Source organism: Streptomyces sp. XD-27 (assembly GCF_030553055.1).
GTDB lineage: Bacteria > Actinomycetota > Actinomycetes > Streptomycetales > Streptomycetaceae > Streptomyces.
This window is the reverse complement of the sequence record NZ_CP130713.1, coordinates 7,459,003-7,516,673: the sequence shown is the minus strand read 5'-3', so window position 1 is coordinate 7,516,673 and position 57,671 is coordinate 7,459,003. Positions and strand designations below refer to the sequence as shown.

At 69.6% G+C, this 57,671-nt stretch carries 42 protein-coding genes and 5 pseudogenes (1 of these 47 running past the window's edge); 22 read left to right on the top strand and 25 right to left on the bottom strand.

The window, feature by feature from the left end; translation table 11 throughout:
• Window positions 1–761, top strand: partial view of a hypothetical protein gene (locus Q3Y56_RS33080; RefSeq protein WP_304465391.1) — the 3' portion only. Its footprint begins 1,183 nt before the window's first position; only the last 761 of its 1,944 coding nucleotides appear in the window; its start codon lies beyond the left edge, outside the window; its stop codon occupies window positions 759–761.
• Between the two features lie 149 nt (window positions 762–910).
• Window positions 911–1,468, top strand: coding sequence for a hypothetical protein (locus Q3Y56_RS33075; RefSeq protein ID WP_304465390.1), 558 nt, complete (start codon window positions 911–913; stop codon window positions 1,466–1,468).
• 169 nt (window positions 1,469–1,637) lie between these two features.
• Here the strand turns inward: Q3Y56_RS33075 and Q3Y56_RS33070 are convergent, their stop codons facing one another.
• Window positions 1,638–2,609, bottom strand: coding sequence for a transposase family protein (locus Q3Y56_RS33070; protein ID WP_304465904.1), 972 nt, complete (start codon window positions 2,607–2,609; stop codon window positions 1,638–1,640).
• Between the two features lie 108 nt (window positions 2,610–2,717).
• Here Q3Y56_RS33070 and Q3Y56_RS33065 point away from each other — a divergent pair, with 108 nt between their 5' ends.
• The 7 genes and pseudogenes from Q3Y56_RS33065 to Q3Y56_RS33045 all read left to right on the top strand — a co-directional run bounded on the left by Q3Y56_RS33065 (window position 2,718) and on the right by Q3Y56_RS33045 (window position 10,499).
• Entirely contained in the window at window positions 2,718–3,839 is a 1,122-nt protein-coding gene (locus Q3Y56_RS33065) for an IS630 family transposase (protein ID WP_304465389.1), read from the top strand.
• Window positions 3,840–3,890: 51 nt separating this feature from the next.
• Window positions 3,891–4,754 carry a viomycin phosphotransferase gene (vph, locus tag Q3Y56_RS33060; protein ID WP_304465388.1) on the top strand — a complete coding sequence of 288 codons (864 nt, stop codon included), beginning with the start codon at window positions 3,891–3,893 and terminating at the stop codon, window positions 4,752–4,754.
• 666 nt (window positions 4,755–5,420) lie between these two features.
• Window positions 5,421–6,700: pseudogene (gene ltrA, locus Q3Y56_RS33055) on the top strand (group II intron reverse transcriptase/maturase); the annotation flags it as partial.
• 93 nt (window positions 6,701–6,793) lie between these two features.
• Window positions 6,794–7,258 carry an HNH endonuclease gene (locus Q3Y56_RS33700; protein WP_369696878.1) on the top strand — a complete coding sequence of 155 codons (465 nt, stop codon included), beginning with the start codon at window positions 6,794–6,796 and terminating at the stop codon, window positions 7,256–7,258.
• A gap of 324 nt (window positions 7,259–7,582) precedes the next feature.
• A complete protein-coding gene (locus Q3Y56_RS33695; RefSeq protein ID WP_369696836.1) occupies window positions 7,583–7,864 on the top strand; it encodes an HNH endonuclease in 282 nt (93 codons plus the stop codon).
• A gap of 79 nt (window positions 7,865–7,943) precedes the next feature.
• Window positions 7,944–8,858, top strand: a complete 915-nt coding sequence (locus Q3Y56_RS33050) for a GIY-YIG nuclease family protein (protein ID WP_304465387.1) — start codon at window positions 7,944–7,946, stop codon at window positions 8,856–8,858.
• Between the two features lie 1,353 nt (window positions 8,859–10,211).
• On the top strand, window positions 10,212–10,499 hold the full coding sequence (locus tag Q3Y56_RS33045; protein WP_304465386.1) for an RNaseH domain-containing protein: 288 nt from the start codon (window positions 10,212–10,214) through the stop codon (window positions 10,497–10,499).
• Window positions 10,500–10,688: 189 nt separating this feature from the next.
• On the opposite strand, the gene gntD is transcribed toward Q3Y56_RS33045, so the two are convergent.
• Entirely contained in the window at window positions 10,689–11,717 is a 1,029-nt protein-coding gene (gntD, locus tag Q3Y56_RS33040; protein WP_304465385.1) for a guanitoxin biosynthesis L-enduracididine beta-hydroxylase GntD, read from the bottom strand.
• 22 nt (window positions 11,718–11,739) lie between these two features.
• Entirely contained in the window at window positions 11,740–12,990 is a 1,251-nt protein-coding gene (locus tag Q3Y56_RS33035; protein WP_304465384.1) for an MFS transporter, read from the bottom strand.
• Between the two features lie 254 nt (window positions 12,991–13,244).
• Here Q3Y56_RS33035 and Q3Y56_RS33030 point away from each other — a divergent pair, with 254 nt between their 5' ends.
• The gene (locus tag Q3Y56_RS33030) at window positions 13,245–14,825 is read left to right on the top strand and encodes a glycosyltransferase family 39 protein (RefSeq protein WP_304465383.1); all 1,581 of its coding nucleotides are present in this window, start codon (window positions 13,245–13,247) and stop codon (window positions 14,823–14,825) included.
• A gap of 363 nt (window positions 14,826–15,188) precedes the next feature.
• On the opposite strand, the gene Q3Y56_RS33690 is transcribed toward Q3Y56_RS33030, so the two are convergent.
• The 10 genes from Q3Y56_RS33690 to Q3Y56_RS32980 form a co-directional block, all read right to left on the bottom strand.
• A complete protein-coding gene (locus Q3Y56_RS33690; protein WP_369696835.1) occupies window positions 15,189–15,419 on the bottom strand; it encodes a transposase in 231 nt (76 codons plus the stop codon).
• 423 nt (window positions 15,420–15,842) lie between these two features.
• Window positions 15,843–16,580 carry a polyprenol monophosphomannose synthase gene (locus Q3Y56_RS33020; protein ID WP_304465382.1) on the bottom strand — a complete coding sequence of 246 codons (738 nt, stop codon included), beginning with the start codon at window positions 16,578–16,580 and terminating at the stop codon, window positions 15,843–15,845.
• Between the two features lie 37 nt (window positions 16,581–16,617).
• On the bottom strand, window positions 16,618–17,133 hold the full coding sequence (locus Q3Y56_RS33015) for an alpha/beta fold hydrolase (RefSeq protein ID WP_369696834.1): 516 nt from the start codon (window positions 17,131–17,133) through the stop codon (window positions 16,618–16,620).
• Window positions 17,134–17,445: 312 nt separating this feature from the next.
• The gene (locus Q3Y56_RS33010; RefSeq protein WP_304465381.1) at window positions 17,446–17,658 is read right to left on the bottom strand and encodes an MbtH family protein; all 213 of its coding nucleotides are present in this window, start codon (window positions 17,656–17,658) and stop codon (window positions 17,446–17,448) included.
• A gap of 24 nt (window positions 17,659–17,682) precedes the next feature.
• A complete protein-coding gene (gene mppR / locus Q3Y56_RS33005) occupies window positions 17,683–18,480 on the bottom strand; it encodes an enduracididine biosynthesis enzyme MppR (RefSeq protein ID WP_304465380.1) in 798 nt (265 codons plus the stop codon).
• Window positions 18,477–18,983: an aminotransferase class I/II-fold pyridoxal phosphate-dependent enzyme gene (locus Q3Y56_RS33000; protein ID WP_304465379.1), complete on the bottom strand. Its 507-nt coding sequence runs from the start codon at window positions 18,981–18,983 to the stop codon at window positions 18,477–18,479. Before Q3Y56_RS33000 ends, mppR begins: the two co-directional genes overlap by 4 nt.
• Window positions 18,980–19,654, bottom strand: a complete 675-nt coding sequence (locus Q3Y56_RS32995; protein ID WP_304465378.1) for an aminotransferase class I/II-fold pyridoxal phosphate-dependent enzyme — start codon at window positions 19,652–19,654, stop codon at window positions 18,980–18,982. Before Q3Y56_RS32995 ends, Q3Y56_RS33000 begins: the two co-directional genes overlap by 4 nt.
• Entirely contained in the window at window positions 19,654–20,808 is a 1,155-nt protein-coding gene (gene mppP, locus Q3Y56_RS32990) for an enduracididine biosynthesis enzyme MppP (protein WP_304465377.1), read from the bottom strand. Before mppP ends, Q3Y56_RS32995 begins: the two co-directional genes overlap by 1 nt.
• Before the next feature lie 103 nt (window positions 20,809–20,911).
• Complete coding sequence (locus Q3Y56_RS32985; RefSeq protein WP_304465376.1) at window positions 20,912–22,087, bottom strand: tryptophan 2,3-dioxygenase family protein; 1,176 nt, start codon at window positions 22,085–22,087, stop codon at window positions 20,912–20,914.
• Window positions 22,084–23,100 carry a methyltransferase gene (locus Q3Y56_RS32980; RefSeq protein WP_304465375.1) on the bottom strand — a complete coding sequence of 339 codons (1,017 nt, stop codon included), beginning with the start codon at window positions 23,098–23,100 and terminating at the stop codon, window positions 22,084–22,086. The genes Q3Y56_RS32985 and Q3Y56_RS32980 overlap by 4 nt, the downstream gene beginning before the upstream one ends.
• A 569-nt stretch (window positions 23,101–23,669) precedes the next feature.
• Here Q3Y56_RS32980 and Q3Y56_RS32975 point away from each other — a divergent pair.
• From Q3Y56_RS32975 to Q3Y56_RS32935, 9 genes and pseudogenes are all read left to right on the top strand, one after another.
• A complete protein-coding gene (locus Q3Y56_RS32975; protein ID WP_304465902.1) occupies window positions 23,670–24,422 on the top strand; it encodes an ABC transporter ATP-binding protein in 753 nt (250 codons plus the stop codon).
• Entirely contained in the window at window positions 24,419–25,570 is a 1,152-nt protein-coding gene (locus tag Q3Y56_RS32970) for an FtsX-like permease family protein (protein WP_304465374.1), read from the top strand. Before Q3Y56_RS32975 ends, Q3Y56_RS32970 begins: the two co-directional genes overlap by 4 nt.
• A complete protein-coding gene (locus Q3Y56_RS32965) occupies window positions 25,510–27,018 on the top strand; it encodes an FtsX-like permease family protein (protein WP_304465373.1) in 1,509 nt (502 codons plus the stop codon). Before Q3Y56_RS32970 ends, Q3Y56_RS32965 begins: the two co-directional genes overlap by 61 nt.
• 185 nt (window positions 27,019–27,203) lie before the next feature.
• Window positions 27,204–31,435: pseudogene (locus Q3Y56_RS32960) on the top strand (amino acid adenylation domain-containing protein); the annotation flags it as partial.
• Window positions 31,436–32,224: a phosphopantetheine-binding protein gene (locus Q3Y56_RS32955; RefSeq protein ID WP_369696877.1), complete on the top strand. Its 789-nt coding sequence runs from the start codon at window positions 31,436–31,438 to the stop codon at window positions 32,222–32,224.
• 17 nt (window positions 32,225–32,241) lie between these two features.
• A complete protein-coding gene (locus Q3Y56_RS32950; RefSeq protein WP_304465372.1) occupies window positions 32,242–35,646 on the top strand; it encodes an amino acid adenylation domain-containing protein in 3,405 nt (1,134 codons plus the stop codon).
• A complete protein-coding gene (locus tag Q3Y56_RS32945) occupies window positions 35,592–40,304 on the top strand; it encodes a non-ribosomal peptide synthetase (protein ID WP_304465371.1) in 4,713 nt (1,570 codons plus the stop codon). Before Q3Y56_RS32950 ends, Q3Y56_RS32945 begins: the two co-directional genes overlap by 55 nt.
• Window positions 40,301–41,365, top strand: coding sequence for a condensation domain-containing protein (locus tag Q3Y56_RS32940; RefSeq protein ID WP_304465370.1), 1,065 nt, complete (start codon window positions 40,301–40,303; stop codon window positions 41,363–41,365). The genes Q3Y56_RS32945 and Q3Y56_RS32940 overlap by 4 nt, the downstream gene beginning before the upstream one ends.
• Window positions 41,362–42,624 carry a serine hydrolase gene (locus tag Q3Y56_RS32935; RefSeq protein ID WP_304465369.1) on the top strand — a complete coding sequence of 421 codons (1,263 nt, stop codon included), beginning with the start codon at window positions 41,362–41,364 and terminating at the stop codon, window positions 42,622–42,624. Before Q3Y56_RS32940 ends, Q3Y56_RS32935 begins: the two co-directional genes overlap by 4 nt.
• A 70-nt stretch (window positions 42,625–42,694) precedes the next feature.
• Here the strand turns inward: Q3Y56_RS32935 and Q3Y56_RS32930 are convergent, their stop codons facing one another.
• Complete coding sequence (locus Q3Y56_RS32930; protein WP_304465368.1) at window positions 42,695–43,336, bottom strand: response regulator transcription factor; 642 nt, start codon at window positions 43,334–43,336, stop codon at window positions 42,695–42,697.
• Complete coding sequence (locus tag Q3Y56_RS32925) at window positions 43,327–44,487, bottom strand: sensor histidine kinase (protein ID WP_304465367.1); 1,161 nt, start codon at window positions 44,485–44,487, stop codon at window positions 43,327–43,329. Before Q3Y56_RS32925 ends, Q3Y56_RS32930 begins: the two co-directional genes overlap by 10 nt.
• Window positions 44,488–44,675: 188 nt before the next feature.
• Between Q3Y56_RS32925 and Q3Y56_RS32920 the strand changes: the two genes are divergently transcribed.
• Window positions 44,676–45,317 carry an ATP-binding cassette domain-containing protein gene (locus Q3Y56_RS32920; RefSeq protein ID WP_304465366.1) on the top strand — a complete coding sequence of 214 codons (642 nt, stop codon included), beginning with the start codon at window positions 44,676–44,678 and terminating at the stop codon, window positions 45,315–45,317.
• On the opposite strand, the gene Q3Y56_RS32915 is transcribed toward Q3Y56_RS32920, so the two are convergent.
• The 4 genes and pseudogenes from Q3Y56_RS32915 to Q3Y56_RS33685 all read right to left on the bottom strand — a co-directional run.
• The gene (locus tag Q3Y56_RS32915; protein ID WP_304465365.1) at window positions 45,314–46,231 is read right to left on the bottom strand and encodes a helix-turn-helix transcriptional regulator; all 918 of its coding nucleotides are present in this window, start codon (window positions 46,229–46,231) and stop codon (window positions 45,314–45,316) included. The genes Q3Y56_RS32920 and Q3Y56_RS32915 overlap by 4 nt on opposite strands.
• Window positions 46,232–46,587: 356 nt before the next feature.
• Entirely contained in the window at window positions 46,588–46,782 is a 195-nt protein-coding gene (locus Q3Y56_RS32910) for a hypothetical protein (RefSeq protein WP_304465364.1), read from the bottom strand.
• 9 nt (window positions 46,783–46,791) lie between these two features.
• Window positions 46,792–47,587: pseudogene (locus Q3Y56_RS32905) on the bottom strand (IS630 family transposase).
• Between the two features lie 1,585 nt (window positions 47,588–49,172).
• Window positions 49,173–49,571, bottom strand: a pseudogene (locus tag Q3Y56_RS33685) (DUF4158 domain-containing protein); the annotation flags it as partial.
• Window positions 49,572–50,401: 830 nt separating this feature from the next.
• Here Q3Y56_RS33685 and Q3Y56_RS32895 point away from each other — a divergent pair.
• Complete coding sequence (locus tag Q3Y56_RS32895) at window positions 50,402–51,442, top strand: vWA domain-containing protein (RefSeq protein WP_304465362.1); 1,041 nt, start codon at window positions 50,402–50,404, stop codon at window positions 51,440–51,442.
• Between the two features lie 472 nt (window positions 51,443–51,914).
• On the opposite strand, the gene Q3Y56_RS33680 is transcribed toward Q3Y56_RS32895, so the two are convergent.
• The 4 genes and pseudogenes from Q3Y56_RS33680 to Q3Y56_RS32875 all read right to left on the bottom strand — a co-directional run bounded on the left by Q3Y56_RS33680 (window position 51,915) and on the right by Q3Y56_RS32875 (window position 55,610).
• On the bottom strand, window positions 51,915–52,550 hold the full coding sequence (locus Q3Y56_RS33680) for a DnaB-like helicase C-terminal domain-containing protein (protein ID WP_369696833.1): 636 nt from the start codon (window positions 52,548–52,550) through the stop codon (window positions 51,915–51,917).
• 1,169 nt (window positions 52,551–53,719) lie between these two features.
• Window positions 53,720–53,914, bottom strand: coding sequence for a hypothetical protein (locus Q3Y56_RS32885; protein WP_304465915.1), 195 nt, complete (start codon window positions 53,912–53,914; stop codon window positions 53,720–53,722).
• 21 nt (window positions 53,915–53,935) lie between these two features.
• Window positions 53,936–54,102 (bottom strand): annotated as a pseudogene (locus Q3Y56_RS32880) (transposase); the annotation flags it as partial.
• 53 nt (window positions 54,103–54,155) lie between these two features.
• Window positions 54,156–55,610 (bottom strand): serine hydrolase, encoded by a 1,455-nt coding sequence (locus Q3Y56_RS32875; protein ID WP_304465361.1) that lies wholly within the window; start codon window positions 55,608–55,610, stop codon window positions 54,156–54,158.
• 139 nt (window positions 55,611–55,749) lie between these two features.
• Here Q3Y56_RS32875 and Q3Y56_RS32870 point away from each other — a divergent pair, with 139 nt between their 5' ends.
• Window positions 55,750–56,475: a TetR/AcrR family transcriptional regulator gene (locus Q3Y56_RS32870; RefSeq protein WP_304465360.1), complete on the top strand. Its 726-nt coding sequence runs from the start codon at window positions 55,750–55,752 to the stop codon at window positions 56,473–56,475.
• Between the two features lie 238 nt (window positions 56,476–56,713).
• Here Q3Y56_RS32870 and Q3Y56_RS32865 read toward each other — a convergent pair whose 3' ends face one another.
• The gene (locus tag Q3Y56_RS32865) at window positions 56,714–57,088 is read right to left on the bottom strand and encodes a hypothetical protein (RefSeq protein WP_304465359.1); all 375 of its coding nucleotides are present in this window, start codon (window positions 57,086–57,088) and stop codon (window positions 56,714–56,716) included.
• 276 nt (window positions 57,089–57,364) lie between these two features.
• A complete protein-coding gene (locus Q3Y56_RS32860; protein WP_304465358.1) occupies window positions 57,365–57,622 on the bottom strand; it encodes a hypothetical protein in 258 nt (85 codons plus the stop codon).
• Between the last annotated feature and the right edge of the window lie 49 nt (window positions 57,623–57,671).

The window sequence follows — 57,671 nt, the reverse complement described above, 5'->3', positions numbered from 1 at the left end:
ACGTCGACCTGAACGTGACGGTGCTCCCGGGGTCGACGACGGTGTGGACGAGCCCCCTCAGCCTCGGTGTGCAGACGGGCGGGAGCGGTCAGCTGACGGTCGCCGCATCCTCCGGCGGCGGCCGCAAGACGATCCGGCTGACGCCGGTGGCGCTGCCGCCGGGTGTGACGGTCGAGTCCGGAACGCTGGAGCTGGAGCCCCACGACACCCAGAAGACGGTGCCCCTACGGGTCGACGTCCACGCAGACCACGCCCGCCCCGCCGTCCGCCTGCCGCTCGGCATCGACTGGGTGGCGAACGACGGCGCGCAGCGCGGCACCGCCGTGTCGGAGCTGACGATCATCCAGCGACCGGAGACGCGGACGTTCTCCAAACCCGTGGTCACGCCGGCCGGGGTGCCGCTCGGCGGCAAGGTCGAGTACGTCCTCAACAGCGACGGGACGGCAAGGTTCAAGGGCTACATGAAGGCCACCGGGGTCTTCTCGTACGACTTCTGCGTGAAGGGCGTCGTGCGGTCGGCCAACGGCGTGGTCGCGGTGATCGCCCAGAGCTCCGGTTCGGTGTACGGCTGGGACACGCCCGGGGATAGTCAGGTCGACTGGGACCAGGACGCGAGCAAGGCCGTCATCGCCGAGCACTGGCCGGACCTGCGGACGGGCGCGTTGTCGGTGAGCCGCAGCTCAGAGCTGACGGGCGTGCTCGGGGCTTCGCCGACCTCGCCGGCGACATCCTCGAGTTCGCGGTCACATCCGCGCTCCTGAGCCCCCTCGGTCCGGCGGGTCAGTGTCTGGCCGGGCTGGTCTTCGTCGGCTCGGAGCTCGGTGCGCTCGGGAACACGTCGCTGTTCCAGGCGGGCGGGCTGCCGGGGCTGGCGCTCGCCGGCGGTGCGGCCTTCCTGGTCGGACCGGCCATGATCATTCCGGTGTTCGTGGGCGGCGTGCTGATCGGGAACGCGCTCGTGCGGCACCGGACACTGCGCGCCCCGGAGAGGGCGTGGGCGCAGCAGTGCTTCGAGAACACCCTGCCGTGGGACCGGATCCGGCTGACGAACCTCTCCGGGCAGGAGAACCAGGCGTTCGTGACGCCCAGCTCCGACGGCACGATCCTCGTCAATCTCGGCGACGCGTTCGAGAACCCGTCGGAGGGGCTGCTCATGCACGAGCTCACGCACGCCTGGCAGGTGGCCCACAAGTCCTTCAAGAGCGAGTACTTCTGGAAGGCCGCGCTGGACAAGCTGGGCGGCTCCGCGAGTTATGACTACGGACCGCCGGGACCGGCGTGGCGGTACTTCGGGATCGAGGCCCAGGCGAGCATCGTCGAGGAGTGGTGCACGGGCGCGACGGACCATTCGATCGGCGGACTCCCGCTGGCCATGCTGCCACCGCCGCCCGGTAAACGGCCGAAGCGCAGCGAGGACGACCCGTACTTCCGCTACATCTCCGACAACATCCGTATGGACGAGCCGTAGCCACCCGGACCGCTCCCCATACCCGGAATCGGGGTCACCGATTAGCACAGGTCACGTCCCGATCCTTCTGCAACGGCCGGGACGAGTCCGGCGCGGTCATCGAGCAGCCCCTAACGAGCTCGTGCATGGTTGGAGGTGAGGCGTCGAGGACTTCGCTAGGGCTCGATGTTCACGTCTGCTGAGTCGATGCCAGGTCCGTGGTCTGCTGGTGGGACAGCAAGCTGGCGATGGCTTGGACGGTGTCGCTCATGTGCTCGCGATGGCCGTGGTGGCGGGCCAGGGCTCGCCAGTTCTTCGGGTGTGCGATGCCGTGCTCGACCCGGATGCGTCGCGAGGAATGCGCTTTGCGCTGGCGCTCGTACATCTCCTCGTACCAGTCCGGGGCGTTCTTCTTGAACTTGCGGTGTGGTGGTGTCACCGCACGTCCGCCGGTCTGCGCGCCCAGACCCTGGTAGCCGGCGTCGGAGAGGATCTCCACCGCGGGTCCATCGGCCAAGAGCTTGACCAGCCCTAACTGGCGGGCGTGGGTGATGTCCGCGCAGCTTCCGGGCCTGGTCGGGCTGCAGAACAGCACGCGGCCGTCTTCGTCCGTGACCACCATGGCCTTGACGGCGTTCTGCTTGCTCTTGCCGGAGATGAACGCATCCCGGCCCTTGCGGCCGACGGCGGGGCGTCGGGCCCGGATCTCGGTGCCGTCGACGATCCCGGTCTTCCCGCTGGCGCCGAGATAGTCGACCACCGCGGCGAGGGTCCGCAGTCGTACGCCGGGGCTGATGGTGCACCCGCGCTCGGCGAGCAGGGGCCGCACCTCGCCGATGGCCCGGGTGATGGTCGAGCGTTCCACACCGAACCAGCAGGCCAGCACATCGTGGGTGGTTCCGTGGCGGAGATGGACGAGGGTGGCCAGAAGCCGGTCGACGAACACCAGCCGGTGCTTCGCGCCGGCGCCCACCGCCCGCTTCCGCGGCCGCGACACAAGCCTTGCCTGGTGACGTTCATGCCACAACGGGCCGACCTCGGCGACCAGTTCAGTGATCACATCGATCGACAGGCCCGTGATCTTTCGATTGCTGATGATCGCTGCACGTGTCGCGTTCCCCACCACACAACCATGATCAACGATCAGAGCTCGACGCCTCACCTCCAACCATGCACGAGCTCGTTAGTGCAGTGACCGAATAGGTTCGCCAGGTTGGTAGTTGGAGCGGTTGGATGGGCGGTAACGTCCGTTCCGATCGCTGGAGGTGTGGTGGCCGAGCCTGTGCGGGTGCGCAGACTGACCGACCAGGAAGGGCAGAAACTGCAGCAGATCGCGCGCCGGGGCAGCACCAGCTCAGTGCGCTATCGCCGGGCGATGATGCTGCTCGCGTCCGCCGGCGGAAACCGTGTACCGGTGATCGCCCAGCTGGTCCAGGCCGACGAGGACACGGTGCGGGAGGTGATCCACCGGTTCAACGAGATCGGCCTGGCCTGCCTGGACCCTCAATGGGCGGGAGGCCGTCCCCGCCTGCTCACCCCTGACGACGAAGATTTCGTCATCCAGACGGCCACCACCCGCCCCACCAAACTCGGCCAGCCCTTCACCCGCTGGTCGATCCGCAAACTCGCCGCCTACCTGCGCCGCGTGCACGGACGCGTCATCCGCATCGGCCGCGAAGCCTTACGGTGCCTGCTCCGCCGCCGCGGCATCACCTTCCAGCGCACCAAGACCTGGAAGGAGTCCCCCGACCCCGAACGCGACGCCAAGCTCAACCGGATCGAGCGCGTCCTGCAGCACTTCCCGGACCGGGTCTTCGCCTTCGACGAGTTCGGGCCGCTGGGGATCCGGCCCACCGCGGGCTCCTGCTGGGCGAAGCAGGGCAAGCCCGACCGCCTGCCGGCGACCTACCACCGCACCCACGGTGTCACCTACTTCCACGGCTGCTACTCCGTGGGCGACGACCGGCTGTGGGGCGTCAACCGGCGCCGCAAGGGCACCGCCAACACCCTGGCCGCGCTGAAGTCGATCCGTGCCGCCCGGCCCGACGGAGCCCCGATCTACATCATCCTGGACAACCTCTCCTCCCACACCGGCGCGGACATCCGCCGCTGGGCGAAGAAGAACAAAGTCGAGCTGTGCTTCACCCCGACCTACACCTCCTGGGCCAACCCGGTCGAGGCCCACTTCGGCCCGCTGCGGCAGTTCACCCTGGCCAACTCAAACCACCGCAGCCACCCCGCACGGACCCAGGCCCTGCACGCCTATCTGCGATGGCGCAACGCCAACGCGCGCCATCCCGATGTCCTGGCCGCTCAACGCCGAGAACGGGCCCGCATCCGCAGCGAGAAGGGCATTCGCTGGGGCGGACGCCCGTTCGCTGGCGCGGCCTGATAGCACTTCGTGCACATTGCCTCCGACCATCGAAGGATCCAGAGGACACTCGTGAGCATCCGTACGACGCATCGCGCTCTGCTGAGCCGTCTGCTGCCCGACGACAAGCCGGACGACCTTGCAGTACGTCAGGGGCAATTCCACGTCGTGGTCATTGGCTCAGACCGCGTCGTGTGCCTGCCTCGCACCCGGGCAGCGGCCGCCCGGTTGCCCGAGCGGGTGGCCGCACTACACGCACTCGCCGGACTCGACCTCGGCTTCCGCACACCTGAACCGCTGCTCCAGGGCGCCGCCCACGGCACCGACGAGGCACCGTTCCTGGTACTCAGCCGCATTCCCGGGGAACCGCTGGAGACCGACGCACTCAACGATGCCCAAGTGGTCGACACCGTGGCGGCGCAGTACGCCACACTTCTGTCCGGTCTGGCCCGTGCTGGCACCGACGAGACGGTACGAGCAGTTCTCCCTCAGGCAGCAGAAGGCCAGTGGCGGCGGTTCGCCAAGAACGTGCGCGCGGAGCTGTTCCAGCTCATGTCCGACAGCGGACGCCTACGGGCCGAGCGGGAACTCACAGCACTCGACAGCCTTCCCCACCTCACCCGAGCAGTGGTGCATGGCGACCTCGGTGCCGAAAACGTCCTGTGGGAGTGGACGCACGGCCTGCCGCACCTCTCCGGAGTACTCGACTGGGACGATGTCACACTCAGCGACCCGGCCCAGGACCTCGCAGCCATCGGCGCCAGCTACGGCCCTGAGCTCCTGGAGCGGGTGCTCGCCCTGGGCAGCTGGTCAAACCACGGACTCTTCACCCGCATCGCCGCGATCCGCGGCACATTCGCACTGCAGCAAGCCCTCTACGCTATCCGCGACGGCGACGAAGAAGAACTCGCGGATGGCCTGGCCGACTACCGCTGAGGCGCACCGGTCAGATCCCTGCTCCGCGAGTACGTGCGACGTGAAGTCGCTTGTTTGTAGCAATCGGTATAAGGCAGAAAGGAGTTACCGATTCCGGGCGGTGTGCAAGCCCGGTCCCCACGGCCGACTGCGGGAGGAGTAATCCGCCGGTGGAGAGCAGGCCGGAAAGCCCAAGGCGAGACCGCCCATCGGTCTAGTACAGGCGAGGGGAAGATCGGAAGGATGAGGAGACGAACCCCCGTTGTAAAGCCTCGTAAGAAGCAATCCGCGTCAGATGGGAATGTAAACGGCGGATGACAAGATCACGCCTGAGATGGCGAAAGGGGCGCGGGTGATACTCGCTCGTGTCTGGCACACCCTGATCTCGGGGCAAAGGGGGCATCCGCCCCGGTCGTATCTACAACATGCGGAACACGGAAACCCCGATGTCCTCCCCGTGACGGGTAGGGAAGTCGTAAGGCAGACCGATGGGACAGCGGGAACAGGAAGGCTCAAGAAGCAAAGGCCGGCACGCCGAAAGGCAACAGGAAAGCCGACGTCGAGGGTTGCCGCCCTGTCGGTATAACTGGCCGGATACATCGTAATCAATCGATGGGCCGAAAGGTCGCTGACGTGAGCCTGGTGGACCCCGGAAATGAAGAAGCAAGGCCGTAAGAACTTTCGGACATGTTAGACACGGAGGGGGCTGAGATGGTCGATGAGGCTAACAGTGCCGTACTCGCGGTGAACGGACCGAAGGGCGTAGAACTGGAATGGTCCCAGATTGACTGGGGCCGCGCCAATGAGAACGTAAGACGGCTGAGGCAACGGATCTTCCGGGCTGCAAGTGAAGGTGATCACCGGCAGGTCAAAAACCTGTCGAAGTTGATGCTGCGGAGCTACAGCACACGCTGGTGAGCGTGCGCAAAGTGACGCAGGTCAGCAAGGGGCGCAAGACCGCTGGGGTTGACGGGGAGAGGGCTCTCTCGCCGTCAGCGCGACAGGAACTGGCGAGCCGGATTCACGACTCGACCGAACCCTGGTGCGCTCAGCCGGTCAGGCGTGTGTACATCCCGAAGGCGAATGGGAAGCAGAGATCTCTGGGGATTCTAACGATCACCGACCGGGCGATGCAAGCTCGGGTCAAGAACGCGTTGGAGCCCCAGTGGGAAGTCAGGTTCGAGAAGAGGTCATACGGTTTCCGCCCTGGGCGGAGCGCGCACGATGCGATTACGGCGCTGCACAACGTCGCGACAGGTGGCAACGGCTCACCCCCTGCTAGGCAGTGGGTGCTCGACGCCGACCTTGAAGCGGCGTTCGACCGGATTGACCACGCCACATTGCTCAAAGCACTCGGGGATTCCCCTGGAAGGGGGCTGATCCGGGGTTGGCTCAAGGCAGGCGTCCTGGAGAGCGGAAAACTCGCTCGTACCGAAGAGGGAACCCCTCAAGGCGGAGTGATCAGCCCGCTCCTGCTCAACATTGCCCTTCACGGTATGGAGGAAGCAGCCGGATGCAGGTACTTCCCGAGGGGGGAGGCCCGCAAAGGCACTCCTATCTTGGTGAGATACGCCGATGACTTCGTCGTGATGTGTCACACGAAGGAGGAAGCGCACCAGGTAAAGGCCAAACTGGAAGAATGGCTGAAACCGAGAGGACTCAGGTTCAACGAGGAGAAGACTAAAATCAGGCACCTGACAGAGGGCTTCGACTTTCTCGGCTTCAACATTCGGCGACACGTGAGGGAAGGGAAGAAGCCCGTCACGCTGACGCAACCCAGCAAGGACTCCATTGAGAGAGCCCGGAAGCGACTGAAGTCCGACGTGAGGGACCTGTACGGGGCCAACGCGGCCGCAGTCGTATCGCGACTCAATCCCTTCATCCGGGGTTGGTCGACGTACTTTCGGATCGGAGCGTCCAGCAAGACCTTCAGCCGCCTGGATTCCTTCCTTTGGAATCGAACCTGGCGGTGGGTCAGCCGGACGCACCCGCATAAACCGGAACGCTGGAAAGCTCGCCGGTATTACGGGAAGAAGGGACGAGGGAGCAAGTGGCAGTTCATGGACCCGCGGAGCGGGGCCAAACTGCTCAAGTTCTCACGGACCAAGATCGTCCGACACTCCATGGTCAAGGGCTCGGCATCACCGGATGATCCGAACCTCAACGACTACTGGAAGAACCGCCGAAAGAAGAGAGTCCAGCCGCACATGACCATCACCAAGGTGGCCCTGGCGGCACGGCAACACGGAATCTGCCCGCTATGCCGCAAGGATCTCATCGCTGGAGCCGAGTACGAACCCGACAATGTGCGGGACTGGGTGGACTGGTTCGAAGCCATGCGACACCGGCTACACGAAGACCACCTAGTATATCGGCGACATGGCGGTAGCGACGACCCGAAGAATTTGCGTCTCGTACACGCCGAATGCCACCGTCTGCACCACCCAGGCGACGGGCGCCGGTTCCCCAAGAGCACCATCCGTCCCGATCTGGGACTCAGAAATGCAGCCGAAGGGACTGCTTGAGCCGTATGCGAGGTAACCCGCACGTACGGTTCTTAGGGGCGGCAGTCCGGCAACGGACTGCCGCTACCCGACTACCCGGCCGCCCTGGCCGCCTTCGCGCCCTGGCGGAACGGTCTGTGCCGCCGCGAAGCCCGCGAACTCCTCCGAACGGCCCCGACGTCGGCCCGGGCCGCCCGGCTGACGCGCGCACAGCTGTGCGCGGCGCTCAAGCGCGCCGGCCGCCAGCGCGGCGTCGAGGACGAGGCCGAACGGCTGCGTGAGGTCTTCCGCGCCGAACGGGCCCACCAGCCGCCCCTGGTCGAGGACGCGCTCGGCCGACGGGCGATGCTGGCCGCTACCCGGCGGTACGATGTGTCGGTGCGTGATGTGGCCCGGCTGTGGGACCGGTATGGGAGGGCGTGCGCCTACTGTGGCGAGTCCTCTGCGTCTTTGCATCAGGAGCACGTGCTGCCCATTTCCCGGGGCGGGACGGACGGGATCGGGAACTTGGTGCCGGCCTGTGCTGACTGCAACCTGGCCAAGGGAGACCAGACGATCACGGAATGGCGGCTCGGAAAGAAGGCGCCGCGCTACCGCAAGCCGTTTGCCACGCTTACCGCCCTATGATCTTCTCTCCATTCGAACATGCTCGGCGGTGGTCTGCTCTTCCAGGCGGACTCCGCAGCTTCTCTACGGCAGGGACGTAATGACTGCTCAGCAGCGTGGTGCCAGTATCCGGATCTTCCTCATCGATGGGACGCCTCAGGGGATGAGGCTGGTGGAACGCATCGGCTGGACTGGTTGCTGCCTGAGTTTCTCGCGCTCCGACTATGACCGGGCTCGCCACCGCGCGGAGCTCCAGCGCTCCGGTGCCTACGTGCTGGTGGGGGCAGATCCGCAGGGAGTGCGGCCCGTGAGAATCTACGTCGGTGAGGGCGAGGAGGTGCGGACCCGGCTCGATACGCACGTCAGGGAGAAGGACTTCTGGTCCAGCGCTTTTGTTCTGACGACGAAGGATGACTCCCTGAACAAGGCGCACATCAGGTATCTGGAAGCGCGTCTGATCGCCATGGCCCAGGCAGCGCAGATCGCGATGGTCGAGAACGCGACCAATCCGGCCGCTCTGGGCAGGCTGTCCGAGCCGGAGACCTCGGACATGGAGGCCTACCTCGACGAGGCGCTGATCCTGCTTCCCCTTCTGGGAGTCACGGCCTTCGAGATCTACGATGAGCCGGATGCGTCTGCGGCGGCGCAGGTGACGAAGAACGATCAGGCTCAGATCGCGGGTAAGCGCTACCGCTTGAGAACCCAGCTGACCGAAGCCGAGGGGTACAGCGACTCACGGGGGTTCGCCGTCCTCGCGGGCGCCTTGGCGCGCAAGGAGACCAAGGTGATGGTTCCGGGCTACGCGAGGATCCGCGAGGAGCTCATCGCTGAAGGCGTTCTGGTGAGTGTGAACGACCAGCAGTACCGGCTGTCCAGGACCTTCATCTTCGACAGTCCCTCCAGTGCTGCCAGCGTCCTGGCCGGCGGCAGCAAGAACGGCCGAACAGAATGGAAGGACGACCAGGGCCGGACCATCAGGGAGAACGAGGAAGCGACCGCCGCGTCCCCCGCATGACTTGCTTCCGCAGATAGGGTAACCCTGCAGTTCGCAAGCGAGGAGATGTCTGGCCTCTGCACTGCTCCGCGACTGCGGCCTCCGACAGCGCCCTTGTGCGCGTGCCCAGGGTCAGGGACGGCTGAGTGGCAGGCGTGTTCAGCAAGGGCCTTTTTCCTGACCGGTGCCGCGGACCGGGCTGGGGTCCTCGTAAATGGAGATCAGGAAAAGACCGAACGCGACCACAGCAGTCATGACACCGATCGCCCCAGTACCTGTTCTGCCGGCGACGGGCGTCCTCGTCGCGGGCGTCGCGATCCTCATCGGCGCTCATGGGCCCCTTGAAAGGCCTTCCGCCGTCCGACATTCCGTGTCGTGTGCCGCGCCCCTCGAGACCTTTTCTTCTCCACCAGGTCCCACTCCTCTCGGTCGGCAACCATGCGTCTCCCAGAGCGCCCGGGCACCGTTCCAAACAGCCGGCGACGGTCAGGCGATCCTGACACGAGACCGCGCCGTCCGGCCTCCTGCAGCGTGGCCGTTCTGCGGGGAGCCGGTCGCCCGAAGTCGGGCGTCGATGTCAGTGGCCACAGCTAGGCTCAGGCCACGATCAGGGGGAGGTTGTATGACGTACGGTCTGCTGACGCCGGATGTGCCGCTCGGTCCGTTCGAGGGTGCCTGTGTCACCGTGTGGTCGGCGCAGGGCAAGGAAGCGAAGCTGCACTCCAAGTCCTCCTGTTCGTACCTGCGTTCCGCCCGTGCCACGAAGCGGGAGGTGCTGCCGGGCACCTCGACGGTCGGCAGGCTGTGTACCCAGTGCGCGTCATACGGCTCCTGGGCGCGCCCCGGGACGGGGCTCGCCGTTTTCCTGGACGCGGTCACCGGACTGGGGCTGCTGTATGAGTTGGACCGCCACTGCCAGGCGGACGAGGACAAATTCGACGATGCAGAGGTGGGTGAAGCGGCATCCGTGCTCTTCCACACCTTCTCGGGCAGCGAGGAGAGTGTCTGCGTCGACGGTGAGGACGAGGCCGAGGTTGAGGTTGAGAACTGGGAGGAACTACAGGAAGCCCGCCACGTGCGTGAGATGGTCTTCGCCGAATGGCTCGAGGCGCTGGCCAGTCTTCATCGCGTGCATCACGGCCTGGACCTGTTCCCCTGGCTGAGGCCCTGGGCCGGCCCGAGGGTGCGACGCAAGTCCGATCACCTTCAGGTGCTGCGCGCCCAAGCCGGGCGGCTGGTCGCCCCGGACTCTCTCGTCCTGGCCGCAGCGGTGTCCGTCATGCAGGAACCGGACGTCCCAGCCGACCACCCCGATTTCGCTCTCCTGGGTACGCCGACCGAGGCCGCAAGCGTGCTGACGTCCTTGTGGCGGCGGTGGCGCAGCCAGGTGGAGAACACGGGCGTTGGCTGTGCACCGACAACGAGGAGCAGGCCGAGACCTGGTACAACCTCACCGCCACCGAGATCGCCATCATCCACCACCCCGACGGCGAGGACGTCCTCCCCTACGCCCTGACCACAGCGAGGCTGTGCAACCACGCCCTGGCCTGGGAACACCGCACCCGCCACCCCCTACCCATCCACGCCGCCATCCAGATGGACAAAAACCACCCCGAATACCGCCGCACCATCGACTGGGAACCCGACGACGCCACCGGATGACCCACGTGCGGCGCAGCGCGCACATCGCCTCCCACGCATCATCCAAGCCCTGGCGGCCGCCAGCCGCCCATGAGCAACGAGGCCTCCGAGTGCAAGGTTGAGACGTCAGACATTTCGAACCACTGCCCGAAGGACTCATCTACTACGTGCCCGAGCCCGTCACCCGGTCAGTGGGCCCGCTGAAGATGCTTAGTAGATGACCCGCGACTCCGGCGACAACCGCGTGTGCCGGGACTTGCGCAGATCACGGGTGATATTCAGCCGACGCAGCCAACGGTCGGTGCCGTCGAAACGCGCCTGGAAGGGCTTACGGCCATGCACCACGCGGTAGTTGTCGATGAAAGCAATATCGCCGGGAGTCAGGGCTACTCCGCCCATCGCGCTGTCCAGGGCCTCGCCGATCTCATCCAGTGCCCGCTGCTCGCGTTCACCCTGCACACCCCGCATGTAATAGGGGTCCAGCCGGACGTACGGGTCCTTCGGCGAGCCGAAGAGAACCGCGACCGGCTCGGGGGACAGCAGGGCGCTGTCCACCCGCTCGGCGCTGCGCCTCATGAGCTCGGCCACTTCGGGATCCTCCTGGCCGCCCGCGACCTGGTTCTGCGGACGGTGCGAGTCGTCCGGCAGGATCTTGAAACGCTCCTCCGCCAGGGCCTCGCGCGTCACGTCGTCGAGCTGCACGTCGGCGATGTCGGCGAAGGTCGTCTCCACCCCATCGGGATTGCGAAGGCACATGAGGCCCAGGTAATCGGTGCGCAGGGGATGGAAGGCGTCCTCGGTGTGCCAGGCGAGTGTCTCCGCGCTTCCCCAGCCGATCTGGCCGTGTTCGTGGGCACGTATCGGGAAGATGTCGTGCATGACCCGCCCATCCTGCTGGGTGGCCCAGCCGATCGGCTCGCCGAGCAGGCAGCCGATGAGCAGGAACGGGATGTCGAGGCGCAGCGTCGCGTCCGGCGCGGCCTTGTCGCGCCAGTCCGGTGGGGTGGGCCCGAGCGCCGCGTCGTCGACCGGCAGTCCGGACACGACCACCACGCCCGACGGCTCGGTCAGCTTGAAGTCGACCAGCGCCGTCCGTAGTCCGCGGGGCAACTCGTGCGCGTAGACCTGGGCGGCCTGGTGCAGGGCGGGATCCTCGATGGACGAGAAGCGCCCCGCGACCTCCACGGTGATCTTCTCGATCGCGACAATGTCCTCGTCGCGCAACTGCAGCTTCAGCATCTTCTTCCTCCGTTGTCGGTGGTCAGGAGTGCGCCGGCTGTCGTGCGGTCGACGGCCGGGGCAGCGCGAGGCGGCGCAGTGTCGGGCTCAGGGTGGCGCCGGTGGCGATCACTACCAGCAGCGCGGCCGCGCCGAGAATGCTCGCGGCGCCGTCCCGGGTGCTGGTGGACAGCACGCCGGCGGCGACGGGGCCGGCCGTGGCGGCCAGTTCGGAGCCGAGACCGACCAGGCCGGACAGGCGTCCGCGCAAACCGTCGGGCACGGCCGACAGCTGGCAGATGGTCACGGTCGTGTTCGCGACCGGCATGGCCAGCGCGGCTGCGCCCAGCAGGATGCCGAGCGGCACGCCGCGCGGTGCGTACGCCATGGCGCCGGCGACGGAGGCGAAGACCCAGGTCGAGCCGATGACCAGCACCGTCGGCGACAGCACCGCCGCGTGCAGACGGTCGGCGATCAGAGCGCCGACCAAGCCGCCCGCGCCGAAGCACGTCATCATCAGGCCCATCTGCCCGGGCGCGACGTTGCCCTCGCTCGACACGATGAGTACGAGCACGACCAAGGTGTGGAACGCGAGGTTCACGCCGACGATCCAGGCCATCGTCGCCCGTATGGTCCGCGTGCGCAGAAGCGACCCGAACCCGCCGGGCTGCGGTGCGGCGGCAGCCGCGGTCTCTTCGCCGGCCTTGGGCTCGGCGGCACGGCGCGGCAGGTGCAGCGCCGCCAGCGCCACGAACGACACGGCGAGCACCGATGTGTTCAGCGTGAACGGCAGCACCTCGTGCAGCCCGAACATGAAGCCGGCCAGCGCTGGACCGATCAGCAGCGCGGCGAACGGCCGGGCCGCGTTGCGCGCCAGCGCCTGCGGCAGCAGGTTCTCCGGCACGACCTGGGGCAGGGCCGCGTTCTCGGCCGGTACGAAGATGCCGGCGGCCGCGCCCTCGACGACCGCCACGAACAGGACCTGCCACAGCGGGCAGTTGCCCAGCAGGACGGCGACGGCGACGCTGAGCATCGCCACCGTACGGACGCCCTGGGCCACCACCATCACCCGCTTGCGGTTCACGCGGTCGGCCAGCGCCCCGGCGGGCAGGCTGATCAGCGTACGGGCGCCGGCGAGCACCGCGGCGACGCCGGAGACCGCGGCCGCCGAGCCTCCGTGGGCGAGCACGAGAAGCGGGAGCGCGACGTACGCGATCTCGCCGGCCATCTCGGACAGGAACATGCCGGACCAGAGAATGCGGTAGTTCCTGTTGCGTGGCAGGGGTGTGGTCATGCCGTGCCTTTCCTGCGTGACGGCAGCGGACGTCACCGAGTCTTCTGGCGGCGGGGTGGCCCTCGCCATGAAGTTGCCCCGTGGATGAAACTCCGAGGCCAGCCGCGTCCCAAGCTCCGGGCGAAGGCCACGGCCTGCGCATTGTCGGCACGGTTCAAGTTCGTTGAGGACAGAGGCGCGCGCGTCGATATTTGAGCGCTGAGTCGTGTCCGGCATCCGGCGCGGCAGCGAGCCACTACGGAACGGAGTCCCTTATGGCTTCCGCGACAGCGACCGCTTCCTCGGAACAAGAGGCGTCAACGCCGCCGGACCGGCTGACGCCCGTGCCATGGCGGCCGGTGTCGCTGACCGCCGCCGCGATGACGGTGTGCCTGCTGGCGCTGGCCACCCGGCACGGTTACCACGTAGACGAGCTGTACACCCGGGTGGCGAGCCGCCATCTCGCGTGGGGCTACATCGACCAGCCGCCGCTCGTAGCGCTCGTTGCCAAGGTCGAGATGGCGGTGTTCGGGGACAACCTCTTCGGCTTACGCGTGGTGCCGGCGCTGCTCGCCTCCGTCGCCGTGCTGCTCGGCACGTTGATCGCCCGCGAGTTGGGTGGCGGCTCCCGGGCGCAGATACTCGCGGGGTTCATGGCGTTCGGGTCTGGCGTGGTCATGTTCACCGGCCACATCATGGGCACGAACAACTGGGACGAGCTGTCCTGGGTCACGGTGTCATGGCTGCTGATCCGGATGGTGCGCACCCGCGACACCCGTCTGTGGTGGGCGATCGGCGTCGTGGTCGGCGTCGGCCTGACCGCGAAGTACCTGCTGGTTCTCCTGCTCCTCTGCCTTGGGGCCGGTCTGCTGGTGTTCGGCCCGCGGTGGGTGTTCCGGACCTGGCGCTTCCCTGCCGCGGTCGGCGTGGCCGTGGCCATCGCCTCACCGGTGCTGATCTGGCAGATAACGCACGGCATGCCGCAACTGGAGATGAGCGCCGCGCTGTCCAAGGCGCTGGAGACCCTGTCCCGCAGCACCTTCATCCCGATGCAGCTCCTCCTCATCGGCATCTTCCTGAGCCCGGTGTGGATCAGCGGGCTGGTCGCGCTGATGCGTCGTCCCGAGTGGCGTGCCTACCGGTTCGTCGGCTGGTCGTACCTAATTATGGTGGCCGTGCTGCTGATCGTCGGCGGGCAGGGCGCCTACACGACCTCGCTGCAGTACGTACTTCTCGCCTCGGGGGCCGTGGTCGTCGACCGGTGGGCGCGCAGCGTCAAGCGACTCAGGGTGATCGGCGGACTGACCGCACTCAACGCGGTGAGCTGCGCGATCCTGCTGCTGCCGACGCTCCCGATCAACCTGTACGCGAGTAATCCCGTCCTCAGCGGCGCGGCCATCACTCAGTTCGACCAGGTTGGCTGGCCCGCGATGACCCGGCAGGTGGCGGCCATCTACCACTCGCTGCCTTCGGACGAGCAGGCGCACACCATCATCTACGGTAACCACTACGGCCAGGCGGGCGCGATCGACAAGTGGGGGCCGAAGTACGGGCTGCCGAAGGCGTACAGCGGCCACAACTCATACGCCGACTTCGGCCGGCCCAGCGAGGGCAAGACGACCGTGATCACCATCGGCGTCGACCCAAAGCAGTTCGGCAAGCTCTTCCAGTCGTGCGAAAAGCGCGGCGAGTACAAGAACGACTTGCCGGTGTCCGACGACGGCCAGAAGTTCATGGTGTGCCGTGGCCCGCTGAAGCCCTGGCCGCAACTGTGGGAGCAACTGCGCTGGATCGGCTTTCAGTGCCCGTACACGGCCAAGGCTGTCACGGCCAACAGCACCAAGGGTTGCGACTGAACCGGTACGGGTGTCGGGGTTGAGGGGCGGTCTCCCCGGCGACCTGGACCGCGTCAACAGCGATGCGGGGACGCGCCCCCTCAGCACAGCGCATCAGTGTGAGCCGGCTGGCTGCCGCCTCCGGAACGGCAGCCGGCCGGGCGCCCGCGCGGTCCGGTCTCAGAGGCTGTCCGGCACCTGCGCTTCGTCCGCGACTCCGCCGTCAAGGCCCGTGCCCAGCCATGAACCAGATCCGCATCCTGGTCATCACCACCTCTCCGGCATCCGGGACGAGCTCCGCGACATCCCCCCGTGTGTTGATCGACACCCTCGCCCGGATGCGCCCCACTGGTGCTTTCGACGGCCCGACCTGCGCGGCCAGGACTACCCTGCGCCGTCCCCGCGGAAGCTGCATAGCCCCGGGGTGATGCGGTTGGCCAGGGTCCTGGCGGCGGCGTGTTTGAGCTGGATGCCCGCCCGGGGGGAGTACGAGGGCAGGGGGTGCAGCTCGATCTCGTCCTGGTGGCTGGCGAGCCAGGTCCGGACGGTCTTCGAGCGGTGGACCGAGTGCCGGTCGACGACCAGGTGGATCTTCCGGTCGAGGTGCCCGACCATCCGGGCGAGGAGCGGCACATGACCTTCGCGTCGAACGACTCGGTGAAGGCCATGAAGTGCATCCGGCCCTTCGTGCTGATCGCGGACATCGCGTTCGCATAGAACCGGTTCCCGGTGCGGCGGACGACCGGGGTTCCGCCCTTGGCGCCCAGGTGCGCCCGGTGACCTGGTCCGGGCGGACCCCGACCTGGCAACCGAAGAGAACGTCGGCGTTCTCCGCACTTCGCCCGGGCCTTGATCGCGCGGCCAGGTCTCCTCGTACCAGAGGTGGACCGCTTCCGCGGCCTGCCCGACGGCCCGCTTGTCCGGACGTGGAAGGTCAGTCCCCATCCCTTCAGGTACGCCCACTCCGGGCTCGGTGAAGCGGCCCCCGGTACAGCATGAAGATCAGCTCACCGACCCGTCGCTGCGCCCACAGAGATTTCAACTGCGCTTGCCACCGAAGCGCAGCTTCCACGGGGTGAGGGCGGATTCGAGCTGCACTCCCAGGCTCATCTTCGATGCGCCTTGCCCGCGTTCCTCGAAGCGAATCGGCACTTCGAGGATGGTGAACCCCCGCTTGAAGGCACGGTAGTTCATCTCGACCTGGAAGGAGTACCCGTTGCTGTGCACGGAGTTCAGGTCGATCGCGCGCAATGTCTCGGCCCGCCATGCCTTGAATCCGGCGGTGGCGTCCTTCAGGCGCAACCGCAGGATCGCGTTGACGTAGATGTTGGCCCAGGCCGACAGGGCTCTGCGAGACCAGGGCCAGTCGGAGGCGGTCGAGCCGCCGGCCACGTAGCGCGAGCCGATCACGGCGGCGGCGTTCTTTGTCAGGAGCGCATCGATCAGGGCCGGGATCGCCGAGGCCGGGTGCGAGAGATCGGCGTCCATCTGGACCACGATGTCAGCACCCTCGTCCAGCGCACGGGTCATTCCGGCGAGGTAAGCGCGGCCGAGTCCGTCCTTGGCGCCGCGGTGCAGCACGCCGACGGTGTCCGGCGCCCCGGCGGCGAGTTTGTCGGCGACCTCGCCGGTGCCGTCGGGTGAGTTGTCGTCGACCACGAGCAGATGCAGATTCGGTACTGGCAGGTCCGCGAGCAGACCCGCCAGTACCGGCAGGTTGTCCCGCTCGTTGTAGGTCGGCACGATGACAACGGTCTTCGGGGATACGACGGCCATCGGCAGCTCCTCGGTCGGGAAACGGTTCAGGGGCCGGTCACCCGGCACTCGTGGGGCGCTGCGCGGCTTGTCCGCGCGAGAGGGCGGCCGGAACGCTGTGGAAGAACTCGAGGATCTGCCGGTTCACCTCCTCCGATTGCTCCAGATACCCGTAGTGACCCGCGTGGTGGATCAGCCGGTAGGCGGCGCCGGGGATGGCACGTGCCACGTCGGCGACCTGGCACGGCGTGGTGATCGCGGCGTAGGCCGCGATGCGACTGGGGTCCGGCTTGATGGCGAGCTGATGCCACAGTCCGGGGCCGGTGGACAGCGACTGCTCGAACACCGACAGCCAGTCGGACACCTCGAGGTCGTCGTTGAGCGTGTGCGGGGACAGGCTCTGGATCGCCTGCCGGGCCGCGTGATATCGGCGTGGCAGCGTGATGCCGGAATCCAGCAGCTCGATCTCGTCCCGGGCGGCGGCCGCGCGCAGCTGGTCGTCGCGGCCGGGGGCGGCCATCAGTACGGCGGCGGTGGCCAGGTCGGACCGGGTCAGCAGCAGCTCCTGCACCACATGCGCGCCGAGCGACGCCCCCGCCAGGCGGCACGGCCCGGCGTGCAGGTGCTCGATGAGCCCTGCCAGGTCGGCTGCGAGATCGCCGACCGTGGAACCCGCCTCGCCGGGGTCGCTGGAGGGGCACGCCCCGGGAGTCGTACGTGATCACTAAATAGCCGGCCTCGGCGAGCGCCGGTACCTGGTGCAAGTGCCACGCCCGGCCGCGACCGCCCGAGCCCATGGGCAGGACGACCGGCTCCCCGCCCTCTCGGCCGTCGGGTGCGTGGTCGTCGTAGTGCAGCTGTGTCCCGCCGACGGTCGCGACGCCCATCAGCGTGTGGCCATGCGGTCGGCCAGGCTCTTCGGGCGCATGTCGGTCCAGTGCTGCTCGACGTACGCGAGGCAGGTCCCGCGGTCCGTGTCGGCCAGTGAGACCGACCACCCCTCGGGAACGGCGGCGAAGGCGGGCCAGAGCGAATGCTGACCTTCGTCGTTGATCAGCACCTTGAAGGTCGCGTCAGGGTCGTCGAACGGATTTGCCATCATCTGCTCCTTCGGGGATGAGTTTCAGGCGAGTGCCTGGCCGGAGACGAGCGTCTCGGCGTATCCGAAGACGTGGCCGCGCCCGACCGAGACCGGCCGCAGCGAGGCGAAGTCCGCGTCGAGCACATCGAACATCTCGAGGTTCGCGTCACCCGACCACACCTCGGAGAACTCGACCCCCGTGACGGTCGAGGTCACCAGCCCGACGGGCGGCTGCTCACCGGCGAGCCAGGGTGGCTGGACCCGGCTGTGCACCAGCGGCACAGTGTGCAACGCCGGCGGTTCGGCGGCCGGGGCGGTCACGCTCACCGAGGCGTGGGCGATCCGGCGGCCGCCTGTCGCGGCGGTGCCGTGGTACGTGCCCGCGGCGGATCCCAGGGGCCCCGCCTTGCCGACGCGCATCGGCCGGGTCTGATGCACTTCGCCGAACTGCTTCGGCATTCCCTGCACCCAGCCGCGCAGCAGCGGCACGGGCTGGTCGACCCAGGCGTACGGGCACCGGGCCAGGCGGCGGCCGCGGTACTCGCAACCGAGCAGGATCAGGAACTCGCTGAACTGGCTGGCACCCGGATCGGCCAGCTCGGTGCCCGGCTCCGAGCACCACTGCCAGTGCGCGAAGACCGCGGCGGCCTGCCCCGGATCGGTGCCGGGGTCGAGCTCGGGCGGGAGGAACCGCGCCGCCGCCGCCGGATCCACGTGGTAATCGACCATGACGACCTCGCCGGAGAAGTTCCACGGCGGAGGAGTCAGCGTGGCCGAGGTACCGGACGGGGAGAGCGGAAGGCTGTAGCCGCGCAGGCTGCTGACGACGGAACTAGTCATCGAAGGGTTTCCTCATTTCTCCAGGCGGTGGCGAGCCGCGCGGCCGCCTCCGCCAGACGGTCGGGCGGGTTGAGGCTGTACGCGAGCCGCAGGTGAGTGCCGGCCGCGCTGCCGAAGCGGGAGCCCGCTGCCACCGCGACGCCTGCCCGGCCGGCCGCGGCGAGCAACGACGCTTCGCTGCGCCGCGGGTCGAAGGTCAGCCAGACGAAGAAGCCGCCGGCCGGACGCTTGACGGTCACCGACTCGCCCAGGCCGGCCCGCAGGGCGGCTACGAGCGTCTCGCGCCGCAGCCGGAGTTGGTCAAGCAGCCACGACAGGCGCCGGTCGTAGCGGCCGTCCCCCATCAGCATGGCCACGGCCAGCGAGGTCAGGTGGTTGAGCGCTCCGCCGCTGACCAGTTGTCCGCGGCGGGTCAGCGTCTTGATCAGGTCCGGTTCGGCCTCCAGCCAGCCCAGCCGCAGGCCCGGTCCGAGTGTCTTGGCGAACGACCCGAGCCGGATCACCCCCGCCGTCGGGCCAGCGCGGCGAGCGAGGGTGGCGGGGCGGTGCGGTCCAGGCTCAATTCCGCGTATGCGTCGTCCTCCACGATCGGCACGCCGTGCCGGGTGGCGACGGAGAGCAGCTCCCGGCGGCGGGCTTCACCCGCGACTGTGCCGGTCGGGTTGTGGAAGGTCGGCGTCAGGTAGACGAACGCCACGTTGTGGCCGTGGGACAAGGCACGGTCCAGGGCCTGTGGCCGTACGCCCTCACCGTCGGCGTCCACCTCACGCAGGCGCAGACCGTGGTCGGTCATGATGCTTCGGCCCAGGTCGTAACACGTGCGCTCGACCACGACGGGCTGGCCGGGCCGGCCCAGCACGGTGCACAACAAGGTCAGCGCCTGCGAGGTACCGGCGGTGACCATGATCTCCTCGGCCGTGCAGCCGTGCCGGGCGGCGAGCGAGGCGCGCAGTGGCTCGGCTCCGGCGTTGGCGCCGTAACTGAGCGCCGCGGGGCCGAACTCGGTAAGGGCCTCCGCGTAGAGCGGAAGCACCTCGTTGACCGGCAGCAGGCTCGGCTCCAGGTAGCCGGGGCCCAGGTCGATGACGCGGGGCGGGGAGACGGCCTGCACCACTCCCGCACGCCACCATCGAGCGTGCGGGAGCGAGGAGACCGCCGTGTCCGGTGGAACCATCAGCCCTGCAGCTCCGGCGCGTCCAGCAAGGCCGAGCGCAGGACCCGCGCGCCCGCGAGCAGGGTGGACGGGTTCCGGGACAGAGCCAGGCGCAGCATCCGCTCGCCCTCGTGCGGTCTCGCCCAGTGGAACTTCTGGCACGGCAGGACGTAAAGGTTCTGCGAGCGGACCGCCGACCAGACGTCCATTCCCAGACGCGAGCCCACGTGCAGGCGCTCCACGCTGACCCGGGCGTGCTCGTCGACGAAGCTGATGCCGGGCACGTCGGCGAACTCGGCACGTAAGAGGGCCCGGTGGTCGGCGATCGTGCGCTGCAGCTCGGCCAGGCCGCCATCCGCCCCGTCGTCGGCGAGCCGCTTCACCATGAGCAGGATCAGTGGCGAGGTGCCGAGCAGGATGTCCGAGTGGATCTTCTCGATCGGCAGGTCCACGTTGGCCGAGGGGACCAGCCAGCCGATCTTGAGTTCGAGCGTGGGCCACAGCTTGCCGGTGTCCTCGATGACTACCCAGCGGCAGCCGCTCGCGTCGAGCACGGCGTAGTGGTCGAACTGCGCGTCGGGGTCGAACCCCCGGAAGCAGGTGTCCAGGGCCAGCACCACGCCGTACTCGGCGCACTGCTCGGCGAGCCTGCGCAGGCGGGCCTCGCTCATCACCCGGCCGGTGGGGTTGTTCGGCGTGGTGATGAAGACGCACCCGACCTGTTCGAGCAGCTCCGCCGGCAGGTCCTCGTCGTGGGCCTGCTCCTCCTCGACTGGCACAAGCCGGAGGCCGACCCCGCGCAGGATGTCGGGGATGTTGTCGAACGTGGGGTGGATCAGCGCCACGGCGTCGGACGTGGTGACCAGCGAGCGGGCGAGGATCTCCATGGCCAACGAGGAGGAGTAGCAGCTCAGCGTCCGTCCGGCGGCGAACGGATGGCTGTGCTGGCCGAGCATGCCGAAGAACGACTCGGTGGCCTCCTGCTCGATCTCGGGCGCCGGGCGCATGGCGGCCTCGGCCCACATGCTCGGCAACTCGGCGACTATTTTGCTCTGGGCGGCCGTGAGTTGCTGGCGGGCGTGCCCGTCGGCGAGATTCATCGAACTGGTGGCCAGGGCGAGGGTCTCGAATTGGGTCAGGTTCTCCGCGGAGACCGTCGGCAGAATTCTGTTCACAAGCACCTCTCATGCGAGTGTCGGGCGAAGCGTGCTTGGAGCCACGGCGGATGCCGGGACTCACCGGCGCTCGGGCGCCGGGATAGGAATTGGGTGACCTCCGTCAGCAGAAGGCGAACTGGGTGAGCAATTGCTCGGCATCGTCGGTACGGTCGCCGGAAGCCAATCCGGCTTTTCGGACGAAGCGTTTGAGATAACCGGCGCCCTCGGTGCCGCCGGATCCCGTCATCTCCGGCAGATAGCGGCGGCCGAATCCGTAGTGCCGACCGCGCCAGATGTGCAGCGGTGCTTCGCTCGCGGCGAATGCCTCGCGAACGTCGGCGTCGCGGGTGCCGGCCGCGGCGTCCCGCAGAGACGTGAACTCGCGAAACAGCGGGTCGTTGATCGGGGCCAGGTGTGCGAACCGCTCGTAGGTCTCGATCTTCCGTTCGTCGTAGCCGTACATCACCAGCTCCATCAGGTGGTAATTGAGCGACTGGACCGCGCTGGCGCTCCCGGTCGCTTCCCGGAAGCCCATGAAGAGCTCCGGGGTCAGCGTCCGCAGCGCGTGGAAGACGACGTTCAGCAGCTCGGCCGCCGAGGTGAGCTGGCTCATCCGCAGGACGTACTCGCCGCGGCCGCGGCCGATGGCCTCGGTCGCGCGGCGCGCGGTCCAGCGGACGAGGAAGAAGCCGATCTCGCAGGCCTGCACGGCGCGCATGAAGATGTGCTCGTCATGCTTGCCCGACCGACGGAATCCCGAACAGCGGTTGACCACCAGCAGGTCGCGGACCAGCACGTCGTCGTGGCCGGCGAGCCGGACCAGCTCGGCGCTCGCCATGGTGCGGTCCGGGCTGACAGGGGACCGGCCCAGGTGGTCGAGCACGGCCTTCAGACGGCGCACGCGTTCCGCGCCCTCCTCGACCGTGGTCTCGTGCAGCCCGGCCTCGCGCTCCTCCAGCGCGATCAGGTCGGTCACGAGCGCGTGCAGAAGCAGCAGGCTCGCCTCGTACGAGTCCTCCCGCCGGGCGAGGTACCAGCCGACCACGTGCAGCCCGGTGTAGCGGTAGTACTCGGGTATGTCGAGGTGCCGGCTGAACGGCCGGGTCAGTAGCCGCAGGATCTCGTTCTCGTCGGTGTCCGGCCCGGCCACGGCCGCGTCGTAGCGCTCGGACAGCCGGAGGATCTCGTCCTCGGGCAGCTCGGTGAGGGGCGTCGCGTGCAGTCTGGTGGCCAGCTCGGCGCAGGCCGCGGGCAGTTCCCGCGAGCGGGTCGGGATGACGGCTCGTACGGCGATCACCGCTCGGACTCGCTCTCGGCGCGCCAACCGATGATCAGGTGTTTGTCACCGCTGGAGCGCCGGACCGTGCCGTCCGCGAAGCCGGCATGACGCAGCAGGTCCAGGTACTCGGCCGCCGTTCGGTGCCGGCCCCGGGTCTCGAAGTGCATGGAGAGGTTCATGACGGCCGTGGCGAGCGGGCCGCCGCGGTCGTCGTCGAAGAGCCGCTCCATGATCAGGATTCGGCCGCCGGGGAGGCACGCCTCGTACGCCTTGCGCAGCAGCGCCGCGCAGGTCTCGTCGTCCCAGTCGGACAGGATGTAGCCGAAGGCGAAGCAGTCGCCGGCCGGCAGCGGGGCGCGGAAGAAGTCACCAGCCGCGAAGTCCAGCCGGTCGCCGAGCTTGTGCTCCGTGGCCCGCGCGGCCAGGTACGGACCGACCTGGGGAAGGTCGAACACGGTCGAGCGCAGCTGCGGAAAGGCGTGCAGGGCGGCCACCGAGAAGGGCCCGCTCGCTCCGCCCACGTCGATCAGCTGCCGGCAGTCGCTCAGGTCGGCCAGGGCGGCGAGCTCGTGCGAGACGTGGTGGCTGAGGCTCCACATCGCGTTCAGGAAGCGGCCTACCGACTCCTCGTCGCGGTACAAGGCGTCGAACGGAGCCGGTGCGTCCCGGTCGGTCTCAGCCTTGCCCGCGTGCAGGTAGCCGCTCAGCCGTCCGAACTGATCGGCAGTGTCGCCGATCAGGTGCTCGACGAATCCCATCAGGTAGCGGGGGTCGTCGCGGTCGATGTAAGGCCGCACGCCGGCCGCGAGCGCGTAACGCCCGCCTTCCGCGTCGAGGACGCCGAAGGAGGACAGCACCAGCAGGAGCCGCTCGAGGGTGTCCTCGTCGGCGGCCAGGGCGGCCGCGATCTTCTCGGCGCTGTCGCCGCTGTGCCGTGTCAGGTGCCCAAAGACGCCGTGCCGGTCCGCGACGCGCAGAGCGTGGGTGGCATACATTCCGTAGACGGCGCGTTCCAGATTCGCAGGGATCATTGTTCTCGCTGCCCATCGATGCAAGGGAATTGTCAAGCATTATCGGCGCGGCGAATTTTCGACGCGGCCGCCGAGATCTCCGGGCGCGATGCGCCCATTACCCGAAGGTAAGGAATCCCCCGGGTCGTCGAGAAGTATTTCGGTGTGCGTGACGGATCGGCCATCTTGTTGACCGCAGAGTGAAATTTCCAGTTCGGAACCGCTTTCCGGGCCTCGTGCTCCGGCCGTGGCTCGCGATCCGGCTGAGGGAGGCCGGTGAGAGGACGGCTACGGCCACCGCTGGTCATCGGCGCGGCGGGGCGGATGAGCGGACACGCGCGCCCCACCGGCCCGGCTGGCCCCGTCGGCGGCGCTGTCACCAGGCCTGCGGCCCGCCTGACCATGACCGGTGAAGAGCCGCGCGGTGGACGACAAGATCCAGCCGGGCGGCCGGTCGGGGAAGCCCGGGCCGAAAGAGAAGAGCGCAGGTGGGGGCCGTATTTGCGAGCCTTCGAGGTGCGGCTCAAAATCGCTTTTCCGTCGGATCCGGGTTGTTCCTAAGGGGCGTCGAACGATACCGTTCCGGCAAAATAGGGAAAGGGTGTGCAGTGACTGACAGGTATGCTCTCTTATTGGAATCCGTGACGAAAATCTACGGTTCCGGTCGCAACGCGGTCACAGCCTTGAATGACGTGACGATGGGCGTGCCGCGCGGGACATTCATCGCTATCATGGGCCCCTCCGGATCGGGTAAGAGCACGTTCCTGCACTGCTCGGCGGGTCTCGACAAACCCACGAAGGGTGGCGTGACCCTCGGCGACACCCGCCTGGCCGGCCTGAACGAGGAGCAGCTCACCGAGCTCCGCCGGGAACGGGTCGGGTTCGTCTTTCAGGCGTACAACCTGCTCGACTCGCTCACCACCGCCGACAACGTGGGCCTGTCGTTCCGGCTGGCCGGCGCCCCGGTACCCACCGACCGGGTGCGCGCCGAGCTGGCGAACGTCGGGCTCGACGACATGGGTGACCGCTACCCCGGGCAGCTCTCCGGCGGTCAGCGGCAGCGCGTGGCGATCGCCCGCGCCCTCATCACGGGACCCGACGTGATCTTCGCCGACGAGCCGACGGGCGCGCTCGACACACGTACCAGCAAGCAGGTCCTGCAACTGCTGCGGGAGGTCGTCGACCGGACCGGCCAGACCGTGGTGATGGTGACCCACGACCCGGTCGCCGCCTCGCACGCGGACTCGGTGACCTTCCTGGCCGACGGCCGGCTGGCCGGCGAGCTCATCGGGCCGACGCCGGAGAAGGTGGCCGACCGGATGACCAGGCTGGGTGAGTGGTGAGCCGCAAGAGCGGGGCCAAGGCGGCGGATCCGCTGGCGGCCAAGAAGGCCAAGAAGGCCAAGAAGAAGGTCCGCACGCTCTCGCGCCAGAACCTTTCGCTGGCCTGGAGCACGATTCGCGGCCGCAAGGGCGGCTTCGCGGCGGTGCTGATCGCCGTCGCGGTCGGCACCGCCGTGATCACCGCCTGCGGTGTGTTGCTGGAGACAGGTATCAGGTCGGGAGTCCCCGCCGAGCGGTACCACCGGGCGGCCGTGGTCGTCGGCGGTAACCAGGCCATGCCAGTCGACGGCGATGCGGACCCGCGGTTCTCCGAGCGGGTCAGGCTGCCCGCCGACACGGTCGCGAAGGTCGATGCGGTCAAGGGCGTCGAGTCCGCGGTCGGGGACGTCAGCGTCCGTATGACCGTCCTCAAGAAGGACTCCGTCCTCAACGGCCCGCCCGTGTACGGGCACGGCTGGTCCGCCTCGGTGCTGGCGCCGTTCACGCTGCGCTCGGGCACCCAGCCACGAGCGGCCGACGACGTCGTACTCGACAGCGACCTCGCCCGGCGGGCCGGGGTTGACCGAGGAGACACGGTCACGCTGGTGACCGGGTCGAAACCGGCGTCATACCGGGTCAGCGGCGTCGCCGAGCCCGGTGCCTCGTTCGACCGGCAGTCCGCGGTCTTCTTCACCGACGACCATGCGGCGCGGCTCTACGGCACGTCCGGCAGGGTCGACGCGATCGGTGTGCTGGCCTCGAAGGGGACCGACGCGGGCGACCTCGCCGACCGGATCAAGAAGGCCGTGCCCGGCGTGGTCACGTACACCGGTGACGACCGCAGCGACGTCGAGACGCTCGACGTCGGGCAGAGGCGGGCGGTCGTCATCGAGGCGGCCACCGCGTTCGGCGCCACCATGGGCCTGCTCGTGATCATCGTGGTCTCCGGCACGCTGGCCCTGTCGGTGCAGCAGCGCCGCCGCGAGTTGGCCCTGTTGCGGGCCGTCGGTGCCACCCCCAAGCAGGTGCTGCGCATGATCGGCGGCGAGGCCGTGCTCGTCGGCGGGATCGGCGCTGTGCTCGGCGCCATCCCGGCGTCCTGCTCGCCATGCTGCTGCACACCGTGTTCACGGCTGCCGGCGCGCTGCCGTCCGGATTCTCGCTGGTGATCACGCCGCTGCCCGTGTTGTGCGCCCTGCTGATCTGCGTCCTCGCAGCCCGGGTCGGCGGCTGGCTCGCTGCCCGGCGCGCCGCGAAGGTCAGTGCCGTCGAGGCGCTCGGCGACGTGGCCGTGGAACCGAAGAAGCTCGGCTGGTTCCGGCTCTCGCTCGGTGTGCTGCTCGTGCCCGCGGGCCTGGCTGTCGCGATCGTGCTGCCGATCGTGCTGCCCGGTGAGTCGGCCATCGATGGCGCCGCCAGCTCCGCCCTGGTCATGGTGATCGCTGTCGGCCTGCTCGGACCGAAGTTGTTCGGCGGTGTCGCGAGGCTACTCAGCCGTCGCCCGGGTGACGTCACCCGATTCCTCGCCATCGCCAACTCCCGGGCGAGGGCCCGTCGGCTCAGCGCCGCCACGACCCCGCTGATCATGGGCGTGACCATGGCGTCCGCTCAGCTCTTCAGCGGGACGACGCTCGCCGCGACCGCGCATGACCAGGCCGCCGACGGCGTGATCGCCGACCACGTGGTGACCTCCGACAGCGCGGGCATCTCACCCGGCCTGGCCGAGGAGCTCCGAAAAGTCCCCGGCGTCCGCGCGGTCGGCCCGATCGCCCGGACCTCGACGATCCTCACCTGGCCTGATGGCGACAGCACCCAGTACCGGGTCTCCACGGCGCAGGGCGTCGACCCCGCGGCCGTACCGGACACCATGAACCTGGACGTGCGGCGCGGCGACCTGAGCGATCTCACCGGGTCCACCGTCGCGCTCAGCCGCCTTGTCGCCGGCACGGTCGGTGTCGACGTGGGCGACCGCGTCGACGTCCACCTCGGCGACGGCACCGTCAAGAAGGCCAAGGTGGTCGCGGTCTACGAGAACGGGCTCGGCTTCGGCGACGTCACGCTGCCCCATGACGTGGTCCTCGAGCACACCACCGACCACCTCGACGAGTGGCTGATGGTGAACTCCGACCGGGAGGCGGATCTGAGCGCGGCGCTCAAGGCGTACCCGACGGTGAGCGTGCGCGACGCCGGGGCGGTCACCGCCGCGCCGACCGATGACGCGAGCGACAGCGGGATGAGCCTCGCGTTCAACGCCGTCCTGCTCGGCTATCTCGCCATCGCCGTCGTCAATACGCTGGTCATGGCGACGATCTCACGGCGACGCGAGTTCGCCCTGCTGCGCCTCGTCGGCACTCGCACCAGCCAGGTCCGGTCGATGATGCGCAAGGAGGCGGGCATCATCGTGCTCTGCGCGGTCGTTGTCGGCACGATCGCCGCGCTTCCGTCGCTGATCGGGATGAGCTATGCGATACGCCACTCGGTGTTCCCCTCCATCCCGCCCCTGATGTACCTCGGCATCGTGAGCGCGGCCGCGGCGATCGCCTGGCCCGCCGTGATGTTGCCGACCCGGCTCGCACTGCGGCCCCCGGCTGTGGAGGCGATCGCACAGCCCGAGTGACGTACGACCGCTGTCACAGGTGAGGCGTGGCTTCAGCCACGCCTCACCTATTTCGCGTATGCCACGCGGCCCCCATCGAGTGGTGCGCGCATCCCCCGCCAAGCGGGCAGTTTCCTCACCGCTCAAGAACGTGGAGCCGGTACACCTGCGCAGGCCAAGCTCGACCGTCCACTGATCCGCGCGCCATGTGTGTCTCTAGTGAAGGGTCGAGCATGCCCCACGGTCTTGACAGCGCACCTGCCGATCCGGAGAGCCGGGCCATCCCCCACCGCATCGCCGCGCGCGCCAGGCAGGAACCCGAGGCGTCCAACGGCTCGCTCGACGTCCTTGACGCCGAGGAGCTGCGTTGTGTCCTGACCGACTGGAACGACACTGCCGCGGCTGTGCCCGAGGCGTCCACGGTCGAGCTCTTCGAGGCCCAGGCCGACCGCACGCCGGAGGCCACCGCCCTCGTTGTCGGCGAACAGGCCCTCAGCTACGCCGAGTTGAACGCCCGCTCCAACCGCCTGGCGCGGCACCTGGTTGCCCAGGGGGCGGGTCCTGAGCGGTTCGTCGCCGTGGTCCTGCCGCGTTCGGTGGACCTTGTGGTCTCTCTGCTCGCCGTGTTGAAGTCCGGTGCCGCCTATGTGCCGATCGACCCGGAGTTCCCGGCCGACCGCATCGCTTATCAGCTCCAGGACGCGGACCCGGTCCTCACCCTGACCGAGGAGACGCTCGCCGCGTACGACGCGGAGGCGTACGGCTCCTCGGACCTCGACCTGAGCACCGCACCCGACCAGGCCGCCTACGCCATCTACACCTCCGGCTCCACCGGCCGCCCCAAGGGCGTCGTGATTCCGGACGGCGCGCTCGTCAGCTTCCTCACCTCGATGCAGAACCGCTTCGGCCTCGACGGCGAGGACCGCCTGCTCGCCGTGACGACCATCGGCTTCGACATCGCGGGCCTGGAGCTGTACCTGCCGCTCCTGCACGGCGCCACCGTCGTCCTCGCCGACCGCGGCACCGCCAAGGACGCCGCGGCGCTGGCCGCGCTCATCAAGGACAGCGGTGCCACTCTCGTTCAGGCGACGCCCGCCCTGTGGGGCGTCCTCGTCGAAGCGGGCGCCGACTTCAGCGGCGTTCGTGTCCTGGTGGGCGGCGAGGCCCTGCCCGCCCCGCTCGCCACCGCCCTCGCCACCGCTTCCCCCTCGGTCACCAACCTGTACGGCCCGACGGAGGCGACCATCTGGTCAACCGCGTCGGACGTGGACGCCTCGGGCAAGGTCACCATCGGTGGCCCCATCGGCAACACCCAGGTGTATGTGCTCGATTCGAGCCTGCGCCCGGTCGCCCCGGGCATCCCCGGCGAGCTGTTCATTGCGGGTGCGGGCGTGGCCCGCGGCTACCACCGCCGTGCCGCCCTCTCCGCCGAGCGCTTCGTCGCCGACCCGTTCGGTCCGGCGGGCTCGCGCATGTACCGCACCGGTGACCTGGTGCGGTGGACCGCCGACGGTGTTCTGGAGTACATCGGCCGCACCGACTTCCAGGTCAAGGTGCGTGGCTTCCGTATCGAACTGGGCGAGATCGAGGCCGCCCTCACCGCGCACCCGGGTGTGCGCGCGGGTGTGGTCGTCGTGCGCGAGGACCGTGAGGGCGACCGCCGCATCGTCGCCTTCGTCGTCCACGCAGAGGCCGACGCCGCCCCCGACGCCGACGCGCTCCGCGCCCACCTCGGCGCGACGCTGCCCGGCTACATGGTCCCGTCCGCGTTCGTCACCCTGGACGCGCTGCCGCTCACCCCGAACGGCAAGCTGGACCGCAAGGCGCTGCCCGCCCCCGAGTTCGGCGGCGAGAGCGCGGGCCGTGCCCCGCGCAACGCCCGCGAGGAGCAGCTATGCGCCCTCTTCGCCGACGCCCTCGGCGTCGCCCGCCTCACCATCGACGACCACTTCTTCCACCTCGGCGGCGACTCCGTGCTGGCCATGAGGATCGTTGCGCGGGCGCGGGCCCAAGGGCTCATGGTGAGCACGGCCGACGTCTTCAACCACCCGACGGTCGAGGCGCTGGCAGGCGTGGCGACGCGTCTCGACGAAGGCCCGGCGGTACCGCACAGCTCGCCGCAGGCGGACAGTTACCCCTTGACCTCCATGCAGAGCGGCATGCTCTTCGACGCCCTCATGCTCGACGATCCGGCGCTGCACCTGGTTCAGTACGTCGTCCGGCTCGGTGGCGTCACCGACCCCGGCCGCCTCGGCCGGGCCTGGCAGGAGGCCACGGAACGACACGCGGTGCTCCGGACCGAGCTCCGCTGGGCCGATGTTGAGGAGCCCGTGCAGCTCGTCAGGGACGAGGTCACGCTGCCGGTGACCCAGCTCGACTGGAGCGCCTTGCCGGAGGTGGAGCACCCCGGGCGGCTGCGGGAGCTGCTCGACGCCGACCGCGCCGCCGGCCTCGACCTCACCCGGGCACCGCTGAGCCGGGTCACGATCATGCGGCTCGGCCCGGACTCCATCCAGCTCGTCTGGTCGATCCACCATGTGCTCACCGAGGGGTGGAGCGCCGGGGAGCTGCTGCAGGACGTGCTCGATGGATACCGCGGCGAGCCGGTGCGGACGCGGCCACCGTTCCAGAACTTCGTGCACTGGCTCACGGACCAGGACCTGGACGCCGCCGACGCCTACTGGCGCGGCCGGATGGCCGGCTTCACGAGCCCGGTCTCCATGCCCGGCGACTGGCAGCCGCCCGAGGGCCACCGGCCCGCGGCCAGGCAATCGGTGCAGGTGACGGTTCCGGCGGAGACGGCCGCGCGGGTCTCGGCGTACGCGCGGTGCACCGGGCTGACCCCCAACACCCTGGTCCAGGCGGCATGGGCGATCCTGCTTGCGCGCCTGAGCGGTGAGCGCGACGTCTGCTTCGGCACGACCACAGCGGTGCGGCCGGCGGACCTGCCCGGCGTCGAGTCGATGGTCGGCATGATGATCAACACCCAGCCCGTCCGGGTCCGTGTGGACGACGACGAGCAAACCCTGTCCTGGCTGGCGGAGTTGCAACGCGAGCAGGCCGCGGCGCGGGAGTTCGGGTACGCCCCGCTGAATCGAGTGCAGTCCTTCGCCGACGTGGCGCCCGGGGCCGCGCTGTTCCACACCATCGTGGTCTTCCAGAACTATCCGCTCGACCGGACGGCGATCCGCGCGTTCGACGTCGAGTTCGCCACGAACTATCCCCTGGCGCTGAGCGTGTTCCCCGACGAGTCGCTCGTCATGCGACTGCTCTACGACGAGACGATCTTCGAGCGGGCCACCGTGGAGCGGGTCGCCGTGCGTCTGATCACGGTGCTGGACGGGCTGGCCGCCGGATCCGCGCCGAGCATCGGCGATGTGACCGCGCTGACCGGTGCCGAGCGGGAACTCATCCTCGGCGAGTGGGGCGTGGCCGTTCCCTCCGAGTACTCCATCGAGCGGCGCATGCACCAGCTCATCAGCGAGCGCGCCGCCCAGTGGCCGGACACCGTCGCGATCGAGCGCGGCGAGCACCGGCTCACCTACGCGGAGGTCGAGGAGCGCTCCAACCGGCTCGCCCACCACCTGGCCGCCCTCGGCATCGGCGCGGACATGCTCGTCGGAGTGTCCGTCGAGCGCGGCCCGGACTTGGTCGTCGGCGTTCTCGGCGCGCTCAAGGCCGGCGGCGCGTACGTACCGATCGCCCCCGACTACCCCGCCGCGCGCACCACCGCGATCCTGGAGGAGGCGCGCCCGGCGGTGGTGCTGACCCACACCCGCCACCGCGGCGTCTTCGCGGGCACGACGACCCCACTCGTGCTGCTCGACGAGGACTGGCCCACCATCGCCACCCGGCCGGATACCACCCCGCCCGACCACGGCAGCCCCCGCGATCTCCTGTACACCGTCTACACCTCGGGCTCGACCGGGAAGCCCAAGGGCGTCATGGTCGAGCACCGGTCGCTGGTCAACACCATCGAGGCGTTCATCCCCCTGCATGTGCGCCCCGGCAGCCGGATCTACCAGCTCTCGCCGATGAGCTTCGACGCCGCCTCGCTCGTCCTGCTGAGTACGCTCGCGGGCGGCGCCACGCTGGTCGCTCACGCGACCGCCGGGACCTATGGCGGCGCCGAACTCGTCGAGCAGCTGCGCGAGGCCGACGTCAGCGCGGTCACCGGGCCGCCGACCGTGCTGTCGGTGCTCGACCCGGCAGCCCTGCCGGAGCTTGAGTCCATCAACTGCGCCGGCGAGGTGCTCCCCCGGACCTCGCCGGCGCGTGGTCGCGCGGCCGCCGCCTGCTCAACGGTTACGGTCCCAGCGAATGCGCGGTCGCCGCGACGCAGTTCGCCGTGGAGCCCGGCGCCCGGTACGACAACGTCCCGATCGGCAGGCCGATCCCCAACACCAGCGCCTACGTCCTCGACGACCGGCTGCGCCCCGTGCCACCCGGCGTCACGGGAGAGCTCTACCTCGGCGGCGACGGCGTGGGCCGCGGTTACATCGGGCGGCCGGGCCTGACCGCGGAGCGCTTCGTGGCCCACCCGTTCGGCGGGCCGGGTGCCCGGCTGTACCGCACCGGCGACCTGGTCCGCTGGAACCCGGACGGCATGCTGGAGTTCGCCGGCCGGGCGGACGACCAGGTCAAGATCCGCGGCTTCCGGGTGGAGCCGCGCGAGGTCGAGAACGTGCTGCTGCGGCACGAGGCGGTGGCCGAGGCCGCGGTCGTCGTGCAGGCCGACGGGGCCGGCAAGCGGCTCGTCGCGTACGTGGTGCCGCGTGCCGACGTGCCGGCCGCGGACGAGCTGCGCGCACACGTCGCCCGGCACGTGCCCGCATACATGGTCCCGGCCGCCGTGGTGTCGCTGACAGCGCTGCCGGTCAACCGCAACGGCAAGCTCGACCGGGCGGCGCTGCCCGTGGCGAAAGCCCGTCCGGACGAGGAGTCGTACGTGGCACCGGCCAACCCGACCGAGGAGGCTGTCTGCCGGATCTGGGGCGAGGTGCTGGCCGTGCCCCGGGTGGGCGCGCACGACAGCTTCTTCGACCTCGGCGGCGACTCGATCAACGCGATGCGCCTGGCCGTTCGCATGCGCGCGGCGTTCGGCGTGCCGATCTCCCCGAGGGATCTGTTCGAGCACCGTCACGTGAGCGACCTCGCCGGAGTGGTCCAGGAGCGCATCTTCGCGAGCCTGGCCGCCGCCTCCGCCGAAGCCCCCGGCCGGATCTGACCCAGGAAGGAACGCATATGACCCAGCCCGACGAGAAGCTCGCGTCCGTACCGGCACACCTCCAGGCGGAGCTGCTGCGCCGCCTCGCTGGCGACTCCGCGTCCGAGGACCCGCCGATCCCGACCGCCCCCCGCGACGGCCTGCTGCCGATGTCGTCGGCGCAGGAGCGGCTCTGGTTCCTGGCCGAACTGGAACCGGACAGCGCCGAGTACAACACGCTGCGCGCACTGCGGCTGCGCGGCGAGCTCGACGCCGCGGCGCTCGCTGTCGCGCTCAACCAGGTCGTGCGCCGGCACGAGATGCTGCGCACCACGTTCGACGCGCTCGACGGCCGCGGCGTCCAGGTCGTGCACGAGCACGCCGACCGGGCGTTGCCGACCGTCGACGTGTCGGGGCCCGACGCGCAGACCACGATCGAGCGCTTCCTCACGGCGGAGATGAACAAGCTGTACGACCTGCGCCGCGGGCCGCTGCTGCGGGCCGCGCTGCTGCACGTGGATGCCCGCGAACACGTGCTCGTACTGGCCATGCACCACATCGCTTGCGACGGCTGGTCGACCGGGCAGCTGCTCGGCGAGCTGGCCGCCGCCTACGAGGCGGCGGCCAGCGGCGTCGCGGCGTCCCTGCCGCCTCTGCCCGTGCAGTACGCCGACTTCGCCGTCTGGGAGCGCGAGCGGTCCGCCATGCTCGACGAGCAGCTCGGCTACTGGCGCGACCGGCTCGCGGGCATGCGCGCTGCCGACCTGCCCACCGACCGGCCGCGGCCACCTGCCCGTACGCCAGCGGGCGCGACCCTGCCGGTGGAGATCCCCGCCGACGTGCTGAGCCGGCTGCGGGAGCTGAGCCGTGAGCGTGACGCGACGCTGTTCATGGCCCTGGTCACGGTCACGAAGGTGTTGCTGGCCCGGTACTGCGGCGAACCCGATGTGGCGGTCGGCACGGTCACCCTGGGCCGGCAGCGGCCCGAGCTGGAGAAGCTGATCGGCTGCTTCATCAACACCGTGGTGCTGCGCTCCCAAGTGGAGGAGTCGCTGTCCTTCACGGAGCTGCTCGGCCGGGTGCGCACTGGCCTGCTCGAGGCGTTCGCCCACGACGAGGTCCCTTTCCAGCGCCTCGTCGACATGCTGCGGCCCGACCGGGACACGTCCCGGCCGCCGCTGGTGCAGGTGATGGTCAACCTGCAGCATCTGGCCGACACGGTGCCGGCCTTCCAGGGGTTGGACGTTACCGAGATCCAGCCGCCGAACGATGTCGCGAAGATGGACCTCACGTTCGACTTCTACGAGGACGCCTCCTCACTCGTCTGCTACCTGGAATACAGCACTGACCTGTTCGACCGGGCGACCGTCGAACGGCTCGGGGGCCACCTCGTCACACTGCTGCGCGCGGTGTCCGAGGAGCCCGAGGCCCCGCTCGCCGGTCTGTCCATGCTGCCGGCCGACGAACTGCGGACGCTCACCGCCGACTGGCAGGGCCAGGCCCTCGAGGCACCGGCCGCGCAGACCCTGCACCAGATCTTCGACGAGCAGGCGGCCCGGACGCCCGCCTCCGTCGCGGTGAGCGACGGCAGCCAGCAGCTCACCTTCGCCGAGCTGGCTGCGCGGGCGAACCGGCTCGCGCACCACCTGGTCGCGGCCGGCGTCCGCCCGGGCGTGCTGACCGGCGTCTGCCTCGGCCGAGGCGTGGACGCGATGGTCGCGCTGCTGGCTGTGCTCAAGGCCGGTGGCGCGTTCGTGCCGCTTGACCCCGAGCACCCCGCGCAACGGCTGGCCATGATGCTCGACGATGCCGCGGCGCCAGTGCTGATCACCGACTCGGCGGCGGCGGGCGAAGGCACCTGGACCACGATCCGACTCGACACCGACCAGGACGCGATCGCCCGCCACCCCGCCACGCCGCCCACCGGGGCCGCCGGGCCGGACGACCTTGCGTACGTCGTCTACACCTCCGGCTCGACCGGCCGCCCGAAGGGCGTGATGGTCAGCCACCGCAACGCCATCCACATGATGCGCGCCTGGGACGCCCGCTACGACCTGACCGGACTGCGGGGCCGCTGCCTGTCGGTGTCCAGCCTCGCTGTGGACCTGTTCCTCGGCGACTTCTTGATGTCCGCGATGTACGGCGGCGAGATGGTGATCTGCCCGGCGGAGGCGATCACCGAGCCGCCCGCACTGGCCGCACTGATCGCCGAGGTCCGCCCGCAGCTCCTGGTGACCACCCCGTCGCTGGCCAAGGCGGTCGCCCAGGAACTGTCCTGGACCGGCGGCCAGGCGGACTCGCTGCGCGTCCTCGCGGTCGGTTCGGAAGCGTGGCTGGCCGACGACGCGACCGCGGTCCTGGAACTGCTTTCCCCCGGCGCCGTCGTCACGAACAACTACGGCGCCACGGAGACCACCGTGGACTCCACGACGTACCAGCTGCGGGCCGGCGCGCTGGGCGGCACGGCGGTCGTGCCGGTCGGCCGGCCGCTGAGCAACACCCGTGTCTACGTGCTCGACGCCCGGCAGCGTCCCGTTCCCGTCGGCGTGCCCGGCGAGATGTACATCGGCGGTGACGGTGTGGCACAAGGCTATTGGAACCGGCCCGAGCTGACCGCGCAGCGCTTCCTCGACGACCCGCTCACCGGCGGGCGGCTCTACCGCACCGGCGACATCGGGCGCTGGCGGTCCGACGGCAACCTGGAGTACCTCGGCCGCGCGGACGACCAGGTCAAGGTCCGCGGCTTCCGGGTGGAACTCGGCGAGGTCGAGGCCGCCATGCTGCGCCACCCCGGCATCGCCGCCGCAGCCGCCGCGGTACGAGCGGATGCGGTCGGCCGCGACCGGCTCGTCGGGTACCTGCTCGCGGACGGTGCCGCGCCCACCCTCACCGAGCTGCGCGCGTTCCTCGCGGGGATCGTGCCCGACCCGGCGATACCCTCCGCACTCGTCGTCCTCGACGAGCTTCCGATGACACCGAGCGGCACGCTCGACCGCAAGGCGCTGCCGGCGCCGGCGAGCACCGACCACGCCGCCGCGAACCACGTACCGCCGCGCAACCACACCGAGTCCGAGCTCGCCGCGATCTGGGCCGACGTGCTGGGCCTGCGGCCCGGCACGGTCGGCGTCGGCGACAACTTCTTCGAGCTCGGCGGCGACTCGATCGTCGGGCTGCAGGTCGTGTCGAAGGCGCGGCGGGCGGGCCTTCGCCTGACCGCCAAGCAGATCTTCCGGCACCAGACCATCGCCGACCTGGCCGCCGTCGTCCAGGTCGCGGATCAGCCGGCGCCGCGAGCGGCCGCCACCGCGGTCGGGGACGTGCCGCTCACCCCGGTGCAGCACTGGTACTTCGAGCAGTACCCGAGGGCGCCGTCCACTTCAACCAGTCGATGTTCGTCGAGCTCGCGCCCGGCACCGACCCGGCCGCCCTGCGCACGGCGGTGACGGCGCTGCTCGAGCACCACGACGCGCTGCGGCTGCACGCCGTCTTCGCCGACGGCGCCTGGCGGCAGCACTGCGCGACCGCCGAGACGGGCGAGCCGTTCCGCACGGTCGACCTGTCCGGTCTGGACCGTCCCGCCCGCGAGCGGGCGGTCCGCGAGGCGGTCACGGCGGCACAGACCCGCTTCCGGCTCGACGACGGGCCCCTGCTCAGCGCGGTGCTCTTCTCCGGTGCACCCGAGCCCGACCGGCTGTTCATCGCGGCGCACCACCTCGTCGTCGACGGGGTCACCTGGCGCGTGCTGCTCTCCGACCTGGAGCTCGCCTACGGGCACGCGGCGCGGTGCCTGCCGGTCAGCCTCCCGGAGAAGTCCACCGCCTTCCGGGACTGGTCGAGGCGGCTGACCGAAGCGGCCGAATCCGGCCGCTTCGATAGCGAACGGCCGTACTGGCAGGCCGTAGAGGCCGCGTCCGCCGCCTGCCTGCCACTGCCGGTCAACAGCGCGGCACCGGACACGCTCGCATACGCCCGTACGGTCGAGGCCGGTCTCGATGCCGAGCTGACCCGCGCGCTGCTGCGGGACGTGCCAGCGGCGTACCGCACCCAGATCAACGACGTGCTGCTGACTGCGCTCGCGGCGGTCCTTGCCGACTGGACCGGCGGCGACGCCGTCGCGGTCGAGCTGGAGGGCCACGGCCGCGAGAACCTCTTCGACGACGTCGACCTGTCCCGCACGGCGGGCTGGTTCACCACGCTCTTCCCGGTCGTGCTGCCCGTGCCGGGCGAGGACTGGGGCACCCGACTCAAGGCCGTCAAGGAGACCCTGCGAGCGGTCCCCGAGGCCGGTATCGGATACGGCGCCCTGCGTTACCTGACCGAGGACGCCGGGCTGGGCGGCGGCCGCTGCCAGGTGGGCTTCAACTACCACGGCCACTTCGACGTGACCACGGGCGACGGCCTGCTGCGCGGCTGGCGGCCCAGCCCGGTGCCGGACCGCAGCACAGACCTGACCCGCCCGAACCCCCTGGAGATCATGGGGATGGTCCGCGACGGCCGGCTCGAGTTCTCCTGGGAGTACTCGGCCGCGCTGCACGACGAGGAGACGATCACCGGCCTCGCAGCGCGGTTCAACGCCGCGCTCGCCGACATTGTGGCGCACTGCGCCCAGGCCGGCGGCTGCACCCCGTCCGACTTTCCGCTCGCCGGGCTCGACCAGGCCGGCGTCGACCGGATCGCCGGGGACGGCCGCACGGTCGAGGACATCTACCCGCTCACACCGATGCAGAGCGGCCTGCTGTTCCACTCGCTCGACGCGCACGAGGACGACATCTACCTCACCCACCTCGATTTCGTCCTCGACGGCGTCACCGACCCCGCCCTGCTGGCCGAGGCATGGCAACGGCTCGTCGACCGCACGCCCGTGCTGCGTACGGCGATCGTCGACGCCGAAGGCGGACGCCCCCTGCAGGTGGTCCACAGGGACGTACGCCTGCCTGTCGTTGTCGAAGACTGGTCGGAGCTGACCGAGGAGCAGCAGCGGGAACGCATCCGCCTGCTGGCCGAGGCCCCGGGCGAACCGCTGGACCTGTCGCGACCGCCGCTGCTGCGGCTGCACCTGGCCCGGCTCTCCGCGTCCACCGTCCACGTGCGCTGCTCGTCGCACCACCTGCTCCTTGACGGCTGGAGCTTCGCCGACGTGCTCGGCGAGGTCTTCGCGGAGCACGCCGCGATCAGCGGACGCGAGGTCCCGCCGCCGCTCCCGCGCCGTCCGTTCCGCGAGTACGTGCGCTGGCTCGGCGAGCAGGACACCGCCGCGGCGCAGCCGTACTGGACCGGCCTGCTCGCCGGGTTCTCCGCGCCCACCGCGCTGCCGTACGACCGGGCGCCACTGCGCTCGCACCAATCCCGCGATACCGGCCACATCGACCTCGAACTCACGGCGGAGGAGACCGGGCGGCTGGAGAGCTTCGCCCGGGAGACCCGAGTCACCCTCAACACTCTGATCCAGGGCGCCTGGGCCCTGCTGCTGTCCCGCTACAGCGGCGACCGGCAAGTCTGCTTCGGCACCACGGTGGGAGGCCGACCCGCCGACCTGCCGGGCTCGGACGAGATGGTCGGCCTGTTCATCAACACACTGCCCGCCCGGATGACCGTCTCGCCCGGCAGCGAGCTGCGCGCCTGGCTGCGCGAGATCCAGGAGCAGCAGGTCGACGGCCGCCAGTACGAGTACGTCTCACTCGCCCAGGTGCGGCACTGGGCCGCGATCCCGGCGGGCACCGACCTCTTCGACAGCTGCGTGGTCTTCGAGAACTTCCCGTACGACGAGCACGCAGCTGAGCGCCACGGGCTGAGGGTACGGTCGTTGGTCGGCCTTGAGACGTCGAACTTCCCGCTCACCTGCGTGGCGCACCTGGCGGACGGACTCCACCTGCGGCTCGGCTACGACCCGCGCCTGTTCGACGACACCACAGCGGGCCGCTTCGCTGATCATCTGCTCGGCATGCTCGACGCGATGGTGGCGGCACCCGGCACCACACTGCGGGACCTGCCGATGGTCCGCGGCGCCGAACACGACCGGCTGATCGAGGAGTTCAACGGCACCCCGTCCGGCTACCCTGACCGGTGCCTGCACGAGCTCTTCGCGGAGGTCGCGCGCGAGCACCCCGACCGGCCCGCGGTCGTCGCCAGCGACACCCGGCTCACCTATGCCGAGCTGGACGCCTGCTCCGACCGGCTCGCCCACGACCTCATCGGCCGAGGTGTCGGTCCGGAGGTGCCGGTGGGCATCTGCCTGCCGGGGGGCGCCGAGATGATCACCGCCATGCTCGGCGTCCTCAAGGCGGGCGGCGCGTACGTGCCGCTCGACCCCGGGTACCCGCCCGAGCGCCTCGCCTACCTTTTCCGCGACTCGGGCGTGCCGGTGCTGCTGACCAGCGCCGCGCTGGCGCCCGGCCTGCCGCCGACCGGCGCCGAGGTCCTGCTGATCGACGATCTGCGGCCAGAGCCTGCCGCCGGGCCGCCGCCCTCGCGGACCGTCCCGGACAACCTCGCCGTGCTCGTCTACACCTCGGGCTCGACCGGCACGCCCAAGGCCAGCATGGTCACCCACCGCGGCCTCGTCCGGCTCGTGCACGCCGCGGGCGAGCACACCTTCGGCGACGCCGCCACGATCGCCCAGCACCACTCGATCTCGTTCGACGCCGCGCAGAACGAGCTGTGGCAGGCACTGCTGAGCGGCGCATGCCTGGCCGTGCGGCCCGGCGACTTCCGCTCGGTCGACGAACTCGACAAGTTCCTGCGCGACAACGAGGTGCAGGCCATGTCGTTCTCGGCGGGCTTCTTCCACGCCGTCGCCGACACCGACCCGGGAATCCTCGCGGGGCTGCGAAAGGTCGTCGTCGGCGGCGAGGCGCTGTCAGCACCGCACTGCGCACGCGTCCTCGACCGGCTGCCCGGCCTGCGGATCGTCAACGCGTACGGGCCCACCGAGTGCTCGGTGACTGCGACATGCTTCCCTGTCGATCGCGGCGGGCGCCCCGGACGGACCGTTCCGGTCGGCCGGCCGAGCGCAGACGCCCGGGTCTACCTGCTCGACAGGGACCTGCAGGTGGTGCCGGTGGGCGTGACCGGGGAGGCGTACCTCGCCGGGGACGGCGTGTGCCGCGGTTACCGGGACCGGCCCGCGATGACCGCCGGACGCTTCCTGCCGGACCCGTTCGGGCCGCCCGGTTCCCGGATGTACCGCACCGGCGACCTGATGCGCTGGCGTCCCGACGGCACGCTCGTGTTCGTCGGCCGCACCGACGACCAGGTGAAGCTGCGCGGCTACCGCATCGAGCTCGGCGAGATCGAGCAGGCGCTCGCCCAACACCCGGACGTGGCAGGGGCGGCCGTCATCGTCCGCGAGGACCAGCCGGGCCGTCGGCGTCTCGTCGGGTACGTGGTCTCGGAGCAGGACCCGGCCGAACTGACGTCGTACCTTGCTGCCCGCCTGCCCGAGTACATGCTCCCGGTCGCGCTCGTCCGGCTGGAGCGGATTCCGCTCACCGAGCACGGCAAGGTCGACCGCCGCGCCCTGCCGGAGCCCGCGACCGCGGCGGCTGGCTGGGCATCGCTGGAGCCCCGCACCTCCGACGAGCGCACGATGGCCGCGATCTGGGCGGAGGTGCTCGGCGTGGAGCGCATCGGGGTCACCGACAACTTCTTCGACCTCGGCGGCGACTCGATCCTCAGCATCCAGGTCGTGTTCAAGAGCCGCCGGGCGGGACTGCAGGTCTCCTCCAGCGACCTGTTCCGCCACCCGACCGTCGAGCAGCTCGTCGCCGCCGCCGGCCGGGACCGCCAGGTCGCCGCCACCCAGGAGGCTGAGGCCGGCGAGGTGCCGCTCACCCCGATCCAGCACGAGTTCTTCGCGCGCAACACGGTCGCCCCGCAGCACCTCGCCCAGTCGGTCCACGTCGAGCTCGCAGCGGACACCGACGAGGCGGCGCTGCGGGCCGCGCTCGCGGCGGTAGTCGCGCACCACGACGCGTTGCGGATGCGGTATGCGTGCGATGAGCGGGGCCGCTGGTCGCAGCGGAACGCCGCGACCGAGACCGGCGAGCTGTTCGAGCGCCACGACCTCTCGGAACTGCCGGACGAGGAGCTCCCCCGGTCATGAACCGGCTCGCCGCGGCGGCCGACACGGGGCTCGACCTGGCGGCCGGGCCGCTGTTGCGGGCGGTCCTGTTCGACCTCGGCCCGGGTCGGCGGGCGCACCTGCACCTGACCGTGCACCACCTCGTGATCGACGCGGTGTCGTGGCGGATCCTCAACCACGACCTGGACCTCGCGTACCGGCAGGCGCTCGACGGCGAGGCAATCGACCTCGGCGCCAAGACCTCCTCGTTCCGGCAGTGGGCCACGCGGCTCGCTGAGCACACGGCCAGCGGCGGCTTCGCCAGTCAGGCCGCGCACTGGGACGCGGTGCCCGAGGCAGCGCCGCTGCCGACCGACGGCCCCGGGCCGAACATGGTGTCGTCGCAGCGGATCATGCCGGTGCGGCTGGAGCAGGACGAGACCGCGGCGCTGCTACACGTGGCGCCGGGCAGGTTCCGGGCCCGGGTCAGCGACGTACTGCTCTCCGCGCTGGCCTGGACGATATGCCGCTGGTCCGGCGACGACCAGCTGTTGATCGAGATGGAGGGTCACGGCCGTGAGGAGATCTTCGACGACATCGACCTGTCGCGCACCGTCGGATGGTTCACCAGCTCGTATCCCGTCGCGCTGAAGGTGCCTGGACAGACGGACGGGGAAGCCGACTGGCCCGCCGTCGTGCGGTCGGTGCGCCGCTGCCTGCGCGCCGTGCCTGGCAACGGACTCGGCTACGGCGCGCTGCGCCACCTCGCCGGGTCCGGCACACCGCCGGCGGAGCACACGCCTCCCGCGGTGTTGTTCAACTACCACAGCCAAACCGAGGAGATCACCCGGACGGCCGACCGCTCGCTGTTCCACGCCTTCCACGACCCGATCGGCCAAGAGCAGGACGGCCGCGAGCGGGTCGTGCAGGCGCTGGAGGTGGTCGGCGCGGTCGAGGGCGGTCGACTCGGCTTCGACCTCTACTATTCGGTCAATTTGCACGAGCCCGAGACCATCGCGCGGGTCGGCTCCGAACTCGTAGCGGCGCTGCGGTCGATCGCCCGCCTCTGCGAGCCGGCCCTCGGGGCAGAGGACGCACGGTGAACGACTTGCTGGCGGAGCTCGCGCTCCGGCACGGCGTGCCCGGCGCGCAGTTGGCGATCTGGCGCGACGGCCTCCTCCTCACCGCGGAGACTGGCGAGGAGGAGGCCGGATCGGGAAGGCCGGTGACGGTCGCGACGGCGTTCCCGCTCGGATCGCTCACCAAACCGTTCACCGCGACGCTCGCGGCCCTGCTGGTCGCCGACGGCGACGCGGACCTGGACGAGCCCTTGGCGGAGCAGTTGGGCGAGCTGCGCGCGGGCCCGGAGTGCACGCTGCGGCAGGTGCTCAGCCACACCGCGGGCCTGGCGGCCAACACCGCCGAGCTGCCACCCGGAACGACCCGTGCCCGGTGGCTCGCCCGCCACGTGCCCGAACTGGCCGTGTACGAACCGGGCACGGCCTTCTCCTACTCCAACCCGAGTTATTTGATCGCCGGCCGCCTGGTCGAGGAGATCACAGGGTTGGACTGGGCAGAGGCCGTGCACGCGATGCTGCTGCGCCCACTGGGGCACGACGCCGCGGCGCCGACCGCTCTGGGCCATCTCGTACGCCCGGACGCCCGGCCCCGGCCCATCCAGGAGCAATCCGTACCGCCGCTGGAGGACCCAGCCGCCGGCCTGTGTGTCTCCGCCCGCGACCTCGCGGTGTTCGGCGCCGCGCACCTGGGCCTCGGCCCGGGCGCGGCTCTCCTCGACGCCGCGACGGCGCGATCGATGCGCGAGGACGTCACGGAGGGGCTCACCGTGGGCCCTTACGGGCTGGCGGGTGGCTGGGGCGCCGGATGGGCGCGTTACGGGGTCTGGTTCGGCCACGACGGCACCGGCGACGGCGCGTGGAGCCACCTGCGCGCGAACCCGTCGACGCGGACCGTGGTGGCGCTGACCACCAACGGCAGTACCGGCGTGCGCATGTGGGAGTCGCTGCTCGAGCGGCTGAGCGAAACCGGCCCGGCGGTCGGCGACCATCCTCGGGACACGAGCGACGCCGAGCCCGGGCCGGCGCCGCCGGAGTGCGCGGGGCACTACGCGAACGGCGGCTGGTCGTGCCGGGTCGAGGCCGACGAGGGCGAGCTCCTGCTCTCGGTCGCCGGCGCGGCGCCGGTCCGGCTTCTCGTAGGCAAGGACCTCTCCTTCCGTACGCCCTCAGACAGAGGTTCGCGCGCGGCGATGCCCTACTTCGGGCGGTTCCTGCGCGACCCGGCGACCGGCGACGTCGACCGTGTGCAGATCATCGGGAGGCTCAACGTCCGGCAGAAGTAGCGCATCCCGAAAGCGGTGGGCCCGTTCGTCGAACGGGCCCACCGCTTTGTCGTGTACGAGATCTCAGCCCTCAGCGTGCTTCCAGATAGGTCAGCACGGCCCGGACCCGCCGATGGCCGACGTCGGCCGCGGTGAGCCCGAACTTCGCGAAGATGTTGCCGATGTGCTTGTGTACGGCGTTGTCGGTGATGGACAGCTTCTTGGCCAGTGTGGCGTTGTCGTGCCCCTCTGCCATGAGCGCCAGGACCTCCTGCTCCCGGGGGGTAAGGGTGGACAGCGGCTGTGTTTGCCTGGCAAGCAACTGGGTTACCACGTCGGGGTCGAGCGCCGTGCCGCCGGCGGCCACCCGGTCAAGCGCCTCCAGGAATTCGTCGACCCGGCTGATGCGGTCCTTGAGCAGATAGCCGACGCCGCCCCCGCTGCTGGAAAGCAGCTCGAGCGCGTACGTCTGCTCCACGTACTGGGACAGGACCAGGACCGGCAGACCGGGATGGACGCGCCGGGCCTCGATCGCGGCCCGGATGCCTTCGTCGCGGAACCGCGGCGGCAGCCGCACGTCGACGATGGTGACGGCCGGGCGACGCCGGTCCACCGCGGCCAGGAATCCCTCGGCGTCGGCGGCGACCTCGGCCACCTCGTAGCCGGAATTGGTCAGCAGCAGTTCCAGGCCGGTGGCGAGCAGGACGTTGTCCTCCGCGATGACTATCCGCACGGCAGCTCTACGGTGATCGTGGTGGGGCCGCCTGCCGGGCTGACGACCGTGACGCAGCCGTCGAGAGCCTGCGCGCGGCCACGGAGACCGGCCAGTCCGCTGCCGCCGTTTTCCCGCGCGCCGCCCACGCCGTTGTCGGTGACGACGACCGTCAGCACGTCGTCGACGCGCCGCACTCTCAGCCCCGCCTCGGTGGCCCGGCTGTGTTTGGCCACGTTCGTGAGTGCCTCGGTGACCACGAAATAGGTGACCGCCTCGATGGCCGCCGGGATCCGGTGCAGCTCGCCGATATCGATCGAGACCGGCACGCCGCCCCGGGCGGCGACGGTGCGCAGAGCTCCCGGCAGCCCGCGGTCGGCGAGGATGGGCGGGTAGATGCCGCGGAGCACTTCCCGAAGCTCGACCATCGCCTCCTCGGTGACGTCGGTCGCCTCGCGCAGCATCCGGGCGAGGGTGGCCGGGTCACGGTCGAGGCACCGCCGGGCCACCGCGAGCCGCATGGCCACGGCCACCAGCCGTGCCTGGGTGCCGTCGTGCAGGTCGCGCTCGATCCGCCGCAACTCGGCGCCGTGCGCCTCGAGCGCGTCACTGCGGGTGCGGGTGAGCGTGGCAACGCGATCGGTGAGTCTTTGGGTACGCGACGACGCGAGCACGGCGAGAGTCAGGCGGGCATATCCCGTGGCGAGCGGCGGCAGCGCCAGGCAGCCGGCGGCGAACAGGACGGTCCCCACCGACGGACCGACGATGACGTCCCCGTACCGGCCGAGCACCGGGATGTCCAGCACCGTCTTCGGGCTGTCCTGCGCCGGAAACGCCCACCACAGCAGCAGCGTCACCACGACCAGCAGCGCGTTGCCGACGCAGATGGCCGTGGCGAGCCCACAGGCGAGGCCGAACGTGACGTGCAGGGCGAGCCAGTACAGATGACGGGGCAGGGCGATGCTCTGCGCACGGACCGGACGGCTCAGCAGACGACCGGCTCGCTGCCGGTGCCACTCGGCCCACGACTGACGCATGCTCGGGTGACAGAGCAGCACAAACGACAGAAGGCTCATGGCCGCGGTGCCGAATCCCCCGAGCAGATAGACCGTGGCCCGCAGCGGCGGCGCCCAGGCACGGATCACCGGAGCAGACCAGGGCGCCGCGCGCATTACAGCAGGCTGTAGTTCTGCCCCGGGGGCAGGGGGTATGGCCTTGTCAGCGCCGGAGGCCATAACCTGCTGCTCAGGCCCAGTTTCCGGAACCAGAGGTGGAGAGACTCGACCCATCTTCGCCGGAATGGAACGGGGATGGCGGACCGGTTGCACAACCTACCTCCCGAGCGTTGAAAGGGATCACCATGACTGACCAGCGTCCGGCTCTGCGGCTGTGCCATGTCGGCACGATCGGAGCCGGGGGCATCGAGTCTGGATGTGAGATAGAGAATGTGACCTTCGCGTGCGAGGCCGGCACCTGGACGGCGTTGGCCGGGCCGACCGCCGCGGACAAGACCAGCGTCCTGCGGTGCGCCGCGGGGCTGGATCCGGTGACGGCGGGCGAGGTCCGTCTTTCCGAGGGGCTCCGGCTCGCGCACGTCGGGCTCCGGCCGGTGACGGAGCAGCTGGCGACGCTCGGCACGCTCGCCTCGGTGCTTGTCCGGCTGCCGACCGGGGCGGCCGAGCTGCTACGTGAGGCATTGCACCGGCTGGACCTGTGGGAGGAGCGGGAAGCCCCCGTACTTGGTCTGACGGAGAGTCGGCAACGCGCGGCCGCGGTCGCGGTCGCGGTCGCCGACGCCCCCGACGTGCTGCTCGCCGACGACCTCACCAGCGGACTTCCGCCCGCCACCGCGGCGGCGATCCTGGACCTGTTGCGCGACCTGGTGGACCGGCAGGGGCTCTGCGTCGTGGCCTCGGCCGCGGACCTGGCCTCTCTGGAACGGGCCGACGCGGTGGTGCTGCTCGCCGAGGGGCGCGTGGTCGAGACACGGGTCATGCCTTAGCTGCGGGGCCTTGGACTGCCCCGCAGCTCACCCACCCGTGGGTTGCCTGGGCCGCCTGGGTTGCCCAACAAACGGGTGAGCTCGGCGGGCAACTTCCTTTGCAGGAGCGCCAAGCCGAGCGGAGTGAGTGTGTGCATGGCGGTAGTACGGTTGCGTAACGTCGTGATCAGACCTGCCTCGCGCAGCACAGTGGCCTGCTTACTGGCGCCGGAGAGAGAGATGCCGAGTCGGTCGGACAGATCGCCGGTGGTGCCGCTCTCGGACAGCGCGCGCAGGGCGGCCGCACGGGTGGCTCCGACGAGGGCGGCCAGCGCCCGGTCGCCCTCGTCCTCCGATTCCTCGGGGAGCGACTCCAGATCGTTGAGATCCAGAGGCGTGGAGAAGACGAGTGCGGGCACGCCGGACTGCCGCTCGGAGCGCACGAGCACGCAGGTCTTGTCGGGGAGGAAGAGCGAGGGGCTCAGGGTCAGGCCGCGCCCGTCGAGTTTGATGTCGAGGTCGAAGCTGGACGCGATGCGCAGCTCCGAGGACTCCCATGTCACTTTGGGGTGCAGGCCTGCGAGCAGGAACTCGACGCCGTTCGTGATGGCCATCCGCCCGCGCATGTCACGCTCGATCTCCAGCCGGGCCTGCATTCGCGACCAGTAGGGCAGGATGCCCGCGGAGCAGAACAGGAAGACCACCTGGGCGAGGCGGCGAGCCCGGGCGCGAACGGCCGACGGCACCGAATCCGCGTCGGTTCCATCCCGCTCGAGCAGCCACAGAAGATCGGGAACGACCCGGTACTCGGACACGACCTCGTCTATGGCGGGCAGATCGTCGCCGAGTCGCTCGCGCACGAACTTGTGCCAACCGATACCGCTGCGAGCCCGGTCACGTCCGAAGCGGTGAAGTGCGAAGACCGCTTCGGACACTGGCCCTAACGTATGAACCATTCTTAAGCGTTGAATGTCTTTGTTGGTTACTTGTATACGCAACATGTCACCCATCCCCGATGTGACGCCCCCGAGGTGCTCTAGACACAGGAGCCTAAGCTCGTATCGCCAGCAACGACAAGGACATTCGTTCACCAACAGGCCTGGCAACGGTCGGCCTATCGTGATTTAACTTTGCATCATGACCGGGTACTCCGCCGGTCGCCCCGCATAACCGGCTGGATATGGACCATTGCCTGGCCCCCAGAAGGGTGCTGACGTGGGTCTGATGGGCCCGTGTGTGGAGCGAAGATGCCGAAGACGGCGGAACCTAGTGTCTCGTGGCCCCGTTTGCATCATTTCGCATGGATACTGACGAGTTTCTTCACGTTGGTCTGGACGAGGCTGACCTTGGCGAGAACCTCGTCGGCGGTCGCGATCCAGGTGAAGGGTTTTGCCTCCTGGTTCCAGGAGTTGATGTAGTCGCGAATCTGCTTGACCAGGACGTTGACGCTGGAGAACGTCCCGCGGCGGATCGACTGCCGGGTCAAGATGCCGAATCAGATCTCGATCTGGTTCAACCAGGAGGAGCCGACAGGAGTGAAGTAGAAGTGGAGATGCGGGTTCTTCGCCAGCCATGTCTTCACCTCCGGCGTGGTGTGCGTGGACAGGTCGTCCAGGACGACATGGATCTCCATGCCCGCGTGCGGCTTCACCGCCTTCTTCAAGAAAGCCAGGAAGGTCGTGCCTTTCCGGTTCGGCTTGCACTCACCGATGACTTCCCCGGTGCCTACGTCGAGGGCGGCGAACAGGTTCGTCGTGCCATGCCGCACATAGTCGTGGGTGCGCTTCTCGGCGGCCGCGAACGCCACAGGCAGCACCGGCTGGGTCCGGTCCAGCGCCCCGCGTCTTCTCGGCGATCGACAGCACTACCGCGCCTCCCGGCGGGTCCAGATAGAGACAGATCACGTCGGTGACCTTCTGCGTGAACGCCGCGTCCCTCGAAATCTTGAAGGTGCTCGACCGGTGCGGCTTGAGGCTCTCCTCCGGCCAGACCCGCGCGATGTAGTGCCAGGACACGGTGACGCCCTCTGCCCGCTGCAGATACTTCGCCAACTCGCGTGTCGAGCAGTGCGAAAGACCAGTGCCGTCCGGCGGCGTCATACGCGTCAGCGCAATCACCCGGGCCCGTACCCGTGCCGGCACTTGTTCCCGGGCCCCGCCGGGCCGGTCACCTTCCAGCCCGGCCAGGCCGTGCTCGGCATAACGGCGCTTCCAGCGGTCCACCGTCGGCAGCGACACTCCAAGCAGCTCGGCGATGTCCTTGCGCCGACGCCCCTCAGCAGACCAGAGCACGATCCGGCCCCGCGTGGCTATATCCGCAGGAACGTCCCGGCTGCTCACCAACTCCCGTAGCTCGGCGGACTGTTCCACGGAGAGCTCCGTGCCAAGAGAACGAGACGCACAAGATCAAGTAACGCTGACAGGATCACGAGACACCAGGGTCTCTCTCCATTCATTCGGTGATAGCGGTTCGCGGCCACCGAAAGGGGTTGTCGGCTTACCTAGTTGCACTCAACATCTTCCACAACAGCATCACCATGCGCAACAGACGTATTTCGAAGTGGCTGAAATGATCTGGCTTCGCTGTGACGCAGTACTGCGGCCGGTTTTTGGTCACTCCGACATGCGGCTCTGCCGCCGACGAACGCGAGGTGCGGCGGGGAAGGGCCAGGTGAGAGCTGTAGCCGATCGTCAGCTCGGAGTGCAATTGACGGCGCCAGAATTGCGTCAGAGTGGGCCATCGAGGAGCGGACCTTGAGACTCCCATTCCGGATCTCCTGGCTAAAACGGCATGTCGAGGGCCTTTTTAAGCCTTCGAATGCGGAGTGCCTGTTCGAGATTTCGGATATGGAGTGTGTCTGATGGCGCCGACCATGGCTTGGCGTGGGAAAGCTGGTTCTCCTTGCTGTTCTTTCTGTCAGCGGAGCGAGCACTGCGGTATGAGGGCGTGGAGCGTCGCTTCACTCGTACACTCGGCCGCGCCGCTCACGCCCTCCGCTGCCCGCGCACGGTGGTGCGCGCTGTCGCTCAGCTCCATCGGGCCAGCCCGGCCCAGGATGCACCGGCTGTTGTACGAGCAAACCCCGCGGCTGGCGGAGGCGGCTGCCCAGCTCCGCGACGTCCAAGCCCTGATTGCCTCTGAAGACGAGTGCCACCTGCACCGGTTGGATGAGTGCGGCCCCGACCAGCGGCTCACCGCGCCGCTGTTCGTGCAGGCATGGAGGCGCAGATTCACGGAGCCGTGCTGGACCCACCCGACGATGCACGAGGGACGAGGCGCTGGACACCGTGGAGCGGCTGTGCCTGGGCGCCCTGACGTTCTGCGCGCCGAGAAACGGCCACCTTACGGCGAGCGACACGCTGGGATACCGGTACCTGAACAACGGCTGCGGACATCTGGGCCGTCCTTTGGGGACGCAGCCCAGGCAGCGGATCTTGAGTAACAGGGAGAGCGCCGCCTGGTCACCCCGGTTCCTCGTCCTGCCGAGAGTGGCCATGTTCCCTACCTGCGTATATCGCGGGCCTGTGCGTGCCTTGCCTGCCGGGGTAATCCATTCCTCCCGGCCAGGCACCACATGGGCCTGGTCGCGTTGGGCAGGGCATGAACGCACACAGTCACTCGTACAACGCGTGGTATCCAGGAGCGGGCCTCGCGCCTGCTGCCTCGGCGGGTAGGCCCAGCTTGGTGCTGCAGCCCAGAGGGTGAGCGCGGTTCGCGGACCGTCTGGTAGCCGTAGCGTCCGCGCGGGAGCTGGCCGGGCTGGCCGGGCTGGCCCGATTCCGCGATCCGCCTTGCGAGCACACGCGGCGGTGCGGTGGTGTGCAGCGTGAAGGCGGGCTCGACCTTGTTCCACCCTGCTGGTCGAGGCCGGCACGGCGCCCGCGCGTCCACCCACGCCCGCTGCTCCGGCTCCGCCTCGCCGAACTCCTGGTACTCCAGCAGCTGCCGCAGCTCGCGCGCGTGGTCGAGGCGGGTGTTCGTCGGCTCGCCGTACGCCTTCAGCACCGAGGCGTCCCCGATGTCCGGGTGCTCGGCCAGGTAGTCCGCGAGCTCCACCGGGACGTCGGTCGGGTGGTCCAGGAACACCCCGAGGTAGGGCACCGTCGTCAGCTGGACTGCGAAGCCAAGCCGGTTATGCGCCCGCCGCTTCGATTCGGCCAGCTCCCGGTCCGCGTCGTCCAGGAAGAAGAACCGCTCCGACTCCGCGCGGGCCGGCGCCCCTCGGAACGCCGCGTACCCCGCGGCCTGCTCATCCGTCAGGAACTCGACCGGCATCCCGGACGTCCAGGCAGTTGATCAAAGCGACCGCCGAGGGTTCAACCACCACGGAACTACGGAACTGCAGGTCAACGGGCTCCGGAGAGCAGGGAGGGCTTAGCGCCGGTTTTCGTTCCGATGTTCCTCAGCACCCTAGCTGTGGGAGGAGAGCGTGCCGCTCGGGGTACAGGCAGCTACCAGCGTGTTCGTGCCTACCTGCACGACAAAAGCGCACCTCGCCAAGGCCGGTGACCGCCCGGCCGCCCTCGCCTCGGGCCGTCGCCGGGTGGATCCTCCGGCACCCGGGCACGTCACCGAGTCCGAGCAGCTTCAGCTCAAGGCCGTCCGGACACACTGCCCCGAACTCGATGCTCTGACCTGTCACGTTCGGTCTTCGCGGCTTGCTCACAGGGCGCCAGGGCGAGCGTCTGCCGGACCGGCTCGACACGTCCGGCAGGACGACCTGCCCAGCCTCCACACCCTCGCAGCCGGCGCCGAGGGGACACATCGAAATGATCTTGAGGGAGGGCGGGCAGAGCCGGTCGAACACCGGCTTGGGGTATGGCTCTCCAGCACCAAGAGCAGGCGCGGCAGACTCACCCAGGACCAGCGGACCGCGCTGACGGAGCCGGGCGCGCAGTGGGCGTGAACCACCGCTCCTGGGGCGGACCACCAGACAACCCGCAGAACGCCCTCCCGGATCGATCCCGCAAACGCGGTAGTGCGCAGCCGTCCGGTTGCGCCCCTGATGGAGCGGGCTCTGCATCCAGCCCGGAACCCAGGATCGATTGTCAGTGGTGGGTGAGAAGATCGGAGCACCGAGTCGGAAACAAAAGGGGGGAGCGGTCATGTCCGGAAGCCAGAACTACATCAACCACGTTGCTCTTGTGTTGGATGCCAGTTCGTCCATGACACACCTGAGCCGCAAGGTCGTCGAAGTCGCCGACCAGCAGATTGCCTATCTCGCCCGCCGATCGAAGGAACTGGACCAGGAAACCCGCGTCACGGTGTACGTCTTCGCGGACAAGGTGAAGTGCGTCATCTACGACAAGGACGTACTGCGGATGCCGTCCCTGAAACAGCTGTACCGGGTCGGCGGAATGACGGCTCTGCTGGCCGCCACACTCAAGTCACAGCGGGAGCTGGCGCAGACAGCCCAACTGTATGGCGACCACAGCTTCCTGACATTCATACTGACCGACGGACAGGAGAACGCAAGTCATCGCTGCCTGGATGCCCCTGCCAGGGATCCGCGTGAACTGGTCCAGGCCGTGGCCAAGATGTTCGCGACGCAGGAGGACAACTGGACGATGGCGGTCCTTGTGCCGGACCAGATGGGCAAGCGCGAGGCCATGCAGTGCGGTTTCCCCAAAGACAACATCGCCATCTGGGACGCCACAAGCACACAAGGCCTGGAGGAAGCCGGGCAGGTCATCCAGCAGGCCACCGAAAAATTCATGGTGGGCCGCACCCAGGGAATCCGGGGATCGCGCGCGGTTTTCTCCACAGGCGCAGAGGTGGTCAACAAGGACACCATCAAGGCAACCGGTCTCACCCCGGTGAATCCGTCGGAGTACCAGCTGATTCCGGTGGCTCGTGAAGCGGCGATCCGGGACTGGGTCATCGAATGCGGGCGCACTTTCCGTACCGGTTGCGCGTTCTATCAGTTGAGCAAGTCGGAGAAGATCCAGGCGCGAAAGCAGATTGCGGTGCTGGAGAAGAAGACGGACCGGGTGTACACGGGGCCGGAGGCCCGAGCCCTACTCGGCCTGCCGGATACGGAAGTCCGCGTCAAACCGGACCACAACGACGACTTCACAATCTTCGTACAAAGCACCAGCGTCAACCGGAAGCTGGTACCGCACACAAGGCTACTGCTCATGACCTGACACCTTTTGAAAAGCCCCGCCGGTCCCACCGGTGGGGCCGGCCGACCCCGGTCCCGGAGTGGGCTTGGGGTTTTAAGGTCCGGGTCGGAAATGCGCCTCGAATGTGAGCGGGGTCAGTTCTGGGCGGTGGGCCGGACGACGATCTCGTTCACGTCGACGGTTGCAGGCTGCTCGATGGCGAACGCGGTCAGGGCGACGGCCGTCAGCGGTGTCCGGGAGCGCCAGTGGTCCGGCCGCGATGTCCGCCACGGCCTCCTGCAGCAGCGGCACCATGTCGAAGCCCTCCGCCACGGCATGCTCCAGTTGCGCGAGCTTGGCGGCCAGGCGCTCGGGCAGTTGCTGTCCCGCTGCGGTGAGGTAGGGGCGGGCGGCGGCGAGGAGCTCGGTCTGGACCGCCTGGCCGGCGTCGCCGGCGAACGCCTCGGCCGCGTTGAACCGGCGTGGCGGGTCGGTGAAGCGGGCGCAGCGCAGATCAGCGTGCAGGTGGATGGTGGTCAGGTGGCCGAAGTCGCGTTCGGCCACGCCCACCTGGGCCAGCTCGCCGCTGCGGGTCAAGGTGAGCGTCACCTGGGCGGCGTCGAGAGCATCGACGAACTCGGGGACGTCGGTGTCGAGGGCGGCCACGACCGGCAGGTTCAGGCGGCGCGCGAGATGCGCCAGGTGCCGGGCGGCCGCGGGCAGGGCCGGGCCGGACAGCGGGACGAGGGGGTCGTGGGTGGGCGTGCTGGAGGCGGTCGACCACCACCAGGGCCAAGCCCTCGATGTCCGGGGCCGTCTCGGCGATCGCCTCGGCATTCAGCCCGGTGCCGTCATCGATGTGCACAGCGGCGTCGGCCGGCCGGGAACGCGCCTCGGCCGCGGCCTGCCGCTCCCGGTCAGTGAGGGTGCCCGCGCGCAGCCGGCGGTAGTCCACCCTCGCCTCGGCCGCGATGACCCGCATGGCGACATCGGTACGGGTCAGCCCGGACGCCGCATACAGCACAGGCAGACCACGGGTCAGAGCGGTGTGCCGGGCGGCTGCGGCGGCCAGCAGGCTGCCACCGGCGTGCGGCGCGGCCGCCACCACCGTCAACGCACTCGCGACCAGACCACCCAACGCGGTATCCACGACCGGTCAGGCCGAAAGCAAGCCGGTCAGCGGCGCGCGGCTCGGCGGTGGGGCGAGGGCTCCATCGACGACGTCGCCCAGGCCGTGCAGCCGACGCGGACGACGCGACACGGCCGCCGGGCCCCGGGTGGTCTCCGGTCCACGCTCCCCGGCCGGGATGACGGGACCCTCCCCCGCCCCGGTACCGGCCGGCTCCTCGGCCAGCCCCCGGCAGCGTCAGCCGAACCAGCACGGTCAGCCGACCCTGCACGGTCGGCCGAACCGGGCGCAGCAGCAGCGGGCGTGGTGGGGACGTCAGGGCCTTCCCGTGTACCGGCAGCAGGCACGACCGCGGGCATGGTGGGAGCGGCCGGGGTGACGGGGAGCCCGGGGGCACAGGCGGCGGCATCGGCCAGAGCGGACGAGGCGCCGACCTCGGCGCGCCCCAACACCGGACGCGGCAGCGGCGGAACCGGCGCACGCGCGGTCGGCGGCGAAACCGGAAGGAGCGACCTGCCGCTCGGACGCCACCGACTCCCCAGCCGACGATCCTCCCCTCGCGGGGTGTTGCGTGCCCTGCAACACCTCAGGAACGGGCACGGCGTCGGCTACCGGCCCGGCGCCTGGCGTGGTGGACTCACGCGCGGCGGAGTCGGTTGGCCCGGCCGTCGTAGTGCCGTCGACAGCAGCGGGCGGGGCCAGCGGCCGTCGACGCGGTCGCCTCCGGCGCCCGACCAGGCGCTGCGGACACAGCACCGGCAACAGGACCGATGGCAGGACCGGCCGGGGCAGGGCCTGAGCCGCCCCGGCCGGCGCAGGCGCGGAGACGGAGCTCGGTACCGGGAAGGAGGAGGCGACGGCCACGGAGTCCAGCTCGGCAGGATCCGGGGCGGCGGCCCTCGGCGGCCCGGACAGCGGGAGCGACGCCGCCGGGCACCAGGCAGGGGCGACGGCACGGGGTCGAGCTCGGCGCAGCCAGCAGCAGACGCGGAAGGCGACACGGCAGCGGAGGCTTCGGCAACCGTGGCCGACGCGGCGGGCGTGGTCTCACGGGTCCCGGTGAGGGCGGCATCGGCGGTGGTCGGCGCCGGCATGGCGGGCGCTGCCTTGCCAGCGGCCGGAGCGGGACCGGGCGCGTGTCGGCAGCCGGCGGAGCGGCGGCCGGTGCGTCGACGGGTACGGCCTGGTCGTCATCGCCGGGAACGGTCACCAGTCCCCAGTCCCCTGCCGGGCGGGAGCAGCGCGGCGTCGAGCAGGACCGTGACCGGTGTTGTCCGGTCCAGCAACACCTGCGGCACACCACCGGCTTCGGGTGTGCTGGCCACGGCCAGGTCGCCGAGCTTGGGGCGGGCCGCCGTCCGCGCCCACAACGGCCAGGACTTCATCCGGGCCCGGGCGGCCGGGTCGAATCGCGTCGGCAGGTCCCGCCACAGGATGCCGGTCCGCTGCCCGGAACAAGATCGGCGTTGATCACCTTGCGGTGGCACGTCCACCGCCCGCCCCGTCCCATGTGCTTCGGCAGGTGCGGCTCAAGCCGGGCCCACTCCCGATCCGACAGATCACCTCGCCCCACGCCGGCCGGAACGACACCAGCACGGCTCGGTCACGCGACCCGTCGGACACGCCTCAGGCGACCTTGGGGCCGCAGCGCATGCCGATGTAGACGCAGGCCGTGCCGTCCTCCAGGGTGGAGAAGACCACGGGCATGTAGTCCTCGCTGAACGCCGCGCCCACCCCGGTCCCCGCGAAGACCGTCTCCGTCACCGGTACCAGGTCTATTTCCAGGGGCTCGGAGAAGTCCTTCATACCGTCGACGAACTCGTACACCGCGTGGCCCGCACCGTCCCGCTCGGTCACGGTGATGACCACGCCCTCGCGCCGGTACGTGCCGACGAACGGCGCGAAGTCGACCACGGGCGGCTGGGCCGGCGGGGCGAAGGGCTCCGGCATCGTCACCCCGGCCAACTCGGCGAGGAGCTCCCGGTGGAGCGCCGCGTACAGTTCGCGCGCACCGCCGCCGTTGGTGAGCAGCGCGACCGCGACGCCCGCCGAGGGCACCACGCGCAGATAGCCGTACTGCCCGATCGAGGCGCCGTCGTGCCCGTACCCCTGGACGCCGTTCCAGTCGTACAGGGTCCAGCCCAGGCCCCAACCATCCGCGCTGACGGTCCACTTGTCGGGGGAGTCGACCACGCGCCGCTGCATCAGCGCGACCGTCCCCTCGGAGAGCACGCGCGTGCCGTCCTGCGCCACACCGCCGTTGAGGTGCATCTGCGCGAGCCGCGCGACGTCCCCGGCCGTGGCGATGACCCTGCCGTAGGGGCCGGCCGAGCGCGGCATCAGGTCCCAGGACGGTGCCGGGTCCGGGTCCTGGCCCGCTTCGCCCAGGTGCCCCATCGCCGCACGGAACCGCAGCGCCTCCTCGGGAAGCGTCACCGTGTGCGTGAGGCCGAGCGGAGTGAGGAGCAGGTCCTTCAGGGCCTCGTCCCAGACCTGGCCCGTCACCACCTCGACGATCCGGCCGAGCACGTTGTACCCGATGCTGCTGTACGAAATCGCGGTGCCGGGCGGGCAGTCGAGCGCCACACCCTTCGCGGCCTCGACGTACCTGGCGAGGCAGTCGTCGCCGCGCCCGCTGTCGTAGGTGAAGTCGCAGGTGAGACCGCTGGTGTGGCTGAGCAGCCGGCGTGTGGTGATCGCCCTGGTCGCCTCGGGGTCGGCGACCGAGAACTCCGGCAGCACGTCCACGATGGGCGCGTCCAGGTCCAGGCGGCCCGATTCGACGAGCCGCATGATCAGGGTGGCGGTGTAGATCTTGGCGATCGAGCCCATCTGGTAGACCGAGTCGGTCGTCGCCGTCACGCCCGTGCCGCGATGGAGCACACCACTGGCCAACTCGTGGACGGTCCCGTCCACGAGGAGCGCGAGGGACGCGGCCGGGACGTGGTGCTTGGCGCGCAGTGCGTCGAGGCGATTCTGCCAGTGGACGAGGTCCAGTTTCTTGCCCGCCGAGTCCCTGGTCCCCCAGTCGCCCTTGGCTTCCCAGTTGCCCTGCACGTCCCAGCTCACGTTCTTCGACATGTCAGCCCCCATCTGTTGCGTACGACGTTCCCCCGATGCGAACACTGTATGCATGACGTAACGCTGTACGCAAGGCGCGTACGGTGTGCGCTAACGTGGTGGGGACGATGGACGTGGGACGAGCAGAGACGAGGGCCGCATGCCAGCCGACGAGAAGCCGACCGCCTCGGTGTGGACCCGGCCGCGCCCCCGGCAGCGGGAACACCTGACCCGCGAGCAGATCGTCGCCGAAGCGATCCGCCTGCTGGACACGGAGGGCGTCGAGGAGCTCAGCATGCGCAAGCTCGGCACCCGCCTGGGTACGGCGGCCACCTCCCTGTACCGGCACGTGGCCAACAAGGACGAACTGATCGAGCTGGTCGTGGACGACGTCTACGGCGAACCGGACGTACCTACCGCCGTCGACGGCACCCGATGGCGCGCGGCCGTCACCCGCACCGCTACCGAACTGCGGGCCATGACCCTGCGCCACCCATGGATCGCCCCCGAACTGGGCCAGGTCGGCCTCGTCCACATCGGCCCCAACGCCATGCGGATGTCATCGGCGCTGCTCGCGCAGTTCGAGGCGGCGGGCTTCCCCGCGGACGAGATGGACCAGGCCATGGGCACACTCATGGCGTACGTCATCGGGATCGCGACCGCCGAGGCCGCGTACCTCTCACTGATCGCCCGCAGCGGCAAGACCGAGCAGGAGTGGGTGGCGGGCCTGCGACCGGCCTTCGACGAGGCCACGCAGGAGCACCCGCGGCTGCGCGCGGGAAGCTCCGCCCAACAGGACATGCACCCGCAACGGATCCGCGACGACAACTTCGCGTACGGGCTCGACCGCGTCCTCGATGGCCTGGCAGCCCGACTCACGCCCTAAAAAAGCGTGTTGCAGTATCAGGCCAACCCGCCGGTCTGGCCACCCTGCGGCCCGTCCAGAGCCGGCTCGCCCGAATCGGCCACAACAGCGCGCCGATCGGCAACACCGGGTTCAGGTTTCACTGGAAGGCGTTACGGATCCGAGCTTGCGGCCCAGTGCCCGTGCGGGCTGCCGGCCGGGTACCGGTGCGGGCTGCCGACCGGGTGCCGGTGCATAGGTGCGGGTACTGCGGTGCGCATCAGCGATGAAGGGCGATGAGCAGAGGGTCGCCGAGCCCGGCGGCGTCCACGTCAGCGCCGATGTAGTGGCCGACGGCGCGAAGCCCGGTGCGAAGTGCGGGAGTGCGCAGGGGCTGCGCTGCGGCGAACCACTGCGCCCGGTCGAAGAGACTGTGGGGACCTCCGCCGGCTGCGGTGGCCATACCCGGCTCGAAGCGTTCCATGGTGCGCCCGGCCCGCAGGTATTCGATGCCGGTCACGCCATCGCCGCCCTTGAAGACCTGGACGGTCTCGGTGTCACGGGAGAACCTGGGAGGACCACCGGCCTGAAGCCCTCCCCGCTCGCGGTCCCCGCAGCAGAACGACCACGGGCCAAGCGCGCCGACACGCAGCACTGCACCCGCCGTGCGGAGGAAAAAGCAGCGATGACCTGGGCCCAGGTGAGGACGGCGGCCCGGGTGAGGACGGCGGCCTGGGTGAGGTCGGCTCCGTACGCCTCAACCACTTCCTCGGCGGTTCCGCCGCGGGTGAAGGTGATGCACAACGCCGGAGTTCGGGGATCGGTGGCCCACTGCCATGCATCTTCGCGGTCGATGGTCATCATGGCTCCATGATCGGGCCGGGCCCCGGGCCGCTGCCCGGGACCCGGCCGGTAGGACGGATGGGGGGGCTCAGCTGATGATGGTCAACGTGTACTTCTCCGTGTCCAGGACGCGCCGGCCGCTCGCGAACCGGCCGAGCTCACCGCCGGCATCCCGGTTGTCATCCAGCGTGACGTGGCCCCGAACGCACAGCTCGGTCTTCTTCACCGGCTTGTCCGTCCTGGCCTCGTAGACCATCCACTGACCGATCTCGAACTTGGACACGATGTCCGCGCACAGCGCCCCGTCGCAGCCGCCTTCGAAAGTGACAGCGAAGGGGAAACCCATCGCAGGAGTCATCGGGCACGTGGTCCGATCAGCAAACACTGGGCACGGG

What these genes read in the sequence shown, in the direction of transcription:
- Q3Y56_RS33075 (WP_304465390.1), top strand. Translation starts at nt 911, where the DNA reads ATGATCATTCCGGTGTTCGTGGGCGGCGTGCTGATCGGGAACGCGCTC.
- Q3Y56_RS33700 (WP_369696878.1), top strand. Translation starts at nt 6,794, where the DNA reads ATGGACCCGCGGAGCGGGGCCAAACTGCTCAAGTTCTCACGGACCAAG.
- Q3Y56_RS33695 (WP_369696836.1), top strand. Translation starts at nt 7,583, where the DNA reads ATGCTGGCCGCTACCCGGCGGTACGATGTGTCGGTGCGTGATGTGGCC.
- Q3Y56_RS33050 (WP_304465387.1), top strand. Translation starts at nt 7,944, where the DNA reads ATGACTGCTCAGCAGCGTGGTGCCAGTATCCGGATCTTCCTCATCGAT.
- gntD (WP_304465385.1), bottom strand. Translation starts at nt 11,717, where the DNA reads ATGCTGAAGCTGCAGTTGCGCGACGAGGACATTGTCGCGATCGAGAAG.
- Q3Y56_RS33035 (WP_304465384.1), bottom strand. Translation starts at nt 12,990, where the DNA reads ATGACCACACCCCTGCCACGCAACAGGAACTACCGCATTCTCTGGTCC.
- Q3Y56_RS33030 (WP_304465383.1), top strand. Translation starts at nt 13,245, where the DNA reads ATGGCTTCCGCGACAGCGACCGCTTCCTCGGAACAAGAGGCGTCAACG.
- Q3Y56_RS33690 (WP_369696835.1), bottom strand. Translation starts at nt 15,419, where the DNA reads ATGGTCGGGCACCTCGACCGGAAGATCCACCTGGTCGTCGACCGGCAC.
- Q3Y56_RS33020 (WP_304465382.1), bottom strand. Translation starts at nt 16,580, where the DNA reads ATGGCCGTCGTATCCCCGAAGACCGTTGTCATCGTGCCGACCTACAAC.
- Q3Y56_RS33010 (WP_304465381.1), bottom strand. Translation starts at nt 17,658, where the DNA reads ATGGCAAATCCGTTCGACGACCCTGACGCGACCTTCAAGGTGCTGATC.
- mppR (WP_304465380.1), bottom strand. Translation starts at nt 18,480, where the DNA reads ATGACTAGTTCCGTCGTCAGCAGCCTGCGCGGCTACAGCCTTCCGCTC.
- Q3Y56_RS32995 (WP_304465378.1), bottom strand. Translation starts at nt 19,654, where the DNA reads ATGGTTCCACCGGACACGGCGGTCTCCTCGCTCCCGCACGCTCGATGG.
- Q3Y56_RS32980 (WP_304465375.1), bottom strand. Translation starts at nt 23,100, where the DNA reads ATGATCCCTGCGAATCTGGAACGCGCCGTCTACGGAATGTATGCCACC.
- Q3Y56_RS32965 (WP_304465373.1), top strand. Translation starts at nt 25,510, where the DNA reads ATGCTGCTGCACACCGTGTTCACGGCTGCCGGCGCGCTGCCGTCCGGA.
- Q3Y56_RS32950 (WP_304465372.1), top strand. Translation starts at nt 32,242, where the DNA reads ATGACCCAGCCCGACGAGAAGCTCGCGTCCGTACCGGCACACCTCCAG.
- Q3Y56_RS32945 (WP_304465371.1), top strand. Translation starts at nt 35,592, where the DNA reads ATGTTCGTCGAGCTCGCGCCCGGCACCGACCCGGCCGCCCTGCGCACG.
- Q3Y56_RS32940 (WP_304465370.1), top strand. Translation starts at nt 40,301, where the DNA reads ATGAACCGGCTCGCCGCGGCGGCCGACACGGGGCTCGACCTGGCGGCC.
- Q3Y56_RS32925 (WP_304465367.1), bottom strand. Translation starts at nt 44,487, where the DNA reads ATGCGCGCGGCGCCCTGGTCTGCTCCGGTGATCCGTGCCTGGGCGCCG.
- Q3Y56_RS32920 (WP_304465366.1), top strand. Translation starts at nt 44,676, where the DNA reads ATGACTGACCAGCGTCCGGCTCTGCGGCTGTGCCATGTCGGCACGATC.
- Q3Y56_RS32895 (WP_304465362.1), top strand. Translation starts at nt 50,402, where the DNA reads ATGTCCGGAAGCCAGAACTACATCAACCACGTTGCTCTTGTGTTGGAT.
- Q3Y56_RS32885 (WP_304465915.1), bottom strand. Translation starts at nt 53,914, where the DNA reads ATGAAGTCCTGGCCGTTGTGGGCGCGGACGGCGGCCCGCCCCAAGCTC.
- Q3Y56_RS32875 (WP_304465361.1), bottom strand. Translation starts at nt 55,610, where the DNA reads ATGTCGAAGAACGTGAGCTGGGACGTGCAGGGCAACTGGGAAGCCAAG.
- Q3Y56_RS32870 (WP_304465360.1), top strand. Translation starts at nt 55,750, where the DNA reads ATGCCAGCCGACGAGAAGCCGACCGCCTCGGTGTGGACCCGGCCGCGC.
- Q3Y56_RS32860 (WP_304465358.1), bottom strand. Translation starts at nt 57,622, where the DNA reads ATGGGTTTCCCCTTCGCTGTCACTTTCGAAGGCGGCTGCGACGGGGCG.